Source organism: Arthrobacter sp. NtRootA1 (genome assembly GCF_019976975.1).
In the GTDB taxonomy this organism is placed as follows: Bacteria; Actinomycetota; Actinomycetes; order Actinomycetales; family Micrococcaceae; genus Arthrobacter; species Arthrobacter aromaticivorans.
In genome coordinates this window covers 3,100,306-3,156,973 of the sequence record NZ_AP024630.1, presented here as the reverse complement: position 1 = coordinate 3,156,973, position 56,668 = coordinate 3,100,306, and the positions used below count along the sequence as shown (strand labels likewise).

The 56,668-nt window shown below is 61.2% G+C and carries 56 protein-coding genes and 2 tRNA genes (2 of these 58 running past the window's edge); 43 read left to right on the top strand and 15 right to left on the bottom strand.

Going from position 1 to position 56,668, the window contains the following annotated elements; translation table 11 throughout:
* The 8 genes from obgE to LDN90_RS14165 form a co-directional block, all read left to right on the top strand.
* Positions 1–1,018, top strand: the 3' portion of a protein-coding gene (gene obgE / locus LDN90_RS14200) for a GTPase ObgE (RefSeq protein WP_216925489.1). It extends 569 nt beyond the left edge of the window; the window shows 1,018 of its 1,587 coding nt (coding positions 570–1,587); its start codon lies beyond the left edge, outside the window; the stop codon is at positions 1,016–1,018.
* Entirely contained in the window at positions 1,008–2,186 is a 1,179-nt protein-coding gene (proB, locus tag LDN90_RS14195; RefSeq protein ID WP_216925490.1) for a glutamate 5-kinase, read from the top strand. Before obgE ends, proB begins: the two co-directional genes overlap by 11 nt.
* Positions 2,183–3,547, top strand: a complete 1,365-nt coding sequence (locus LDN90_RS14190; RefSeq protein ID WP_223946243.1) for a glutamate-5-semialdehyde dehydrogenase — start codon at positions 2,183–2,185, stop codon at positions 3,545–3,547. Before proB ends, LDN90_RS14190 begins: the two co-directional genes overlap by 4 nt.
* Before the next feature lie 82 nt (positions 3,548–3,629).
* A complete protein-coding gene (locus LDN90_RS14185) occupies positions 3,630–3,869 on the top strand; it encodes a hypothetical protein (RefSeq protein WP_216925492.1) in 240 nt (79 codons plus the stop codon).
* A 55-nt stretch (positions 3,870–3,924) separates the two neighbouring features.
* Positions 3,925–4,560 carry a nicotinate-nucleotide adenylyltransferase gene (gene nadD / locus LDN90_RS14180; protein ID WP_254186488.1) on the top strand — a complete coding sequence of 212 codons (636 nt, stop codon included), beginning with the start codon at positions 3,925–3,927 and terminating at the stop codon, positions 4,558–4,560.
* 7 nt (positions 4,561–4,567) lie between these two features.
* A complete protein-coding gene (locus LDN90_RS14175) occupies positions 4,568–5,761 on the top strand; it encodes a hypothetical protein (protein ID WP_223946242.1) in 1,194 nt (397 codons plus the stop codon).
* Between the two features lie 57 nt (positions 5,762–5,818).
* A complete protein-coding gene (gene rsfS / locus LDN90_RS14170; RefSeq protein ID WP_216925495.1) occupies positions 5,819–6,223 on the top strand; it encodes a ribosome silencing factor in 405 nt (134 codons plus the stop codon).
* A gap of 116 nt (positions 6,224–6,339) precedes the next feature.
* Positions 6,340–6,412: transfer RNA gene (locus tag LDN90_RS14165), tRNA-Ala, on the top strand.
* Between the two features lie 65 nt (positions 6,413–6,477).
* On the opposite strand, the gene LDN90_RS14160 is transcribed toward LDN90_RS14165, so the two are convergent.
* Entirely contained in the window at positions 6,478–7,068 is a 591-nt protein-coding gene (locus LDN90_RS14160; protein ID WP_216925496.1) for a ScbR family autoregulator-binding transcription factor, read from the bottom strand.
* Between the two features lie 391 nt (positions 7,069–7,459).
* Here LDN90_RS14160 and LDN90_RS14155 point away from each other — a divergent pair.
* Positions 7,460–7,532 (top strand) — tRNA-Ala (locus LDN90_RS14155).
* Between the two features lie 86 nt (positions 7,533–7,618).
* Here LDN90_RS14155 and LDN90_RS14150 read toward each other — a convergent pair.
* A complete protein-coding gene (locus tag LDN90_RS14150) occupies positions 7,619–7,996 on the bottom strand; it encodes a cupin domain-containing protein (protein WP_216925497.1) in 378 nt (125 codons plus the stop codon).
* Between the two features lie 251 nt (positions 7,997–8,247).
* Between LDN90_RS14150 and LDN90_RS14145 the strand changes: the two genes are divergently transcribed.
* The 5 genes from LDN90_RS14145 to LDN90_RS14125 all read left to right on the top strand — a co-directional run bounded on the left by LDN90_RS14145 (position 8,248) and on the right by LDN90_RS14125 (position 13,884).
* Complete coding sequence (locus LDN90_RS14145) at positions 8,248–9,378, top strand: methyltransferase (RefSeq protein ID WP_223946241.1); 1,131 nt, start codon at positions 8,248–8,250, stop codon at positions 9,376–9,378.
* A 209-nt stretch (positions 9,379–9,587) separates the two neighbouring features.
* The gene (locus tag LDN90_RS14140; protein ID WP_223946240.1) at positions 9,588–10,787 is read left to right on the top strand and encodes an ROK family transcriptional regulator; all 1,200 of its coding nucleotides are present in this window, start codon (positions 9,588–9,590) and stop codon (positions 10,785–10,787) included.
* Between the two features lie 44 nt (positions 10,788–10,831).
* The gene (locus tag LDN90_RS14135) at positions 10,832–12,175 is read left to right on the top strand and encodes an extracellular solute-binding protein (protein ID WP_223946239.1); all 1,344 of its coding nucleotides are present in this window, start codon (positions 10,832–10,834) and stop codon (positions 12,173–12,175) included.
* A gap of 24 nt (positions 12,176–12,199) precedes the next feature.
* Positions 12,200–13,069: a sugar ABC transporter permease gene (locus LDN90_RS14130; protein WP_216925501.1), complete on the top strand. Its 870-nt coding sequence runs from the start codon at positions 12,200–12,202 to the stop codon at positions 13,067–13,069.
* Positions 13,069–13,884, top strand: coding sequence for a carbohydrate ABC transporter permease (locus tag LDN90_RS14125; protein WP_216925648.1), 816 nt, complete (start codon positions 13,069–13,071; stop codon positions 13,882–13,884). Before LDN90_RS14130 ends, LDN90_RS14125 begins: the two co-directional genes overlap by 1 nt.
* On the opposite strand, the gene LDN90_RS14120 is transcribed toward LDN90_RS14125, so the two are convergent.
* On the bottom strand, positions 13,881–14,114 hold the full coding sequence (locus LDN90_RS14120) for a hypothetical protein (protein ID WP_216925502.1): 234 nt from the start codon (positions 14,112–14,114) through the stop codon (positions 13,881–13,883). The genes LDN90_RS14125 and LDN90_RS14120 overlap by 4 nt on opposite strands.
* A 76-nt stretch (positions 14,115–14,190) precedes the next feature.
* On the opposite strand from LDN90_RS14120, the gene LDN90_RS14115 reads away from it, so the two are divergent.
* From LDN90_RS14115 to LDN90_RS14085, 7 genes are all read left to right on the top strand, one after another.
* Entirely contained in the window at positions 14,191–15,198 is a 1,008-nt protein-coding gene (locus LDN90_RS14115; RefSeq protein WP_223946238.1) for a MoxR family ATPase, read from the top strand.
* A 10-nt stretch (positions 15,199–15,208) separates the two neighbouring features.
* Positions 15,209–16,135, top strand: a complete 927-nt coding sequence (locus LDN90_RS14110) for a DUF58 domain-containing protein (RefSeq protein ID WP_223946237.1) — start codon at positions 15,209–15,211, stop codon at positions 16,133–16,135.
* Positions 16,125–16,595, top strand: a complete 471-nt coding sequence (locus LDN90_RS14105) for a hypothetical protein (protein WP_223946236.1) — start codon at positions 16,125–16,127, stop codon at positions 16,593–16,595. The genes LDN90_RS14110 and LDN90_RS14105 overlap by 11 nt, the downstream gene beginning before the upstream one ends.
* The gene (locus LDN90_RS14100; RefSeq protein ID WP_223946235.1) at positions 16,586–17,569 is read left to right on the top strand and encodes a VWA domain-containing protein; all 984 of its coding nucleotides are present in this window, start codon (positions 16,586–16,588) and stop codon (positions 17,567–17,569) included. The genes LDN90_RS14105 and LDN90_RS14100 overlap by 10 nt, the downstream gene beginning before the upstream one ends.
* Positions 17,566–18,588 carry a VWA domain-containing protein gene (locus tag LDN90_RS14095; protein ID WP_223946234.1) on the top strand — a complete coding sequence of 341 codons (1,023 nt, stop codon included), beginning with the start codon at positions 17,566–17,568 and terminating at the stop codon, positions 18,586–18,588. Before LDN90_RS14100 ends, LDN90_RS14095 begins: the two co-directional genes overlap by 4 nt.
* On the top strand, positions 18,585–19,295 hold the full coding sequence (locus LDN90_RS14090; protein WP_223946233.1) for a hypothetical protein: 711 nt from the start codon (positions 18,585–18,587) through the stop codon (positions 19,293–19,295). Before LDN90_RS14095 ends, LDN90_RS14090 begins: the two co-directional genes overlap by 4 nt.
* Before the next feature lie 390 nt (positions 19,296–19,685).
* A complete protein-coding gene (locus LDN90_RS14085; protein WP_223946232.1) occupies positions 19,686–20,651 on the top strand; it encodes a methylenetetrahydrofolate reductase in 966 nt (321 codons plus the stop codon).
* 52 nt (positions 20,652–20,703) lie between these two features.
* Here the strand turns inward: LDN90_RS14085 and LDN90_RS14080 are convergent, their stop codons facing one another.
* A complete protein-coding gene (locus tag LDN90_RS14080; RefSeq protein WP_216925510.1) occupies positions 20,704–21,210 on the bottom strand; it encodes a DUF2004 domain-containing protein in 507 nt (168 codons plus the stop codon).
* Between the two features lie 50 nt (positions 21,211–21,260).
* Positions 21,261–22,226: a LysR family transcriptional regulator gene (locus LDN90_RS14075; RefSeq protein WP_216925511.1), complete on the bottom strand. Its 966-nt coding sequence runs from the start codon at positions 22,224–22,226 to the stop codon at positions 21,261–21,263.
* A gap of 394 nt (positions 22,227–22,620) precedes the next feature.
* Between LDN90_RS14075 and nrdH the strand changes: the two genes are divergently transcribed.
* From nrdH to LDN90_RS14050, 5 genes are all read left to right on the top strand, one after another.
* The gene (gene nrdH / locus LDN90_RS14070) at positions 22,621–22,863 is read left to right on the top strand and encodes a glutaredoxin-like protein NrdH (protein ID WP_011775022.1); all 243 of its coding nucleotides are present in this window, start codon (positions 22,621–22,623) and stop codon (positions 22,861–22,863) included.
* 62 nt (positions 22,864–22,925) lie between these two features.
* Positions 22,926–23,390 carry a class Ib ribonucleoside-diphosphate reductase assembly flavoprotein NrdI gene (gene nrdI, locus LDN90_RS14065; RefSeq protein WP_223946231.1) on the top strand — a complete coding sequence of 155 codons (465 nt, stop codon included), beginning with the start codon at positions 22,926–22,928 and terminating at the stop codon, positions 23,388–23,390.
* A 38-nt stretch (positions 23,391–23,428) separates the two neighbouring features.
* Positions 23,429–25,549, top strand: a complete 2,121-nt coding sequence (nrdE, locus tag LDN90_RS14060) for a class 1b ribonucleoside-diphosphate reductase subunit alpha (protein WP_216925649.1) — start codon at positions 23,429–23,431, stop codon at positions 25,547–25,549.
* 121 nt (positions 25,550–25,670) lie between these two features.
* Complete coding sequence (nrdF, locus tag LDN90_RS14055) at positions 25,671–26,645, top strand: class 1b ribonucleoside-diphosphate reductase subunit beta (protein WP_216925513.1); 975 nt, start codon at positions 25,671–25,673, stop codon at positions 26,643–26,645.
* 196 nt (positions 26,646–26,841) lie between these two features.
* The gene (locus LDN90_RS14050) at positions 26,842–27,270 is read left to right on the top strand and encodes a DUF5956 family protein (RefSeq protein WP_223946230.1); all 429 of its coding nucleotides are present in this window, start codon (positions 26,842–26,844) and stop codon (positions 27,268–27,270) included.
* A gap of 374 nt (positions 27,271–27,644) precedes the next feature.
* Here LDN90_RS14050 and LDN90_RS14045 read toward each other — a convergent pair whose 3' ends face one another.
* Entirely contained in the window at positions 27,645–28,949 is a 1,305-nt protein-coding gene (locus tag LDN90_RS14045; protein ID WP_223946229.1) for an HNH endonuclease signature motif containing protein, read from the bottom strand.
* 140 nt (positions 28,950–29,089) lie between these two features.
* Between LDN90_RS14045 and LDN90_RS14040 the strand changes: the two genes are divergently transcribed.
* The gene (locus LDN90_RS14040; RefSeq protein ID WP_223946228.1) at positions 29,090–30,046 is read left to right on the top strand and encodes a dienelactone hydrolase family protein; all 957 of its coding nucleotides are present in this window, start codon (positions 29,090–29,092) and stop codon (positions 30,044–30,046) included.
* 2 nt (positions 30,047–30,048) lie between these two features.
* Here LDN90_RS14040 and LDN90_RS14035 read toward each other — a convergent pair whose 3' ends face one another.
* On the bottom strand, positions 30,049–31,152 hold the full coding sequence (locus tag LDN90_RS14035; RefSeq protein ID WP_216925517.1) for a PDDEXK nuclease domain-containing protein: 1,104 nt from the start codon (positions 31,150–31,152) through the stop codon (positions 30,049–30,051).
* A gap of 60 nt (positions 31,153–31,212) precedes the next feature.
* On the opposite strand from LDN90_RS14035, the gene LDN90_RS14030 reads away from it, so the two are divergent.
* Complete coding sequence (locus tag LDN90_RS14030) at positions 31,213–31,698, top strand: DNA alkylation repair protein (protein ID WP_223946227.1); 486 nt, start codon at positions 31,213–31,215, stop codon at positions 31,696–31,698.
* A gap of 79 nt (positions 31,699–31,777) precedes the next feature.
* Entirely contained in the window at positions 31,778–33,286 is a 1,509-nt protein-coding gene (locus LDN90_RS14025; protein WP_223946226.1) for an FAD-dependent oxidoreductase, read from the top strand.
* On the opposite strand, the gene LDN90_RS14020 is transcribed toward LDN90_RS14025, so the two are convergent.
* The gene (locus LDN90_RS14020) at positions 33,287–34,249 is read right to left on the bottom strand and encodes a hypothetical protein (protein ID WP_223946225.1); all 963 of its coding nucleotides are present in this window, start codon (positions 34,247–34,249) and stop codon (positions 33,287–33,289) included.
* 105 nt (positions 34,250–34,354) lie between these two features.
* Here LDN90_RS14020 and LDN90_RS14015 point away from each other — a divergent pair, with 105 nt between their 5' ends.
* From LDN90_RS14015 to LDN90_RS14000, 4 genes are all read left to right on the top strand, one after another.
* Complete coding sequence (locus LDN90_RS14015) at positions 34,355–34,843, top strand: VTT domain-containing protein (protein ID WP_216925521.1); 489 nt, start codon at positions 34,355–34,357, stop codon at positions 34,841–34,843.
* A 31-nt stretch (positions 34,844–34,874) separates the two neighbouring features.
* Positions 34,875–35,678: a thioesterase family protein gene (locus LDN90_RS14010; RefSeq protein ID WP_223946222.1), complete on the top strand. Its 804-nt coding sequence runs from the start codon at positions 34,875–34,877 to the stop codon at positions 35,676–35,678.
* On the top strand, positions 35,678–36,448 hold the full coding sequence (locus LDN90_RS14005) for a lipoate--protein ligase family protein (protein ID WP_223946221.1): 771 nt from the start codon (positions 35,678–35,680) through the stop codon (positions 36,446–36,448). The genes LDN90_RS14010 and LDN90_RS14005 overlap by 1 nt, the downstream gene beginning before the upstream one ends.
* An 86-nt stretch (positions 36,449–36,534) precedes the next feature.
* On the top strand, positions 36,535–38,862 hold the full coding sequence (locus tag LDN90_RS14000; RefSeq protein WP_223949298.1) for an FdhF/YdeP family oxidoreductase: 2,328 nt from the start codon (positions 36,535–36,537) through the stop codon (positions 38,860–38,862).
* A 5-nt stretch (positions 38,863–38,867) separates the two neighbouring features.
* Here the strand turns inward: LDN90_RS14000 and LDN90_RS13995 are convergent, their stop codons facing one another.
* Positions 38,868–39,125, bottom strand: coding sequence for a mycoredoxin (locus LDN90_RS13995; protein ID WP_017197512.1), 258 nt, complete (start codon positions 39,123–39,125; stop codon positions 38,868–38,870).
* Positions 39,126–39,291: 166 nt separating this feature from the next.
* On the opposite strand from LDN90_RS13995, the gene LDN90_RS13990 reads away from it, so the two are divergent.
* Entirely contained in the window at positions 39,292–40,038 is a 747-nt protein-coding gene (locus LDN90_RS13990) for an SOS response-associated peptidase (protein ID WP_263426295.1), read from the top strand.
* On the opposite strand, the gene LDN90_RS13985 is transcribed toward LDN90_RS13990, so the two are convergent.
* Together LDN90_RS13985 and LDN90_RS13980 are read right to left on the bottom strand one after the other, a co-directional pair.
* Positions 40,039–40,428 carry a hypothetical protein gene (locus tag LDN90_RS13985; protein WP_216925525.1) on the bottom strand — a complete coding sequence of 130 codons (390 nt, stop codon included), beginning with the start codon at positions 40,426–40,428 and terminating at the stop codon, positions 40,039–40,041. It lies immediately after the preceding gene.
* Between the two features lie 45 nt (positions 40,429–40,473).
* Positions 40,474–41,013, bottom strand: a complete 540-nt coding sequence (locus LDN90_RS13980) for a TetR family transcriptional regulator (RefSeq protein ID WP_223946219.1) — start codon at positions 41,011–41,013, stop codon at positions 40,474–40,476.
* A gap of 58 nt (positions 41,014–41,071) precedes the next feature.
* On the opposite strand from LDN90_RS13980, the gene LDN90_RS13975 reads away from it, so the two are divergent.
* The 7 genes from LDN90_RS13975 (at position 41,072) to pdxS (ending at position 50,654) form a co-directional block, all read left to right on the top strand.
* The gene (locus tag LDN90_RS13975; RefSeq protein WP_223946218.1) at positions 41,072–42,163 is read left to right on the top strand and encodes an NAD(P)/FAD-dependent oxidoreductase; all 1,092 of its coding nucleotides are present in this window, start codon (positions 41,072–41,074) and stop codon (positions 42,161–42,163) included.
* A 109-nt stretch (positions 42,164–42,272) separates the two neighbouring features.
* Entirely contained in the window at positions 42,273–42,617 is a 345-nt protein-coding gene (locus tag LDN90_RS13970; RefSeq protein ID WP_216925528.1) for a DUF6504 family protein, read from the top strand.
* 3 nt (positions 42,618–42,620) lie between these two features.
* Positions 42,621–46,154, top strand: a complete 3,534-nt coding sequence (gene dnaE / locus LDN90_RS13965; protein WP_223946217.1) for a DNA polymerase III subunit alpha — start codon at positions 42,621–42,623, stop codon at positions 46,152–46,154.
* 120 nt (positions 46,155–46,274) lie between these two features.
* A complete protein-coding gene (thrS, locus tag LDN90_RS13960; RefSeq protein WP_223946216.1) occupies positions 46,275–48,284 on the top strand; it encodes a threonine--tRNA ligase in 2,010 nt (669 codons plus the stop codon).
* An 18-nt stretch (positions 48,285–48,302) separates the two neighbouring features.
* Complete coding sequence (locus tag LDN90_RS13955; protein ID WP_216925531.1) at positions 48,303–48,896, top strand: HIT domain-containing protein; 594 nt, start codon at positions 48,303–48,305, stop codon at positions 48,894–48,896.
* Positions 48,886–49,497: a phosphatidylinositol phosphate synthase gene (pgsA, locus tag LDN90_RS13950; RefSeq protein WP_223946215.1), complete on the top strand. Its 612-nt coding sequence runs from the start codon at positions 48,886–48,888 to the stop codon at positions 49,495–49,497. Before LDN90_RS13955 ends, pgsA begins: the two co-directional genes overlap by 11 nt.
* 230 nt (positions 49,498–49,727) lie before the next feature.
* Positions 49,728–50,654 (top strand): pyridoxal 5'-phosphate synthase lyase subunit PdxS, encoded by a 927-nt coding sequence (pdxS, locus tag LDN90_RS13945; RefSeq protein ID WP_211712266.1) that lies wholly within the window; start codon positions 49,728–49,730, stop codon positions 50,652–50,654.
* Positions 50,655–50,718: 64 nt separating this feature from the next.
* On the opposite strand, the gene LDN90_RS13940 is transcribed toward pdxS, so the two are convergent.
* Both LDN90_RS13940 and LDN90_RS13935 read right to left on the bottom strand, forming a co-directional pair.
* Entirely contained in the window at positions 50,719–52,746 is a 2,028-nt protein-coding gene (locus tag LDN90_RS13940; protein WP_223946214.1) for a M3 family metallopeptidase, read from the bottom strand.
* A 127-nt stretch (positions 52,747–52,873) separates the two neighbouring features.
* Positions 52,874–53,011: a hypothetical protein gene (locus tag LDN90_RS13935; protein ID WP_223949380.1), complete on the bottom strand. Its 138-nt coding sequence runs from the start codon at positions 53,009–53,011 to the stop codon at positions 52,874–52,876.
* Positions 53,012–53,096: 85 nt separating this feature from the next.
* Here LDN90_RS13935 and LDN90_RS13930 point away from each other — a divergent pair, with 85 nt between their 5' ends.
* Positions 53,097–54,095: a CapA family protein gene (locus LDN90_RS13930; RefSeq protein ID WP_263426264.1), complete on the top strand. Its 999-nt coding sequence runs from the start codon at positions 53,097–53,099 to the stop codon at positions 54,093–54,095.
* A 12-nt stretch (positions 54,096–54,107) separates the two neighbouring features.
* On the opposite strand, the gene LDN90_RS13925 is transcribed toward LDN90_RS13930, so the two are convergent.
* Together LDN90_RS13925 and LDN90_RS13920 are read right to left on the bottom strand one after the other, a co-directional pair.
* On the bottom strand, positions 54,108–54,848 hold the full coding sequence (locus LDN90_RS13925) for a glutamine amidotransferase (RefSeq protein ID WP_223946213.1): 741 nt from the start codon (positions 54,846–54,848) through the stop codon (positions 54,108–54,110).
* Positions 54,845–56,176 (bottom strand): Mur ligase family protein, encoded by a 1,332-nt coding sequence (locus tag LDN90_RS13920; protein ID WP_216925536.1) that lies wholly within the window; start codon positions 56,174–56,176, stop codon positions 54,845–54,847. Before LDN90_RS13920 ends, LDN90_RS13925 begins: the two co-directional genes overlap by 4 nt.
* A gap of 114 nt (positions 56,177–56,290) precedes the next feature.
* Between LDN90_RS13920 and pdxT the strand changes: the two genes are divergently transcribed.
* Positions 56,291–56,668, top strand: partial view of a pyridoxal 5'-phosphate synthase glutaminase subunit PdxT gene (gene pdxT, locus LDN90_RS13915; protein WP_216925537.1) — the 5' portion only. 324 nt of this gene lie beyond the right edge of the window; only the first 378 of its 702 coding nucleotides appear in the window; its start codon is at positions 56,291–56,293; the stop codon falls past the right edge of the window.

Below are 56,668 nucleotides of genomic sequence, written 5' to 3'. Positions count from 1 at the left end.
CTTCACCACTCTCATTCCCAACCTTGGCGTTGTCCAGGCCGGCGACATCCGTTTTACTATCGCGGATGTGCCCGGACTGATCGAGGGCGCCAGCGAGGGCAAGGGCCTTGGCCACAACTTCCTGCGCCACGTGGAGCGCTGCGCGGCCCTGGTGCACGTCCTGGACTGCGGAACCCTGGAATCGGACCGTGATCCCCTCTCCGATCTGGCGATCATTGAGGCGGAACTGGAGAAGTACGCCGTTGACATGAGCTATGCCGGCGTCGACGGCGAGGTTGTGCCTTTGAATGAACGTCCCAAGCTTGTTGTCCTGAACAAGGTGGACCTTCCTGACGGCAAGGACATGGCCGAGTTCGTCCGGCCCGACCTCGAAGCACGCGGCTACCGGGTCTTCGAAGTCTCGGCAACCAGCCATGAAGGCCTGCGCCAGCTTGGCTTCGCCATGGCTGAGATCGTCAAGGCCGCACGGGACGCGGTTGAGACTGCGCCTCCCAAGGTTGCCCCGCCCATCCTTCGTCCGCGTGCCGTCAACGAGAGCGGATTCCGGATCCGCCGCGAGGAAAAGAACCTCGAACCGTTGTTCCGCGTCCTTGGGGAGAAGCCTGTCCGCTGGGTCAAGCAGACCGACTTCACCAACGAGGAAGCCATCGGCTACCTGGCTGATCGCCTGGCCAAGCTTGGCGTGGAGACTGAGCTCTTCAAAGTTGGTGCCAAGCCTGGCGATACCGTGGTCATCGGTGAGGACGATGGCGTGGTCTTCGACTGGGAGCCCACCATGATGGCCGGCGCTGAACTGCTGGCAACTCCCCGCGGTACCGACATCCGCGTTGCCGACATCGGCGACCGTCCCACGCGTTCACAGAAGCGCGATGAACAGATTGAGCGCCGCGAAGCCAAGGCTGCCGCCCGCGCCGAACTGGAAGCCGAGCGCAAGGCGGGCATCTGGACTGAGTCCGTCAGCCGCCGGCGTGCCCAGCCTGTAACGGAAGGCAACCTGGATACCGGTGATGACGACTAGGACCGTCGAAGTTCCGAACGAAGAGGTTCTTGAGCGCCAGGCCCTTGCTACTGCCAAGAGGATTGTGGTCAAAGTTGGCTCGTCCTCGCTGACCAGTATCAAAGGTGGCATCTCCGAGAAATCGCTGACGTCGCTGGTTAATGCGTTGGCGGACAAGCGAAACGCAGGCACTGAAATCATCCTGGTCTCTTCGGGTGCGATTGCAGCCGGCCTTGCCCCGCTGGGGCTGGCCAAGCGCCCGAAGGATCTTGCCACCCAGCAAGCTGCGGCAAGCGTGGGGCAGGGCCTGTTGATGGCGCGATATACGCAGGCTTTCAGCGCGCATGGCGTCACGGTCAGCCAGGTCCTGCTGACGGCTGACGACCTCATGCGCAGGACCCAGCACACCAACGCGTTCCGGGCCTTGGACCGCTTGCTGAATCTTGGCGTGGTTCCGGTCGTTAATGAGAATGACACCGTCGCTACCCACGAGATCCGTTTTGGCGACAACGACCGCCTCGCGGCTTTGGTGGCCCACTTGGTCCGCGCCGACGCTCTCGTGTTGCTCTCCGACGTCGATGCCCTCTATGACGGTCCACCCTCACATGGGGCCAAGCGGATCGCCTTGGTGCGCGGTCCGCAGGACCTCGAAGACGTGACCATTGGCAAGGCGGGCAAAGCAGGTGTGGGCACCGGCGGCATGATGACCAAGGTGGAGGCGGCTTCCATTGCCGCCGGCTCCGGGATTCACGCCTTGGTGACGTCCACGGCGAACGCCGCAGCAGCCCTTGCGGGGGAGGACGTGGGAACCTGGTTCGCCGTGAACGGCAACCGCAAGCCCGTCCGCCTGTTGTGGTTGGCGCACCTGGCAACGGTTCACGGGCGCCTGATGCTCGACGACGGCGCGGTGAAAGCCGTGCGCGACCGGCACAGGTCACTCCTTCCTGCAGGAATATCGAGTGTCTCTGGAGACTTCGAGGCTGGCGACCCCGTGGAAATGGTGGCCTCGGACGGGACTGTTGTGGCTCGTGGCCTGGTGAACTATTCCTCGGAAGAGCTTCCCCGCATGCTTGGCCGCAGCACCCAGGAGCTCGGGCAGGCGATGGGCAGGGGTTACGACCGCGAAGTTGTTCATGTTGACGACCTCGTACTCCTTCAGGCTGTCCGCTCATCTAAACTTGGAACATGACTGAAGCGCTGACCCCTGACGCCCCTGTGATTTCCGACGTTTCCGGTGGCGCCGGCCAGACGCCGGAGAGCCCTGTGGCAGGCGGCGTTCCGTTGTCACCGGAAGACGTCCAAACCGCGGTACACGCCATTGCAGACCGTTCCCGTAAGGCTGCCCGACGCATGGGACAGGCCAACCGAGCCTGGAAGGACCGCGCCCTACGTGCCATCGGGACCGCCCTTCAGGAGCGCCGGAAGCACGTGCTGGAAGCAAACGCGAAGGACGTCGCCGCAGGCCGTGCCAACGGTACGTCTGCCGCACTGCTGGACAGGCTGACACTGACACCTGCCCGCATTGATGGCCTGGTTGCGGCTTTGGAGAACCTGGCCGGCCTGCCGGATCCCGTGGGCAACGTAGTCCGAGGCCAGACCCTTCCCAACGGCTTGCGCTTGCGCCAAGTCAACGTCCCCATGGGCGTTGTTGCCGCCATTTATGAAGCGCGGCCCAATGTCACGGTGGATATTGCCGGTCTGGCACTCAAGAGCGGCAACGCTGTCATCCTGCGCGGCGGATCGGCAGCTGCGAACACCAACGAGGCCTTGGTGCAGATTCTTCGGGAAGCTTTGGATTCCGTAGGCCTGCCTGCCGATGCCGTGCAAACCGTGGACCAGTACGGCCGCGAGGGCGCCAACGTGCTCATGCGTGCCCGGGGGCGGGTCGACGTTCTGATTCCCCGGGGCGGACGGGATCTTATCCAGACTGTCGTGACCAACTCTGCCGTGCCTGTTATTGAAACGGGTGAAGGCAACGTACATATCTTCATCGACGAATCGGCAAGTGAAGAGATGGCCGTTGACATTCTTTTGAATGCGAAGACCCAGCGTCCCAGCGTCTGCAACACTGTGGAAACCCTCCTGGTCCACTCGGGCTCCACCGTGCTGCCTGCCGTCGCCGCCGCACTTCGCTCTGCTGGAGTCACCCTCCATGTGGATGAGCGTATAGCCGCAGCCCTGGGCAAGGACGTGGAAACCGTCCCCGCCGACGACGACGACTGGGCCACCGAATACATGGACCTGGACCTCGCTGTGGCCATGGTGGACAACCTCGATGATGCCGTCAATCACATCCGCAAGTGGACCACCGGACATACCGAAGCGATCCTGACGAACAACCTCGCCAACGCCGAGAGATTCATCGCTGAAATCGACTCGGCTGCTGTCATAGTCAACGCTTCCACGCGTTTCACTGACGGAGGCGAGCTCGGCCTCGGAGCAGAAGTGGGTATTTCCACCCAAAAACTGCACGCGCGTGGGCCCATGGGCCTTACCGAACTCACCACTACCAAGTGGATCGTGCAAGGCGAAGGCCAGATCCGCAGCTAGCTACGCGGTAACATAGAACAGAAGTCCGGAACGGTGGGGAGTCCCGCCGTCGAAAATCCTTGAGAACCAACTAGGGGAGAAGATGCTGTTTCAGCAGATCGCCACGTCCATTGCAGCCCAAACAGAAGGCGGCCACGAAGCGCCCGCCCCGCTCTGGGCCGAGCCGTGGGTCTTCGGAGTCAGCATGTTTGCTATCCTGCTGGTTTTGATGTTCGTTGCTCTCTCCTACACCAACCTTGGCAACCGTCACGAGGCTGTAGAAGAGCACTCGGACCCGCACCGCCAGCACCCGAACAAGCACACCCACAAGCAGGGCCACTAACATTATCGCCGCAACTCCGCGCGGGGAGTCGGAGCGCAGGCTCCGGCTGGGCGTGATGGGTGGAACTTTTGATCCTATCCATCACGGCCACCTTGTGGCTGCAAGTGAGGTTGCCGCCAAGTTCGATCTCGACGAAGTCGTTTTCGTGCCTACTGGTCAACCTTGGCAGAAGTCCAGCAAACAGGTCAGCAAACCCGAGCATCGCTATTTGATGACTGTGATTGCCACGGCCTCGAATCCGAGGTTCACGGTGAGCCGGGTTGATGTTGACCGACCCGGCCCCACTTACACCATCGACACCCTGCGCGATCTTAGGGCCCAGCGACCCGACGCTGATCTGTTCTTCATCACTGGCGCTGACGCGTTGGCCCAGATTCTGTCCTGGAAGGACGTTGACGAACTCTGGTCTTTGGCGCACTTCGTTGGTGTGACGCGCCCTGGCCACGAACTGGACGGCATGGGCAGGGAAGACGTCAGCCTCCTGGAAGTTCCAGCCATGGCGATTTCTTCAACGGATTGCCGAACACGGGTAGGTGCCGGGAACCCCGTCTGGTACCTCGTGCCCGATGGCGTGGTGCAGTACATCGCCAAGTATGGCCTGTACGCCGCGCACTCCGGGACCGCGCAGCCAGGGGTAGGGGAGCTGGCCCCCGCACTATCCGGATCAGACGACCAAGCACGTACTGAATGAGTTTTGAATGAGCAGCCAGGAACAGCGACCCATCCGCAGCAGGCGTGAGCTTCGCCGCGCCCGCGAAGAGAACCAGGCACCGCAGGCGGAAGCTACGCCACCCCAGGTAATGGACGCAGCGGAGAATGCTGTAACTGGTCGTAATCGTCGTGCGGCGGACGCACCTGTAGACGCAGTGGGTGCAACCGCGCAGGAGCGGTCCTCCCAGATCCGCGCCCGTGACCGCGCGGCGCTGCGTGCCATCAAAGAGCTCGCAGACAAGGAAGAACAGCTATCCGGCGGTGGACCACCAACACGTCGCCAGCTTCGCCTGCAGCAACTCCAGGCAGAAGTCGCCACCTCTGCCAACCCCATCGTCCCTATGCCGGGCGGCAAACCAGCCGATAAGCCAGCCGATAAGCCAGCCGGTAAACCCGTGGACGCCAAGGCTGCGCCTGATGCAGGCGCCAAAGATTCCGACGACGATTCGGCAGCCAGCTCCGGTCCTGCTGAATCTGAAATGTCTGTGGAGCAGGCACTTGCGGTACGCGAACTGATCGCTGCCCAGGTCCAGAATCAAACCTCTAAGCTTGAGCACATTGCGGAGCAGGATCCACTGGCTGTCGATCCTGAAGTCCTTGCCCAGCAGATTGCCCTCGCCGAGCGTGCCGCGGTGCTGAACAAGCGGGCAGCGGCCAAGCAGAAGCTTGCCGAACAGAACCAAGCCGAAGCCAAGGTCCCGGCAGCAATAGCTGGTGCGGCCGAAGGAAAGAAGTCTTCCGGAGTTTCGGTAGGCCCCTCCACTGCCAACAACCTTGCCATGGTCACGCCCCTGGAGTTCGTCAAGGTTCCCGGCATTGAACGCCCGGTCATGAAGCGCCCCAGCACCACATTTGTGCCTCTCGTGACGTCTTCGGGTCCCACCGCTGGTACCGGCAACGCCCCGGCAAACGGAAGAGGCACACGTGGCCGCTCGGGTGTTCTCGCCCGGGCCGAGGCTGTGGCAAGGAACGCCCGGAAGCGGCCTGTCGCCGTCGATGAACAGCTTGAAGAAACGCAGCGTCCGCCGATTGCTGCCAGCGCGGCTTACGGGCTTGACCCCCTGGACGCCAACACGGCCGGCTTGGCCCGCGCGCAGCGTAACAGGCTGCTGCAGCTCGGCGTCCTGGCGTTGGGTGTTGTCGCGCTCATCGTCGGCATCATCATGATCACCAGCGGCTAATTCCGCTAGAACCCGGCTAACGCCATTTACAGGCCATCGGCCACAACAAGGAGTCCCGTGTCTGCACATGAACAATCCATCACCCTCGCCCGTCACGCCGCGCGTGCCGCGGCCGACAAACTGGCAGAAGACATCGTTGCCCTCGATGTCAGCGAACGCCTCGCCTTGACTGACGTCTTCCTGATTGCCTCTGCGCCCACAGAACGCCAGGTCAACGCAATCGTTGATGGCATCGAGGAAGAACTGATGAAGCAGGACCTTCGCCCGGTTCGTCGGGAAGGCCGTTCCGAAGGCCGCTGGGTGCTCTTGGACTACGCGGACATCGTCATCCACGTCCAGCACGCAGAGGACCGTGTTTTCTACGCCCTGGAGCGCCTTTGGAAGGACTGCCCCGTAGTTGACCTTGAACTGGGGGATGACGCCTCGGCAAAGGCCGCGCCAGCGGGGGAATCAGAGCTCTAAACATAGGCTGGCATCCGAATATGCCCGATTTGGAATTTTCGGAAACGCTGTTCTAAGATATTTGAGTTGCTTCGGCGCGGATGGCTGGAAAGTCGATCGTGAAGCAGCAAGAATATGGGGCTGTGGCGCAGCTGGTAGCGCACCTGCATGGCATGCAGGGGGTCAGGGGTTCGAGTCCCCTCAGCTCCACTCTTGAGGTTCTGCCCTTCTTCGTGATGAAGAAGGGCAGACCCTTTTTTGCGTGCGGCCTCGCCCTAGTTGTCAGCGCCCGCTTCGATTGCCGGACGCATAAATTCCCACATTTCGTCGATGCGGCGAAGTACGTCCGTGCGTGCAGTGAGGACGTTGGAAACCATCTGGACTCCGGTGAAGGAAGCAACCAGGTAGCGGGCAAAGGCGGCAGGATCCAGCGTGGTCCGGACTGCCCCCTCGACTTGGGCTTGGCGGAGCAGTTCCTCCACGGTGTCAATCCAGTCCTGATAGGGGCCGGAGATATCGGCGTCAAATGCGGATGCTTCGAATGTCAGTCGGATCCCAGCTTGGACAATTGCTTCGTCCAGTAGTTGCCGGCCGAACATCCTGCAGAGGCCAATGATTTTGTCCATGGCCGGAATGCTTGAGCCTACGATGCCTGCACCGGCCGCCAGGACCAGGGCATGTTGCTCCTCGATGACTGCCAAAGCCAGCTCCCGCTTGGACGTGAAGTGGAAGTAAAGTGCTCCCTTGGTGACTCCGGCACGCTTGGTGATGTCGCTCAGGCTTGCGTTGCCGTACCCAACTTCTGCGAAGACATGGGCGGCGCCTTCAATAACGGAAAGGCGGGTGTCTTTCGCACGTTGCTGCATGGGCGGTGGGGGAGCCTCTCGCTTGTTCCGGTGTGGGACGGCCAGCAGAAACGCGCCGCCGGACCCCACAACGCTACCACCGTGCTTAAATTTCAGCGCGTAAAACCGACTGGACGGTTTGGTTTATCCTTCCCGTGATTCTAGACTTCAAGAGGAGTCGCACAGGCGGGGGCTTGATGTGACTCCCGCGCAGCCGATTGGGGGGAGGTGCGGTGGAGCTATCCAGCGCACCCCGGCTGCGAGGTTACGGGTTTGAGTAGGACAGAAATGCCCACTGATGCCCGTGATGGGGATCACGCTCCTCTGATTTCGCTTCTCAGGGGAATGTGGTTAGTATTGACGAGTTGCTTCGGCGGGAAGGGAAATCTTCCTCCTGAAATCAACGAGATCCGGGGCTGTGGCGCAGCTGGTAGCGCACCTGCATGGCATGCAGGGGGTCAGGGGTTCGAGTCCCCTCAGCTCCACTTCGGATAAAAGACCCCGCTCAGGTGAGCGGGGTCTTTTGCTTTCTGGTCCCTCGGCGGGATTCGTGGGTTAGCTGGACGGATTCCTATTCCGGGCGGACGGCGAACTCGGCTGCACTGAGGAATTCGATGCCTTGGAAGGGCTGATCGCCTACCACCCGGGCATGGTGTCCCGGTGGAATCGAATAGGAGTCGCCGCTGGAGATGCTGATCTGTGCGCCATCATTGGTTTCCACCTCAATGGAGCCGGAGACGCAGAAGCCTACATGGCTGAGTTGGCAGGAGTCGGTTCCGACTACGGGTTTGATGCAGTCGTCCCAGGTCCAGCCGGGTTCAAAGGTAGTCCGGCCGATTGTGTAATCTCCGACAGTGACGACTTCCACCGTCGTCTTGTCCGGGCTGCGCGTTTCGTCGGGAGAGTTGTGTGATTTCACTTGGAGTTGCGTGACAACATTGACACTCATGGTTTGCTCTCAGGGAAGGGAACCGGTTAAGTGTGGTCCCGGGGCCTGGCTCGTCGGTTGGGCGGGACCGGTGCCTGCTGCCGTCAGGGTATGGGTCCGCCATCCGACGCGACAACAGGTGCTTGGCATGCTGCATCATCCACATTCCTCCGAAGGCAGCACGAAGTCGAGACACTAAAGCGAACGAATTTCTTACGAGGTCTGCATAAGCCGCCCGGGAAATTTGACAAGGGAAAGCGAGAAACAGGATCGTGACCGCAAAGCAGTTGGAGTCACTGTTCGACGCGCTGCGCAGGTTCCCCGATGTCGAGGCGGAGAATCTTCAGGCTTACGACGCCACGGACAGGCTGTTGCTGCAGATGGCGTCGGACCACATCCTGCCCGAAACCGACGCTGTCGTCATTGGCGACCGGTACGGCGCCCTGACGCTGGGCGCTTTGCTGGGGACCGGCGTCGGGCACGTCCGCGTTAACCAGGATCTCTACACCGGCAGGCTTGCGCTGCAGCGCAATGCGGAAGCAGCTGGCCTGCAGGGACGGTTCAGTTCCCACGAATTGGGCGCTGAACTCTTGGAGGGCGCCAATCTGGTGCTCATGCAGTTGCCGAAATCGCTGGCTGAGCTGGAGGAAAACGCCGACGCCGTTGCCCGCTATGCAGCGCCGGATGCGGTCCTGCTCGCAGGGGGTCGCGTCAAGCACATGTCCCTGGGTATGAACAAAGTGCTGGACCGTTATTTCTCTTCTGTCCAACCGCAACTTGCCCGGCAGAAGTCCCGGGTACTGGTAGCCAGCAATCCCAAACCGGTTTCCAGCGAGCCTCCCTACCCTGTTGTGGAGCAGCTGCAGGAATTGGGGATCACGGTTTGTGCTCATGGTGCTGCATTTTCGGGTGCACGCCTTGACATCGGAACCCGTTACCTCCTGAGCTTCCTGGACCGGATGCCTGAAGCGCGACGCGTTGTGGATCTGGGGTGTGGGACCGGCATTCTTGCCACGATGTTTGCCCGACACCAGCCGGGGGCGAGCCTGGTGGCAAGTGATCAGTCGGCGGCGGCTGTCGCATCGGCTATAGCCACGGCAGCTGCCAACGGACTGGAATCCCGGATGTCCGTGATCCACGACGACGCCCTGTCGACGTTTGAAGCAGGCAGCGCGGATCTCGTCCTGTTGAATCCACCTTTCCATCTTGGAGCAAGCGTGCATGCCGGCGCTGCCCTGAAGATGTTCGAAGCGGCCGCCCGCGTTCTCGCGCCCGGCGGCGAGCTGTGGACCGTGTACAACAGCCACCTGCAATACAGGCCCACCCTTGAGCGGCTCATAGGTCCCACCGTGGAGGAAGGCCGGAACCCGAAGTTCACAGTGACGCGGAGTCGTCGTGGATGAGCCGGTCCGGCGCTTCCAGACAGGAATTTAGTCTCATCGTTACCAACCCCTGACACCGTTGCCTGCGTGTGCGCATACCCGTGTGAGCATGGGTATCGTACGATTCAGACAAAGACGAAGTACGATGATGTTTTTTCGAAAATTACTTAGGGGAATCAGTGACTGAGATCCGGCAGCCCACACCGAGGCGCGGAACGAATCTACCCCGCATGGGTGACTTTAATCTGACGGTCATTCTGGAGGCGATCCGGAGGTCCTCGGGTGGGCTCAGCCGTGTTGAACTAGCGCAGATTGTTGGCCTGTCCCCCCAGACAATCTCCAATATTTCCCGTCGCCTGCTTGACCAGCACTTGATCGTGGAGGCTGGCAAAGAGGGTACTGGCCCAGGAAAGCCGCGGACCATCCTGCGGCTGAACCCATCGGGCATGTATGCGGTGGGCGTCCATCTTGACCCGGCAGTCATCACGTTCGTCGTCCTGGACCTCCTTGGCGATGTCGTCAGGCACTCGCGGATGGCTACTCCCGGTGGTGACCCTGCGGCGGTGATCACGAGCATCGCCCAGCAGATCAAGGTCCTCATTGAGGAATCGGGCGTGGATGCATCCAAGATCGCGGGGCTCGGCGTAGCCGTCCCGGGCCCGATCGACCTCGATGAAGGTTCCGTTGTGGAGCCGCCGCTGTTGACTCGGTGGAATCGCGTGCGTATCCGGGAAGCCCTCACGGAGGCCACCGGGCTGGAGACGCTGGTGGACAAGGACGTAACGAGTGCCGCAGTGGCCGAAACCTGGGCCGGCGGGGCCAGCGGTGCGGGCAGTTTCGTCTTCATGTACATGGGCACGGGTATCGGTTGCGGCATTGTCCTGAACGATGAAGTGGTCCGTGGAACGTCCGGTAACGCGGGCGAAATCGGCCATATCATCGTTGATCCGACGGGGCCCCAGTGTGACTGCGGGCTCCGTGGTTGTGTGAAATCCTCGTGTATTCCTCAGGTCCTGGTTGCTGAGGCGGAGGCGGCCGGTGTGCTTGACAGCCATGGCGAGGATGCAGATGGGCCGCAGGTCCAGGAACGTTACGCCTTGTTGTGCGACAAAGCCGACGCCGGCGATGAAAAAGCCATTGCCATCCTTGATAAGTCAGCCACCCTCGTGGCCCGTGCTGTCTCGGTGGTGACCAACACCCTGGACGTGGAACGCGTTGTTTTCGGCGGTCCTTTCTGGGGGCGGATGTCAACGTACTTCCTGGAGCGTGTTCCGGCCCTCATCGCTGAAAACAGTGCGGCCCGCATGATCCACGGTATTGAAGTTGTGGGTTCCGGAGTGGGTGAGGACGTGGGCGCCATTGGTGCGGCATGCCTCGTGCTGGAGCACACGCTGGCACCACGCGCCCAACGGCTCCTGCTGGAGGGCTAATTACTCAGCCACGTTGACTCGATTGGAGCAAAATGCGCCGCCCAATGAGGTTTGCCACCGTCCTTCCCGTCGTAGCTGCTCTTCTCGCTGCAACCGCTTGTTCCTCGACGCCGCCTGCTGCCGAGAACAAGACCTTGAAGATCGTCTACCAGAAATCCGATTCGTTCACGGCCCTGGATACCGTCATGCAGGACGCCAAAAAGGAATTCGAGGCGGCCAACTCTTCGGTGACGGTTAACCTCGAACCGATCCAAGCCAACGACGACGACTACGGAACCAAGCTCGCCCTGGCCCAGCGTTCCCCGGACACCGCGCCGGATGTCTTCTATGAGGACACGTTCAAGGTGCGTTCCGACGTCGACGCCGGTTACCTCCTGAAGCTGGACAGCTATCTTGAAAAGTGGGACGACTGGTCCAGGTTCAACGAAGCCGCCAAAGCAGCAGGACGGGCCGACGACGGAGGTATTTACGCGGTGCCCCTCGGCACTGACACCCGTGCCATCTGGTACAACAAGGCAGTGCTGCAGAAGGCCGGAATTGCTGTTCCGTGGCAGCCCAAAACGTGGGAAGACATCCTGTCCACGGCACGTGCCATCAAAGCCTCGGACCCAAGCGTGATTCCCTTCAATATGTACGCCGGCAAGGGTACCGGCGAGGGCACCGTCATGCAGAGCTTCTACGAACTCCTCTACGGGACTGACAGCACGCTGTACGACGAAAAGGAAAAGAAGTGGGTGGTGGGCTCCCAGGGCTTTACTGACTCGCTGGCTTTCCTGAAGACCCTTTACGACGAAAAGCTTGCAGTGAGCCCGGCTGAAGCCCTCGACGCCAATGTCTGGAAGAAAGTCTTTGGCGAGTGGTTCCCGCAGGGCAAACTCGCGGCAACCGTGGAAGGCTCGTATACGCCGTCGTTCTGGCAAAAAGGCGGGGCCTATGAGTGGGCAGGCTACGAGCAGGAAATGGGTGTGGCCATGTTCCCCTCGCGGAACGGACAGGAGCCCGGCGGCGTCAGCATGTCCGGTGGATGGACCCTTGCAGTTGGTGCCAAGAGCAAGAACGCTGAGCTTGCGTTCAAGTTCCTCACCACCGCGCTGAACAAGAAGAATGCCCTGGCCTTTGACGTTAACAACTCCCAGATAGCGGTGCGAACGGATGTTGCAGCGGAATCGAGCTACCTTTCGGCGAATCCGTTCGTGAAGGACGTCTCGGAGTTGGTGAAGGTGACGCATTACCGCCCGGCTACCGCAGATTACCCAAGGATCTCGACGGCGGTCCAGGTAGCCACCGAGTCTGTAATCACTGGAAAGCAAAGCCCTGAAGATGCCGCAGCGGAGTATGACGCCACGGTGCGCAAGCTTGTTGGTGATGGCAAGGTGCTGGAGAGATGACATCAAAGAAATGACAGCAGGGAAATGACGATTCGCCGCTACCTGCGGCTGCTGCCGGTTGTTCCTTCCGTTCTCCTGCTGCTGGTGTTCCTGCTTGCCCCGGTGGCTTGGTCCTTCTATGCGTCCTTCACCAACGCCGCTCTTTCAGGCCGGGCAGCCCGGGATCCACAGTGGGTGGGGCTGGAGAACTACGTCCGGATGTTCAGCGATGACTCGTTTCCACTGGCGGCATGGCTGACTGTTGTTTTCGTCGCGGCCTCGGCCGTGCTCGGCCAGAATGTGCTCGGTCTACTCATCGCGCTGCTCATGAGGCGCTCACGTAAGGCAGTTTCCTCGTGGGTAGGAACGGCGGTGGTAGCAGCTTGGATACTCCCGGAAATCGTGGCCGCCTTCGCGGCCTATGCCTACTTCAACCGTGACGGCACACTGAATCAAATGCTGGCCCTCTTTGGCGGGAAGGGGCCGGACTGGCTGTACACGTTCCCGCTTGTCGCGATTATCCTGGCGAACACGTGGCGGGGAACGGCGTTCTCCATGCTTGTGTACAGGGCCGCCCTGGCGGACGTGCCACAGGATGTCTCGGAAGCTGCCTTGATGGATGGTGCGCAAGGCTGGCAGCGCCTGGCATTTATCACGTTGCCACTGATCAGGAGCAGCATCGCCACCAACCTGATGCTGATTACCCTGCAGACGTTGGCCGTGTTCACGCTTATTTGGGTGATGACAGCCGGTGGCCCAGCCAATGCCAGTACCACCCTGCCGGTGTTGGCCTACCAAGAGGCCTTCAAATTTGGGGATATCGGCTATGGCACGGCTGTTGCTTCGGTATTGATTGTGTTGGGAGTGGTCTTCGGCGCTGTCTATGTCCGCCTGCTCAGGGAGCAGAAGCCGTGATGTCCAGGCCGCGGATTGCGGCAGACATCGCTTTGGCCGTGATCGGTTTCTGCTTTGTGGCGCCATTGCTGTGGTTGCTGCTGGCCGCCGTCGATCCTCACGCCGGGTACCAGACAGCGGTGCCGTCGGCGCCTTCGATGGATAATTTTGGCGCGGTGTTCACTCCGGAATTGTTGTTCCAGCCCTTGACGAACAGTTTCCTTCTCTCGGCCGGAACAGCGGCGGTCAATCTGGTGGCAGCCGTCCTTGCTGCGTATCCGCTGTCCCGCTACCAGTCCAGGTTCAACAAGCCGTTCATGTACTCGGTGCTTTTCGGGACGTCGTTGCCAGTGACCGCCATTATGGTGCCCGTCTACGGGTTGTTCGTCCAGCTCCAGTTGCTCGATTCCATGATGGCCACCATATTCTTCATGGCTACAACCACGCTGCCCATGGCCATCTGGATGATGAAGAACTTCATGGACTCCGTTCCCTTGGAACTGGAGGAGGCGGCATGGATGGATGGTGCCTCAAGCATGGCGGCCTTGCGCACCATCGTGCTGCCGCTTATGAGGCAGGGCCTGGGCGTTGTATTCATCTTTGTTTTCATCCAGGCATGGGGAAACTTCTTCGTCCCCTTCATCCTCTTGCTCTCCACAGCCAAGCAACCAGCTGCGGTGTCCATCTTCAGCTTCTTTGGCCAGCATGGCGCCATAGCTTATGGGCAGCTGGCGGCGTTTTCCATCCTGTACTCAGTGCCGGTGCTGCTGCTGTACGTGCTGGTATCCCGGAGCGTGGGTAGCTCCTTCGCGTTGTCCGGCTCGGTAAAGGGCTAGTCGATGTCCTCGACTATTTCGCCGTAGGGTATCGACTCGTCCAGATGAGCCTGGTGTCCGGTGGGGCCTGCGTTGTACACAATCCGGACTCCGTGCCTTTGGTCTGCGGCGGACTGCAGCAGAACTGGACGGACGGCGTCGATGACGCGCTGGCTTTGGCCGTTGAGGTACTGCTCATAGCGGGCTGGTAGCTGAGGCATGGCAAAAGGATAGACCTCAGAAGCGCCCATGGGGAGAGCTCCCCATTGCGGGCTTGTTCAGGGGAGGCTTGGATAGAGTGGATTCACGCCAGCGAGGGGACCACGAGTGCTTCAGAACACAGCCACGACCGGAATCGATGCGCCGGACCTGGCCCGTGCCCAGCAGCTCGTCGGCAGCATTATCCGCAGCTTTGAGACCAAGGTGGTAGGCCAGTCGAGGCTGCAGGAGACGCTGATGATCGGCCTCCTGACCGGCGGACATGTACTTTTGGAGAGCGTTCCGGGTCTGGCCAAGACCACAGCAGCGCAAGCTCTCGCGGAGTCGGTAAGTGCGGATTTTCGCCGGATCCAGTGCACTCCGGACCTGTTGCCAAGCGACATCGCCGGCACCCAGATATTTGATGCAGCCAAAGGCACATTCGTCACCCAACTGGGACCCGTTCATGCGAACATTGTGCTCCTTGATGAGATCAACCGTTCCAGCGCCAAAACGCAGAGCGCCATGCTGGAGGCGATGCAGGAACGGCAGACGTCCATCGGTGGCGAGTCATATCCGCTGCCCGAGCCTTTCCTGGTGCTGGCAACGCAAAACCCGATTGAGCAGGAGGGAACCTACCGCCTTCCGGAAGCACAGATGGATCGCTTCATGCTCAAGGACGTCCTGGACTATCCGAGCCCGGCGGAGGAAGCCGAAGTCATCAGGCGGATAGATGCCGGGGTGTACAGCGCAGCGCAGAAGCCCCCGGCAGCCGCTTCCCTGGACGCCATCGTCCAGGTGCAGGAACTCGTCAAGAGGGTTTACGTTGATCCTGCCATCATCAGGTACATCGTTGGCCTGGCCTATGTGACGCGCAACGCCTCACAATATCTGGAGCCTCGTTTGGCCAACCTCATTGAGTTCGGTGCAAGTCCGCGGGCCAGCATTGCCTTCAGCCAGGCTGCGAGGGCATTGGCACTCCTAAGCGGGCGGGACCATGTCATCCCGGAAGACGTCAAGAAACTGGCCCACAGGATCCTGCGCCACAGAATCTTGCTCGGGTTCGATGCCGTGGTTGAAGGGATCCCCGTGGAAACCATCATTGATGCGGTGCTCGCGTCCGTGCAGACGCCGTAACGGTCACCGGATGCCCAGCCTCCTCCGACGCGTGAAGTCGAAGATGTTCATCTTCGCCCATCGCAGGACCCTCACCCTGTTGGATGGCGAATACGGTTCTGTCTTCAAGGGCCGCAGCCTGGACTTTGACGAATTGCGCTCGTACGTACCTGGCGACGAAGTCAGGGACATTGATTGGAAAGCCACTGCCCGCCACGGATCACCGCTGGTCAAACGCTACGTGGCCGTCCGCCGTCACTCGGTGCTGCTGCTCGTGGACGCAGGACGGAACATGGCAGCCCACGCCGCCTCCGGTGAATCCAAAAAAGACATTGCCGTTGACGCTGCCGGCGTGCTGGGCTATCTCGCCTGCAGGCACGGGGACGACGTCGGACTCCTGCACGGCTCGGCCCTCACCTCTCGCTACCTCCCGCCCCAAAGCGGTGAACAGCACCTGGAGCGGCTGCTCCGGGAAGTGGAGGCCGGCATTTCCCTGGATGGGCCGGCGAGCGCCATCACAGCGCAACTCGACTACGCGCTGAGGTACTTGAAAGGCCGCCTGCTCATTGCCGTTCTCGCCGATGAGTTTAGGCCCGACGCCCACACCGAAATGCTACTCCGGCGCCTGAGGGCCCGGCACGAAGTCCTCTGGCTCACTATCCTCGACGCCCGCATGGCAAGGGAACCGGGGAACCCGGCGCCTACGCAGGAGGCCAGCTTCGACGTCGGGAACGGCCAGCGGATCCCTGCGCTGGTGGCGGGGAACAGCGTTGTTCGTGCGGCATACGCCACCGCAATGCGAAAACGTGAGGAGGAGCGCAGCGTCTTCTTCCGCAGGCTCGGCATTGCTGAGCAGTCGGTTGGCGCCACGGGCGACGTCCTCACGGCGGTGTTCGCGCTCCTGGAGAAGCACCGCTCGGGCGCGAAGTCCGCCAAGGATAGCAACCGTGCAGGATAACGCCGGCTTCTACGCGCCCCTTCAATACCAGCAGCTGTGGCTATGGCTGGGCTTGGTGCTGCTGCTGCTCGTAGCATGCTGGTACGGATGGATCCTGTGGCCTGTTCGCAAAGCAGCACCAAAGACACCGGCAGGCGCGCACGGGACGTCACACGATCTGGAAACGTTGCGGGCCAGCTGCCTGTCAGCAATAGATACCCTCGAAAGGGAGGCCGACGCCGGCCGCCTCCCCGGGCGCGACGCCCACCAGCGACTCAGCCTCCTCGTGCGGGAATTTGCGGGTGCAGCCACAGGCCTTCCGGCCACTTCCATGACACTGGAGGAATTGCGCCGCAACGGACTGGATCAGTTCGCCGTGGGTATCGCCTTGATCTACCCCAACGAATTTGCGCCCGTAGCCATGCAATCCGTTCGGGACTCCGCAAACACCGCACGCCAGGTGGTGCGGGCGTGGAACTGACTTACTGGTGGATTCTTCCCCTTGCTGCCCTGGCACTGGTGATTGCCGCCCGACTGTTGATCCGGCGTCGGCCGCAGACGGGCAGGCCAGTGGCACACGGCGAGCGCCTCACCGACCTTCCCGAGTACCAAAACGTGCTGCGGCGGTACAAGGCCACATTGGTCCTCGCCGTGGCCTTGGGTGCATTGTTTCTGGCGGCCACAGCCACAGCCGCTGCAAGACCTGCCCAGCGCACCACAGAGCAGCCCGAAATCCGGAACCGGGACATCATCCTCTGCCTGGATGTTTCAGGATCCATGACCAGTACGGACGCCGCCATCGCCAAAGTGTTCCAGGAACTCGCCCGGCAATTCGATGGCGAGCGCATCGGCATGGTGATCTTCGATAGCAGCAGCGTCCAACTGTTCCCGCTGACAGACGACTACGACTATGCGGCCGAACAGCTCACCGCAGCCCAGAAGGCCCTGGACAGCGGGGCAGGATCCTTCTTCGACGGGACATGGAACGGGGGAGGATCCTCCCTGATCGGCGACGGCCTGGCATCCTGCGTGCAAGGCTTCCCGGATGTTGACGCGGAGGCCGGCAACGCCAAGCGCTCGCGGTCTGTTGTGCTGGCGACTGACAACTTCCTCTCAGGGGACCCCATCTTCACCCTGCAGCAGGCCGGGGAGCTGGCCCGGAGCAAGAACGTCAAGGTGTATGCATTGAACCCCGGCGACTTTGACTACGGAGATCAAGCTGATCAGCCTGGTGGCCAACTCAAGGCGGTTGCCGAAGGAACGGGCGGCACCTACTTCGCTCTGGACAGTCCTGATGCGGTGCCAGGGATAGTCCAGAAAGTGCAGGAGACCGAGGCCAGCAGCTACCTGGCCGCGCCCCAGGTTGTAGTGAGCGATAGCCCGGCGCTGCCGCTTGGGATTGCGCTGCTGGCAGGTGCCGGAATGGTGATCCTGGCATGGAGGCTGAACCCGTGACACTTCTGCCAATTGTTCCGTGGGCGCTCCTCGCTGCCATAGGCGCCGGGATCATAGCCCTCACCCTGTGGGCTATCGTTCGCGGGCCGGTCCCCGGCAGCACCGGACCAAAAGGGTCGGTGCGGCCAGCCGCCGTCCGGGGCGCCGCCGTCGTGCTTCTGGTCCTTGCCGCACTACGACCTGGGTGGCCCGGCAGCGAGGCAAGGACCGCCCTCGCGGACGTGGACGTCTTCTTCGTTGTCGATACCAGCACCAGCATGGCCGCCGAGGACTACAACGGCACAGGCACCCGCTTGTCAGGGGCGACGAGCGACGTGATGGCCATCGCCAAGGAACTAGCGGGCGCCAGGTTTTCCCTCATCACTTTCGACAACAAGGCGACCGTCCGCATGCCGTTGAGCCAGGATGCCACCGCGCTGCAAACCGCTATGACAACAGTGCAGCCGCAAAACCCGCGGTACGCCAACGGCAGCAGCGTTACGGGTGCGGGAGCGTTGCTCAAAGACAGGCTCGCGGCCGCCCGGGAGCAGCACCCAGGACGTCCAGCATTAGTGTTCTACGCCGGGGACGGCGAGAACACGGCCGCCGAGGCACCAGTGCCGCTGCCGGTGGATGCGAACAGCGTCAGCGGGGGAGCGGTGCTCGGTTACGGCACCGGGCAGGGCGGCCGGATGAAGGACACCTCGGACACCGAAGCCCGGTATCTGCAGGACAAGGGCTCGGGCGAGGATGCAGTGTCCAGGATCGACGAAGGGCAACTGCAAAACATCGCAAGCCAACTCCAGGTCCCATACGTCCACCGGACCGGGAGCCAACCCTCGGCTGACATGCTTGCCAAAGCCCAGCCCGGAGCCCTCACGCCTACCAACGACGACGGACCCGGCCGCGTGGAACTCTACTGGCTCCTGGCGCTCGCCGGATTCCTGCTGGCCCTTCACGAACCCGTGCGTCATCTCATCGCGCTGCGGGAAGTGCGGGGTCAAAGACTGCCCCCGAAAGCCAAGGAGCCACTGGCGTGAACAATGTTCGACGCCGGAGACGCCGCCTCGCGCTGTGGTCCGCTCCACCGGCTCTGCTTGCGCTCGCCGTGGCAGCGAAACTCCTGAGCGTGGGTCCCTTGGGTGGCTACGCTGCACGTGCCTTCGAAACCTCCGATCAGGATGGCGCAGCCAGGGCCGCTTCCTGGCTGCTGGTTGCAAACTTGTTCGAGCCGCACAAAGCCTACTTTGCGTCCGGCGACGCCCATGTTCTAGCAGGCGACTTCACTGCGGCGCGGAAGGACTTCGAGGCGGCGTTGGATGCCGGCGCCGGCCAGGATGAATGCCAGGTGCGGGTCAATCTGGTGTTGAGCGTCGAGAAACTGGGTGATGCTGCCCTGTCGGCAGGCAGTAAGCCGACGGCAGCCACGTTGTTTCGTGAAGCGTTGGACGTCATCGAGTCCTCACCTGCCCAGTGTGCGCAGGAAGGTCCCGGAAATTCGTCCGGAGAGGGGAAGGCCCTGGATTCAGCTGCTGATCGGCTTAAAGCCAAGATGGCTTCGGGCTCCGACGGAAGGGCCGATGCGGAGAAGCCAGCCAAGGATACGCCGCCTGACCAACAGCAGGAGCAACTCCAGAAGCTGGGAAAGAACGCGCAAGAGGCCCAACGGGAGCGGGCAGAAGGGCAGGAACGCGAGGAGTATCTACGCAGCCCCGGGAATGAGTCCGGCGTAGACAAGCCCTGGTGAAGCTTTCACCTGCAGGAGGATTTCCACTGCAGATCGCCTTTCGGCGAACAAAGTTCACAGATCCATCTTCACGGATCGTAAAACCGCGTCTTAATTCGGTGGTCGAGTTGAACCGCCCGGCGCCCACGACCTACAGTCGTAAACAAGTTACCGCGGTAACGTGTCAGCGATCCTCCGTTGGATCCGCCCCGCAAGGGCGGTGAGGAGGGTGTGGGTGCCCCCATGTGGGCCTGACATTTGCACACGGAAAGCTTCATTCGAGGCGTACCAGTCGCTGCTGCGTCCTGCTGGAGTTCTTTCGTGTATCCCAAACTCAATTCATCGATCATGCAATCAATGGTTTCCTTGGATCCATGGGGTGACGTTCGATGACGAACAGCCAGGACGCAAATGTCGCCACCAAGCCTTGACCTACATTCCAACCCCGCCGGAGCGGCGCCCGTAGCACTTTCCTACGAGCTGTTTCCCCCTCGCTCCCCGGCGGCCGCAGAAACCCTGTGGACCACGATCCGTGAACTCGAAGCCACCGAGCCGGACTACGTCTCCGTGACGTACGGCGCCAGTGGATCCAACCGGGATACCGCCGTTGACCTCATCAACCGCCTCCTGCTCGAAACCACGCTTCGGCCTTTGGCCCACTTGACGTGTGTAGGCAACACACCGGCGGAACTGGCGGAGATCATTGGCGAGCTCCTGGACCACGGCGTCCGTGGCATCCTGGCACTGCGCGGGGATCTGCCCAAGGAAGGAAGCCGGCCTGCCAGCGGCTCACTCAGGTATGCCCAGGATCTGATCGAACTGATCCGCCGCGTGGAGCAGCGTCGTTCAGCACTTCTTTGCGCCGGCAAGATCGCTGTCGGAGTGGCCGCGTACCCCACCAGGCATCCTGAATCGCCGAGTGTGGGACACGACGTCGAAGTTCTCCTGGCCAAGCAGCGTTCCGGTGCAGACTTCGCGATCACGCAGGTCTTCTTCCACGCGAACGAATACTCTGATCTGGTTACCCGTGCACGTCGGGCGGGGGTCACCATTCCGATCATCCCCGGTGTCATGCCGCTCACCAGTCTCCGGCGGCTGAAGCGCCTCGGTGAGCTAGCCGGCGTCGACCCTTCCGTGGAACTCGTGGAGCGCCTCGCTGCCGTGGACACTGAAGCAGAGTGTCGGCGGATCGGCGTCGCGGCCACCGTGGATCTTGCCAATGCAGCATTGGATGCCGGCGCACCGGGCATTCACTTGTACACCTTCAATGAGCACGCTGACGCCCTGGACGTGCTGGACAAGCTTGCGCTGCCGCGGCCATCCCGGCCGGCTGGCCGCGTAAGCACCATGGCCCTCCGCCAGGAATACGCAAGATAAACGCACCTGGCCGCTTCTCCCCGCCACCGTCTTGCGATTAAGGACGTGTCCTTCACGACTCCCAAAGGATTTCGTCGTCCACCACGCCGTCTTCATCGGCGGCCACTACCAGCAGCTCATCCGTGAAGTGCGAGCCGAGGGTGAAGTCCAGGACGAAGTAGCGCTCGGGCTGGCCAGGGTAGATGGCCACATGACCCAGTTTGAGGGCTTTGAGGAAGACGTCGTTGGTGAGCTGGGACTTGTCCCTGACCCCGAAAACCGATTCGAGCTGCTCTTCCTTGAGCTGGGAACTATGGAAATGCAGGAACTGCTGCGGGTTGGTGCCGTCCTGGTCAAGCTCATCGGCGATCATCTCCCGGACCTGGTCAACCAGCTCCGGCAGGAAGCGCAAACGATAGTCCACCTTGTGCATGGCAGCCTCGTCGAAGTGGTCCTGCGCCGTGACGTTGAGGTCCAGCTCAAGCTGATTGCCGCCGAGTTCGTGTTTGGTCACGAAGCAATGTTCACGCCCGTGATTGAGCTCGATCTCCCCAAAATGTGTGCTCGCTACCTTGCCCATGTGATCAATCTAACCCCAACATGGGGCCGGTTCCAGCAATTGGGAAGAATTCACCTCCGACGCTGCGGACCCTTGACAGGCGCTGATTTCAGGGGGTGCAAACCGCTCTTTTCGGAGGTGCCACGGAGGGTGTCGGCCAGGAGTTGCGTAAACAGTTGCACTTGCGCTGTGCGCTTTTCGTTGATGAGCAGCGCGAACACGTTTCGTGCCAGCCGGATGTCCGGGACGTCAAGGACCACGACGCCGGGTGGCCTGTTGCGCAACGCCAGTTCCGGTACCAGCGAAGCGCCCAGGCCAGCCGCGGTCATCTCCAGGCTGGCGTGGAAATCGTCACTGTAAGCCACGACGCGGGGATGCAGGTTGCAGCTGGCAAACAAGCGTTCGATCACCAGGGCGTCGCTGGTGCCCGGGTGGTGGATGATCCACGGCATGTCCGAGAGGTGCGCGGCCTCAATCTCGGCGTCCTCGCGGATTTTCCATGAAGCGGGCAGCACCACGCGGAAGTCGTCGTCGCCGATCCATTGCCGCTCCAGGGAATGTGGCCACGCCAATCCGGACTGTCCCACCTGGTACACGAGGGCGACGTCCAATTCTCCGCCACTGCGCAGTCCCTGGATGGTCTGCGCCGGCTCAGCGACTGATACCCGCAGCTCTATGCCCAGTCCGTTCCACCGCTCATTCCTGAGGATGTCCGGCAGCACATACGTGGCAAGGCTCGGGAAGATGCCGAGCCGCAATTCCTGGGCTGGCGCATCGTTGGTCCTTGATGCTGCCGCCATCAGTGCTTCGACGTCGGTCAGTACCTTGGACGCGTGCCGCGTCATGGTGACAGCCGCTTCGGTGGGAACGACGCTCCTCGCGGAACGCTGGAACAGTTCGACGCCGGTATCCCGTTCCAGCGCGGCCATCTGTTGGGAAACGGCGGAGGCTGTATAGCCAAGCTGCGCGGCCGCTGCAGCGAAGGAACCCAGTCGGGTGACCTCCAGCAGGGTCCTGAGATGGAGAAGATTGACCATCAGCAGATTTTAGCTGTTCGCCACGCCACATTTTCAAAGTGTCACGACACGCCGGAACCCGGCGACACGCTGGAGATTAAATGTGGCTAAGTAGTCCACAGGGTGTGGATTTCATCTCTCACTTTGGCGGAATCACGGACATTTTGAGGCACCTGCCCTGTGGACGAGCGGTGGATTGAATGACATACTTGTAATACATCATCTTGGGGTCCCGGCGAGGCGCTTGCACTACATGTAGTATCGGTTTACGGATTGAGCGGGAAACCAGCACAAGACTAAATAAGCGTGTTGGCTGCCACAGCAGCCTGCGGGCCGGTATCGGATTCAGTATTCAGTTCCGGTTGAGCCCGCCAGATACGAAGAGCGACAGACTTCAACTAAGGGGACAGGGATCATGACCGTTACGGTTTACACGAAGCCGGCCTGTGTTCAGTGCAACGCAACCTACCGGGCACTCGACAAGAAGGGCATTGCCTACCAGAGTGTCGACATCTCCCAGGACGCCGAGGCACTCGAACGCCTCAAGGCGCTGGGGTACATGCAGGCTCCTGTCGTCGTGACCGAGCAGGACCACTGGTCTGGATTCCGCCCGGACAAGATCGAGGAACTGGCCCAGGCCGTTTCCTCCGTGGCCTAAGTTTCCTTTCGGACTTCGCCACCACAGCAAGCAAGAATTCCTATGTAGTCGAGGTGACTCCCATGGCACCGCTGGCAACGGCATCCGTGCGCAGCGACACGGACACTGTGACCACGAGGAGTCACCTCATCTACTTTTCCTCGACATCTGAGAACACCAAGCGCTTTGTCCAGAAATTGGGCAGGGATGCGGCGCGCATCCCGCTCTATGCGCACGATGCTCCGCTTCAAGCACTTGAACCCTTTGTCCTCGTCCTGCCGACTTACGGCGGCACGAACGGCGAAGGCTCAGTGCCCAAGCAGGTCATCAGGTTTCTCAACAACCCACGGAACAGGGAACTGATCCGTGGTGTTATCGGTGCAGGAAACACCAACTTCGCGGACAACTATTGCGCAGCGGGAGACATCATCGCCGCCAAGTGCAACGTACCGCATCTCTACAGGTTTGAACTCATGGGGACGCCGGAAGACGTCGATCGGGTCAATCAAGGATTGGAAAAGTTTTGGACACTACTGTCGCAGAAATAGAAGTAACCGGGGGCACTGTGGAAACGGCCAAGAAGCCACTGCCGGAGGCGTATAAGGGTCTGGGCTATCACGAGCTCAACGCCATGCTGAACCTGTATGGCCCCAACGGCGAGATCCAGTTTGAAGCCGACCGTGAAGCCGCGCACCAGTACTTCCTGCAGCACGTGAACAACAACACCGTGTTCTTCCACGACCTGGAAGAGAAGCTCGACTACCTGGTGAAGAACCAGTACTACGAGCGCGAAACCCTTGACCAGTACACGATGAACTTCATCCGTGAGCTCTTCAACCGTGCATACAAGAAGAAGTTCCGCTTCGAGACCTTCCTTGGCGCCTTCAAGTTCTACACGTCCTACACACTGAAGACTTTCGACGGCAAGCGCTTCCTTGAGCGCTACGAAGACCGCGTCTGCATGGTTGCCTTGCACCTTGCCCGTGGTAACGAAGAACTTGCCAGCCGCCTTGTTGACGAAATCATCGATGGCCGTTTCCAGCCGGCGACCCCCACTTTCCTGAATGCAGGCAAGGCCCAGCGCGGCGAGCTCGTCTCCTGCTTCCTGCTCCGCATCGAAGACAACATGGAGTCGATTGCACGCGCTATCAACTCCGCACTGCAGCTCTCCAAGCGCGGCGGCGGTGTTGCCCTTTCGCTCACCAACATCCGTGAGCACGGCGCCCCGATCAAGCAGATCGAAAACCAGTCCTCCGGCGTCATCCCCGTGATGAAGCTCCTCGAAGACAGCTTCTCCTACGCCAACCAGCTTGGTGCCCGCCAGGGTGCAGGTGCCGTGTACCTGCACGCACACCACCCGGACATCTACCGCTTCCTGGACACCAAGCGCGAGAACGCCGACGAGAAGATCCGCATCAAGACGCTCTCCCTGGGCGTGGTGATCCCGGACATCACGTTCGAGCTCGCCAAGAAGAACGAGGACATGTACCTCTTCTCCCCGTACGACGTCGAGCGCGTCTATGGCGTCCCCTTCTCCGACATTTCCGTCACGGAGAAGTACTACGAGATGGTTGACGATTCCCGGATCAAGAAGACCAAGATCAGTGCCCGTGAGTTCTTCCAGACCCTCGCGGAGATCCAGTTCGAGTCCGGCTACCCGTACATCATGTTCGAGGACACCGTGAACCGGGCCAATCCGATCGACGGCAAGATCACCATGAGCAACCTGTGCTCGGAGATTCTGCAGGTTTCATCGCCGTCCATTTACGCGGAAGACCTAAGCTACGAGACCGTGGGCAAGGACATTTCCTGCAACCTCGGTTCCATGAACATCGCCAAGACCATGGATTCGCCGGACTTCGGTCTCTCGATCGAGACGTCCATCCGCGCCCTCAGCGCCGTGTCGGACATGTCCTACATCAACTCGGTGCCGTCCATCGCCCAGGGCAACGCCCAGAGCCACGCGATCGGCCTCGGCCAGATGAACCTCCACGGCTACCTTGCCCGCGAGCACGTCCACTACGGTTCCGAAGAGGGCCTGGACTTCACCAACATCTACTTCTACACGGTGCTGTTCCACGCTCTGCGCGCCTCCAACCGTCTGGCCATCGAGACCGGCCAGAAGTTCGGCGGCTTCGAGAAGTCCACGTACGCTTCCGGCGAGTTCTTCGACAAGTACACGGAGCAGGAATGGGTTCCGGCAACGGAGCGTGTCCGCGAGCTCTTCGCGGGCCACCACATTCCCACCCAGGATGACTGGCGCGAGCTGAAGGCTTCCGTCATGGAGCACGGTATCTACAACCAGAACCTGCAGGCCGTGCCGCCCACCGGTTCCATCAGCTACATCAACAACTCCACCTCGTCGATCCACCCGGTGGCTGCCAAGATTGAAATCCGCAAGGAAGGCAAGATTGGCCGCGTCTACTACCCGGCTCCGTACCTGACCAATGACAACCTGGAGTACTACCAGGATGCGTACGAAATCGGCTACGAGAAGATCATCGACACCTACGCAGCTGCCACGCAGCACGTGGACCAGGGCCTGTCCTTGACGCTGTTCTTCAAGGACACCGCCACCACGCGCGACATCAACAAGGCGCAGATCTACGCATGGCGCAAGGGCATCAAGACCCTCTACTACATCCGTCTCCGCCAGCTCGCGCTGGAAGGGACCGAGGTTGAGGGCTGCGTCAGCTGCATGCTCTGATCAACCTGCATCGGTTGATATCTTGCGGCAGTTGCCGCTTGCAAAACTAAAGATTACGACGGCGGGTCACCACCCGCCGTCGTACGCTTACCTTAAGAACCCAACGCTAAAAGGGGATGAAATGACCGAAAAGGTCAAGCTGCTAAGCCACGTCGAAGCAATCAACTGGAACAAGATCCAGGACGACAAGGACGTGGAAGTCTGGAACCGACTGGTCAACAACTTCTGGCTTCCGGAAAAGGTGCCGCTGTCCAACGACGTCCAGTCGTGGCACACGCTGACGCCGGAAGAGCAGCAGCTCACCATGCGCGTTTTCACGGGTCTCACCCTGCTGGACACCATCCAGGGGACCGTCGGCGCCGTGTCGTTGATCCCGGATGCGCTGACGCCGCACGAAGAGGCCGTGTACACCAACATCGCTTTCATGGAATCGGTGCACGCGAAGTCCTACTCGTCCATCTTCTCCACCCTGTGCTCCACCAAGGAGATTGACGACGCTTTCCGCTGGTCGCTCGAGAACGAGAACCTGCAGAAGAAGGCGCAGATCGTCATGGACTACTACCAGGGCGACGACCCCCTGAAGCGCAAGGTGGCCTCCACGCTGCTGGAAAGCTTCCTCTTCTACTCGGGCTTCTACCTGCCCATGTACTGGTCCTCGCGCGCCAAGCTCACGAACACGGCCGACCTCATCCGCCTCATCATTCGTGACGAGGCCGTGCACGGTTATTACATCGGCTACAAGTTCCAGAAGGGCCTGGAGAAGGTTTCCGAGGCCCGCAAGCAGGAAATCAAGGACTACACGTTCGAGCTTCTCTTCGAGCTGTACGAAAACGAAGTCCAGTACACGCACGACCTCTATGACGGCGTCGGCCTGGCCGAGGACGTCAAGAAGTTCCTGCACTACAACGCCAACAAGGCCCTCATGAACCTCGGCTACGAGGCCATGTTCCCGGCCTCCGTCACCGACGTGAACCCGGCCATCCTGTCGGCACTTTCCCCGAATGCCGATGAGAACCACGACTTCTTCTCCGGCTCGGGCTCCTCCTACGTGATTGGCAAGGCTGTCAACACAGAGGATGAGGACTGGGAGTTCTAAGACCGTTCAGGTCCCGGTATCTTCAAGGCCCCTTACGCTCTGCGTGAACTGGTCCCCGGAAGTTGGACTCGTGCGAGCTCCACTCTGGCGTCGGCTTTGCAAGGAAGTCCCCGTCCCACTTGGGACGGGGACTTCGTCGTTGCTGATGTAGTTTGAGTCTGTGTCTTAGTCTTCATCCGACCGCAGAGGTGTGCACGTGTGGAATGAATTTTCGACGACGCCATCGCCGGCCGGCTTCGTTTTACTTCCTGAGAATGGGTGGGAAGCGCTGGTGCTTGCCGTCGCTGGCCCTGGCCGTGGTGTCCGTAATCCCAAACGCAGCATTCCAAAGGAGACCTCGGTTGTTACGGCAACTGCGGGCTCCCCAACGATCAAGAAAGTCCCTTTCACCGACCAGGACCAAGAGGTTATTGACGACTTCTTGGATGACTACCTTGTGGCAGCGGGTTTTGAGCCTCGGCCAAGGGGCTTTGACTGGTATCTGCGGTTGCCTAAGGGAATCACGTCTGTTGACGAACTAAGCGTTCTCCTCAACGCCGCCGTGGCTTCGGAAGATGCTGGCGGGCATCCATCCCAAGTCCGCCCTGTATTCGAACGAGTAATCGCAAAGCTTTATGCGGACTGATCGTGCTTGTGCGAACTGGAAGAGTTTTTCCTTGAGATGTCCAGAGTGCGCCACGAGACGTAGGGCAAACCGAGAGCCCGCATCAACTTCAGCATCGTCTTTCTTGCCACCGCCTAGCCACGGTTGAGCAGTTCCCTAACCCGCCGGTGCCCGTACGGCCCATGGTTCTTCTTAAAGATGTCCGTGATGGAGGACCTGAGCTCCTCTTGCAGGTCAGGGTTTTGAAGGCACGCCTGATGATAGAAAAACGTTGATCGGGCAAAACCCGAGACCTGAAGAAGAAGCGGAAGCGGGAAGTCAGCCTTGAGGGCGATGATGGCCTGGACCTTCACCTTTGTTTTTGAGCCCTAACGGCCCGCAATTTTCCCACATGGCTATCCCGGGCGTGGACTTCGAGGCAGTTGCCCCTGCAGTACTCGTTCATATCCTGGTAATGGAGGTGCGGTGGAACGGTAGCTGTGCCCGGTGGGCGTGGTAACCGTCAACGTGTGTCTCCCTACGGGTTCTGGTTTGGCCCTCCACCCTGGGTTCTCTTTGGTGTGGTTGCATTGTTCGCAGAGCCCGGCACCGTTGCCCGCGCTGGTTGATCCGTCTTTGTGCCAGGGGATGATGTGGTCGATATGCCGGATGGGTGCGTCGCAATAGGGCGTGCGGCAGCTGTGGTCGCGGGTTTCGATGAACCGTCTCATTCCTTTGGGGAAGAGGCGTGCCCGTGAGTCTGTCGCGAGGAGTTCGCCCGTGCTTGGTGAAGTAAACAGTCGTCGGAGCCAAACGGTGAAGTCTTGGTCTGTCTTGCTGTCACTGCCAGTCAAGAGTTCCCTGGCCCATTCGGCTGGGACTGTGCCGTAACCGTTCAGCCGTGCGGGCTCCGCGTCGCCTTGGAGCAAGGTGCGGTCGGTCATGACGAGTTGAAGGTCGATCCCAGAGAACCCTGCAGGCGAACCGGTGATGCGTTCGACGAGGGCGTCCGCCATGACCTGGCCCCGGGACCGGCTATCCCCGCCGGAGCGGGCGGAGTCTGCGTGCCGGGTGAGGGCAGCGTATGCGGCGACGCCTTGCGCGACGGGCAGCAGCGCGGTCAGGTACGTCATGGTGTCCGGCGCGGGGCGGAGGCTGACATGCCGTTCCGAGGCGGCATGGGCGGCGCGTTGAGTGACCGAGCGCGGATCCCTGCGGTAGGCGGCTGCTTTGACTGCGGCGATTATGGCGCGGTCTCCAGCGCCGTCGAAGGTTCCGGAGTCGGCGGCGAGTTCTTCGTCAACGGCACAGCGGTCTTCGACAGAAAGGCAGGCTGTTTCCTTCACCAGCAGCGTTGCCCGCCACTCGTTGAGCTGGCCGGTCTCCAGCGCAGCCAGGGTGCGTGGCATTCCGGTCACCAAGGCTTTGGCGAAGCCAAGGAGACGCGATCCCTTATTCGGAGACTCCCGCCGGGCAAGGGCAACCTGGGCTGATACGCCTTGGCCCCGTTCAGCAGCCGGAAGCCCCGCTGCTGCCTGCTCTTGACGCTGGGCAAGGTCAAAGGCCACGGCTATCTTCGCCTGCAAGCCCGAGATGGCAGACTTCATATCCTCAAGAGCACGGAGTTGATTTATCAGGTCACCGCTGACGCTGCCTGCATGAGCACGTGCAGGCACCGAGGCGACCCCTTGGGTGGCTTGTATCTGCTGACTCCGGCTCATATTTTCACTATGTCAGCACCCACCGACATTATTACCGGCGCGAATTTTGGCGGCAGATCGAAACCGTCCGTGAACCCTTCCCGCCCTTGCCCGCGTCTGTCCATCAGAGGAAGATGTTGGCCAACTTCGGGAGGACGCAAGTGGTTCAACTTGAGAAGTTTGAAAAGTACTTGATCGAAGAGTTCTACGACGATTACCGCTCGGGCGACCTGTCCCACGGGACCTTCACCAGGCGCGTGGCGTTCATCATGGGAAGCATGACCGCGGCTGCGGCGGCTATGACCCTGGTGGGCTGTACACCGGACGAGGTGCCAAAGACCGGGGACCCAATGCCCGCGGCCTCAGCAACGTCGGGAAACACTACAGCGGTCCCCAACGCCAAGAGTCCGCTGACGGTACCGGAAGGGGCCGCTAGCCTGAAAACAGAAACCGTGAAGTTCACTTCCGGAGGGGCCGAGATCGGCGGGTACCTCGCCAGGCCCCAGAATGCTAAGCCGGGCCCGGCCGTCCTGATCTGTCACGAAAACCGCGGCCTCACGCCCCACATCCAGGACGTCGCCCGGCGTTTTGCCAAGGAAGGCTACGCAGCTTTGGCGCTGGATCTCCTCAGCAGGGAGGGTGGCACCGCATCAATGGATCCAGACGCTGTCCCGGGTGCGCTCACCAAGGCAGGAGCCCAGCGGCACGTTGGCGACTTCCAAGCTGCATTCGAGTATCTGAACGGCCAGGATTTCGTGGAGAAGGGCCGCATTGCCATGGTCGGCTTCTGTTTTGGTGGAGGCATCACCTGGCAGGCAGCGACTGAGATCCCGGGGCTGAAGGCAGCCTCCGCGTTCTACGGCCCAGCCCCGGACCTTGCGAAGGTGCCCAACATCAAAGCCGCCGTTTTTGGTGTCTACGCTGAAAAAGACGCGCGGATCACCGGTTCCATGCCGCAGTTGAAGGACGCCCTGGACGCAACGCACGTTAAGCACCAACTCAAGGTGTACCCGGGTGTGGACCATGCATTCCACAACGACACAAGCGACCGCTACTACGAGGCCCAGGCTACGGCTGCCTGGAACGACACCTTGGCTTGGTTCAAGGAAAACGTCTGAGGTCAGTCCGGCAGGACACCGTCCCGCCTGGCCAACTCGGCCTCCAGGGTCTCGATGCTGGGCAGGCTTTCCACCAACTCATCAGGCAAGGAGTCAGCCAGAGAGGTTCGCCACTCCGCGATCCCCACCGGAGCGTTGAAGCCACGCAGTGCGTATTCGGCAACCACGCTGTTCTTCTCTTTGCAGAGCAATAGGCCGATGGTGGGTTTGTCGTCCGGGTGAGCCATGAGATCGTCAACCGCAGCCATGTACATGCCCAACTGGCCCAGGAATCCGGGCTCGAACTTCACGGCCTTCAGTTCAATGACCATGTAGCAGCGCAATTTCAAATGGTAGAAGAGCAGGTCCGCGAAGAATTCGTCGCCGGCGATGTCCAGCCGGACCTGCTCGCCGACAAACGCGAAGCCTTGGCCCAGCTCGAGCAGGAATTTCTCCACATGCTTCACCAATTGCACTTCCAGATCCCGTTCCGTGTGCCGATCTGTCATGGCCAGGAAGTCGAAAACGTAGGGATCTTTGGTGGCCTGCTGCGCCAGGTCAGAGTCCGCCCGCACCATGGTGGAAGCAAAGTTGGTAATGGCTTGCCCTGACCGCTCGTGCAAGCGGGTGGCGATCTGGTGCGCCAGGACGTTGCGGGACCATCCATGCTGGGCGGCCGCCGCGGCGTACCAAAGCCGCGTGGCGGCGTCGTCGAGCTTTTCCATCAACGCGATCTGGTGGTACCAGGGCAATGTTGCAAGCGGCGCTTGCAACATTGGGAAGTCCGGCCAGGCCTGGGCGAAACTCTTCATGTACCGCAAGTTCCTGGGGGAGAAGCCTTTCGCTTCAGGGAAGCGGTTCCGGATGTCGGCGGAAAGGCGCGTGACCACCTTGGCGCCCCAGCCTTGCTGCGACTCGCGTTCGACGAGCTGCCGCCCGATGCTCCAATACGAATTCAACAACTCGCTGTTGACAGCCGCCACAGCGCGCGTGCGGCCGGTGCGGACCTCCTGGGCCACGGTGTCGAGCAAGCTGGGGTACCAGTCCGGCATGGAGGAGGCAGCCGGAACGCCTGGAAACGACGCTGTTGTTTTCCCGGGTTCTGTTGCGAGCTCTTGGGACGGCATGTGTCTCCTGTCGTTTGCTGTTGTCGTCACGCTAGGAGGAGGCACTGACAAAATAGACGCGTGAGTGAAGCCGCCGAGTTCGTGGACTACACGCTCCAGCGTGAGTCGTCGTGGGAGAAGGCCGAGGAAGCCAGATGGCGCTTGGGCGAGAGCTTTAAGGTGTATGGCGCATCCATTGGTGCTGTCCGGGGAACTGTGCGCGATGGCTTGAACAAGTTCAAGAACCTCAGCCATGACGACATCACGGCCCTGAGTTCGGAACTGTGGGATGAGCCGGTCTTTGAACGCCGGCTCGCTGCGGTGGTGCTCTTGCAAACCAAAGTGGGGATCCTGGTCAACACGGACCTGACCCGCATTGAGGGCTTCATCAGGCAGTCCGGCACGGAAGAACTTGCTGATCCTCTGGCGGCGGACGTGGTCAAACCCCTGCTCGCCAGGCTCGACGGGCAGGCGAAGGAACGCGCCGTGCGTGTTCTGGAGCGGTGGTCCCGGGACGCGGATCCATGGCTCCGCCGCGCCGCGCAACTCGCAGCACAGACCCCTTGATAAGGCTGGGTCACCGGCCTACCGTTTTCATCAACACATGCCAGGCGCCAATTCCGTGAATTGAGAGGCAGGTTGTTCGATGAAATCGCTGTGGTTGGACAGGGAATCCACCTTCACGTCCGATGCAATCCCCGAAGAAAAGCACTTCGACACAATAGTGGCGGGCGCCGGGCTCACAGGAATGGTGACGGCTCTGCTGTTGTCCAGATCCGGTCAGCGTGTGGCGGTCTTGGAAGCGCGGACCTTGGGGGCTGTTACCACCGGCAACACCACGGGCAAACTAAGCCTCCTGCAAGGAGGGGCACTCTCGGCCCTGCGTGGCCAGTACTCGCTGAAAGTGGTGCAAGCCTATGTGCAGGCGAATCGTACGGGCCAGGCGTGGCTGATGCGGTATATGGAAGAGCAAGGCATCGCGTTTCAGCGCCGGACGGCAGTCACGTTCGCAACCACCGACGACGGCGGCCAGCGGCTGCGCAAGGAGGCTGCGGTTTCACGGGACGCCGGTTTGGACGTGCACTTCAGCCGTGACCCCGGGCTGCCATTTCCTGTGGTTGAGGCACTGGAACTCGATGACCAGGCGCAGATCCACCCCATGGAAGTCCTGGAGACACTCGCCAAGGACATTCGGGAGCACGGCGGAATAATTGTTGAGGGTGTCCAGGTACAGAATGTGGGTTCTGACCTTCCCGTGGAAGTATCCACGCGAAAGGGGGCGTTCACCGCGGACACCGTCGTCATTGCTACTGGCACGCCAATCTTGGACCGCGGACTCTATTTCGCCAAGCTCGAACCCAATCGGTCATACGCTGCGGCTCTTCGGCTTCCAGGTGAAACCCAGCCACCGAGCGGAATGTACTTGAGCATTGATCCACCTACGCGTTCCCAACGCACCCACCCGACGCCGGAGGGTGAGTTGTTGCTGGTAGGTGGCTATGGACATACCGGCGGCCGGGCAGCCTCACCCAAGGCGCACCTGGATGACCTTCTCGGCTGGGCCAACCAGCATTACCCGGGCGCGGAGGTCACCCATACGTGGTCTGCCCAGGACTACCGGCCAACCAACCTCGTTCCCTTCTTCGGCAAGATGCCCCGGGGTCACGGCCGCATCTTCTTCGGAACCGGCTACAACAAGTGGGGCATGAGCAACGGAGTAGCTGCCGCGTTGTCCATTACTTCGGACATTCTGGGCGGCCAGTCTGATTGGGCCAAGGTCATACACCACCGCGTTACGTCGCCCCAGGGCGCTTTGGAAGCCGTTCGCCTCAATGCCAGCGTCGCCAAGCGCATGGTCGAGGACAAAGCCAGGGTCAGGAGCAATCCGGAAATCACGGACCAGACCCGTCCCCCGGAGGGGAGCGGCGTCGTCGGGCTTTACAAGGGTGAACCGGCAGCTGTGTCTACCGTTGATGGCAATGTCTGTATGGTGTCGGCCAGCTGCGCCCACTTGGGAGGCTTGCTGAGCTGGAACGACGCCGAGAAATCCTGGGATTGCCCCTTGCACGGTTCCAGATACGCTCCCGACGGCAAGTACCTGGAAGGCCCGGCAACCCATAATCTGCAGAAGTCGCCGATTAAAAAGAAGGACTAGTCACGCCAACCGTTCGACGCGCCGCCGGGCCTGGTCCGCGGCGCGTCGTTGCTGCGTGGCGGCCCGGACTGCCAGCTTCTTCTGCGACTCAGCGGCTTCGGCGTCCCGGGTGATGCCGATCAGCTCAGCTTCGAGGGAAGCTAAACGCTTCTTTACTTTGGCAATCTCAGCCTCGACATCCGAGCGCCTGCCTGCGACTTCCTTGACAACATTCCACGCCTTGGATGCGTCTTCTTCGGCCGCCGTGGCTTCCTGATCGGCTGCCTCAAACTCGGTGCGGGCTTCCTCCAACGCGGCCTGGCGCTTTTGGGCCCGGCGTTCGGCCAGGGACGTTGCGGCTTCCGCGGGCGCTTTCCCTTTCGCCTGTGACCCTTGTTTCTTCTTGCCCTGGGGGGTCGGTCTGGGTTCGGCAGGCAGCTTCACTTTTGGCGGTTCGCCCACACCCGCGATCTCGTCGGGATTTGTTGCAGCGACGGCGTCTGTCAGGTCAACGGACTCGAAACCGCTGCCGCTTAGCCCGCGCACCAGCCTGCCGGTCGCCACCGCCGCGGCGGCGCCGGCGTCGGCCATGACCGCCCGAAAAGTCTGCTCCACATCGGCCGCGCCGGCCGCGCTGAGCGGCGCTCCCAGCCCGCTAGCCAGGTCCTTTGCCGCATGGACGGCCAAGGTCAGTTGGCCTTGGCGCTGCTGGCCAAGTTCACGGAAGGCTTCAGCATCTCCCTCCTCTTGTGCTGCACGGAGGGAAGCGCCAAAACGCACGACGCCGTCAATCACCTCGGGTTGGTGGACGGCAAGCATGTTGATGGCCCAGGCGCCGGCAGCGGGCTTTGGCAAACTGCCGATTTCCTTGGCGAGGTCCTTCTCACCTGCCTCCTTTGCTTGCCGTGCCAAGGCTGTCCGCTCCGCAGTGAATTCACGCGGAAGCACGGCGTACAACTGTTGGGCGGCATCGCGGAGATCCATGACTTCATCCTAGGTGCGCTTGTGCCGACCCTGGCTGGTGGTCCTGAGTACTTGTCCGAGGGACCTGGTCCAGGAACCAGCAACGCTTAGGGTAGCCTAAGTCACGTGGACCAGATCATGAGCTTGCCCTTTGGCGTCGCGCTTGCGGCGCTGTTCGCGATTGTCATGATCCGCGTCAATGTCACGTACTGGCTGGGTCGAGGAGCAATTGCCGGCTTCGCACACACCCGCTTCGGCGCGTCGCTTCAACGCCCCCGGGCAGCCCAGGCCCAAGCCCTCATTCAGCGTTGGGGTCCGTACGCCGTCGTGCTCTCCTTCCTGACCATCGGCCTGCAGACGGCCGTTAATCTGGCCGCCGGTGCAGCGCGGATGCCGCTGCGCCGCTATCTCCCCGCCGCCGTCGGGGGCTCCATCATCTGGGCGTTGCTGTACGCAACTATCGGCCTCGCTGCACTTGAGGCGTGGCTTGCGGTAGCGGCGGCGTCGCCGGCCGGTGCCGGGCTGTCCGTGCTGGCTGTGATCGCCGTGATCGTCTGGGTGGTCGTTGCCCGGCGGCGTCGGTCGGCTGCCAAATCAGCGGATACAGTGGTCTGAGTTCTACTGCTGGATCGGCGAAAGGCTCGCGTTGACAACTTCATTACCGGAACTGGCGGAGGGCAACTTCTACTACGAATCGTTGGGTGAGGGCCGCTACCGCTCCACGATTCATGCCCAAGGTGCCTGGAATCCGCACGAACAACACATGGCCCCTGCCTCGGGCATCATGGCTGACGCCCTCCTGAGGCATGAGCCGCGCGAGGACGTCCGTTTGGCGCGTATCAGCTACGAGATCCTCGGGTTGATCCCCGGCGGCGAGTTCCAGGTAACCACCTCAACCTTGCGGCCGGGACGAACCATTGAACTTATCCAGGCTGAGCTTTCCGCCGGAGGGCGTGTCGCCATCCGTGCCGCAGCGTGGCGCATGATCACCAGCGACACCAGCGCTGTAGCAGCGTTCGAAGACGAGCCGATGCCCGCGCCGGATGAATGCAAGCTGTGGGATGGTGCCAGCGTCTGGCCCGGTGGTTACATCCGTTCCTTGGAAATGCGTATCGGCGAAGGCCATCGGCCAGGTTCGGGCAGGGTGTGGATCCGGACCATGCATCCTTTGACGGACAAGGAAGACAGCAGCGATCTTGCCCGGCTCATGGGATTGGTCGACACCGCCAATGGCATCGCGGCACGGGTTCCCCCAGGGGAGAACAGCTACATCTTCCCCAACGTGGACCTGCAGATTCACATGTACCGGGCGCCTTCTGGCGAGTGGCTCGGGCTGGACAACAAAGTCTCCTTCGGAGCCGATGGCATCGGCCTGACGTCCAGCGTGCTCCATGACATCAACGGACCTTTCGGCAGGGCCGAGCAAATCCTGACGCTGAGGAAAAGCTGATGAGCGAAGCACGGAACGAACCCGACGGCGGAGCATCCACCCGCCGTGACCTCACCGTTTACCGCCAAGAGGAATCCCTCGGTGCAGCAGAGGATCTTGATTTTGCGCTGGAGCTGCTGAAGCGGGCCCGCAGCGGGCAACTGGGGCCCTCCCTGCGCTTGTACCGCCCGCAGCCCACCGTTGCCTTTGGCCAGCGCGACGCGAACCTGCCCGGCTTCAGGGCTGCCGAAGATGCTTGCCGGGAGCTCGGCTTCGAGCCACTTGTGCGGAAAGCCGGTGGACGTGCGGCTGCCTACCACCAGGGCACCTTGGTGATTGATCATATTGAGCCGCACCCTGACGCGATCGTCCGTGCGAAAGCCCGCTTCGCCGAGTTCGGTGAGTTGCTGGCTGGTGCGCTTCGCAGCGTCGGCGTCCACGCCGCCGTCGGGGAGATTCCAGGGGAGTACTGCCCCGGGGAATTCAGCGTGCACGGGCAGAACTCGGAGTTTCCCGCCCATCGCATCAAGCTGATTGGAACGGCCCAGCGGGTGGTTTCCGGAGGGTGGCTGTTCAGCTCCGTGATTGTGGTGGAGAACTCCGGTCCTATCCGTGACGTTCTGACGGCGAGCTACGCTGCACTTGGCCTCGATTGGGATCCGGCTACGGCCGGTGCTGCAAATGACCTGCTGCCCCACTTGGACGTCAAAACGGTGGAGGACGCTGTGGTTGACGCTTACCGCGGCTATGCGCACGTGGTGGACGGCGCCTTCCGGTCTCTCTTGGCCTAGGAGGCTTTCACCGCCATTGAGCGTGCTGGGGGCCGGGCTTAGGCTGAGGGGAACAGGAACCTAACCCCACGAAACCTGGTGGAATGATGGGCCGGAAGAAGCACCCAATTCAGGATACCGACGTCGACTTGAGCGTCAGCGAACCCAAGAGGTCCGCCGCCGGTTTGCCCAGCCTCAGCGAAACCCTTCCCCACGCGATGGCCCATATGGGCCCGTCCCGCGCATGGAAGACCCTTACAGCGGTCAACCAAAAAGACGGTTTCGACTGCATGAGCTGTGCTTGGCCTGATCCGCCGGAACGCAAGGCTGCCGAATTCTGTGAAAACGGCGCCAAGGCCATCGGGTGGGAGGCGGAGCCCCTGAGGATCCCCACGGAGTTTTGGGCGGAAAATCCTCTCAGTTCCTTGGAAACTCGTTCCGAGTACTGGCTAGGGCAGCAGGGCAGGTTGGTGGAGCCCGTGTATAAGGCAGCAGGGGCGGAGCACTATGCGCCCATCAGTTGGGAGCGGGCCTTCGGTATCGTTGCGAGCGAGTTGAACGCCCTTGATGACCCCAATGAGGCCACGTTTTACACCAGTGGACGCACCAGCAACGAGGCAGCGTTCCTGTACCAACTATTCGTCAGGGCCTTCGGGACCAACAACCTTCCCGATTGTTCCAATATGTGCCACGAATCCACGGGCATAGCCATGGGCGAGACCATCGGCGTGGGCAAATCGGCCATCACCTACACGGACTTCGCCAAGTCGGACCTGATCATCATCATGGGGCAGAACCCGGGAACCTGCCATCCGCGGATGCTGACGGCACTGGAGGAGGCCAAACTCGCGGGTGCGTCCATCGTCGCGGTTAATCCGCTGCCCGAGGCTGGCCTGATCAACTTCCGGAACCCGCAACGCGTCCGCGGCCTCGCCGGTAAGGGAACGGACCTGGCTGACCAATTCCTGCAGATCCGGCTCGCCGGGGACATGGCCCTGCTGCAGGCCCTTTCCAAGCGCGTCCTGGACGCCGAAAGTGCGGCGCCCGGTACTGTGCTGGACCGCACCTTCATCGATGAGCACTGCCAGGGCTTTGTTGGGTTCGCTGCCCACCTCGCAACCTTGCAGGAACGGGACGTTCTCGCGGCCACCGGCCTGCGAAGCGCAGAAATCGATGAACTCGCAGACAGGTACATCCGCGCGGACAAGGTCATCATCACGTGGGCGATGGGACTGACCCAGCACAAAAAGGCGGTGCCCACCATCAAGGAAATCATCAACCTCCTTCTGCTCCGCGGCAACATTGGAAAACCGGGGGCCGGACCCTCACCGATCCGTGGTCACAGCAATGTGCAGGGTGACCGGACCATGGGCATTTGGGAGAAGATGCCTCCGCGGTTCCTTGAGGCCTTGCAGGACGAGTTTGGCTTTGACCCGCCACGGAAGGCGGGCGTCGATTCGGTGGACAGTATCCGTGGAATGCGTGATGGCAGGATCAAGGTCCTCATCGCGCTGGGCGGGAACCTGGTGCATGCGATCTCGGACACCGCGGTCGCTGAGCAGGCTGTGCGTCGGACCAGGCTTTCAGTACAGATTTCCACCAAGCTGAATCGCTCGCATGTGGTGTGCGGCGAGCAGGCCCTGATCCTTCCGACCCTTGGCCGTACCGAAATCGACAAGCAGGACGGGATTGAGCAGTTTGTCACGGTGGAGGACACCGTCTGCGTTGTGCACCGCTCCGCAGGGCCGCTGGAACCCATCGCTGCGGATGTCCTCTCCGAGGTGGCGATCGTCACACGGATGGCCGAGGCGGTCCTTGACCACAAGGTTCCGGTGGATTGGGCGGGCTTCAGGCGTAATTACGACACCATCCGTGACCACATTTCCCACGTAGTCCCGGGATTTGAGGACTTCAACGTGCGCATCCGCGAGCGCGACGGTTTCGTACTTCCGCATGGCCCCAGGGATTCGCGGACGTTCCCCACAGCAACGGGGAAAGCCGTTTTTTCTGTCAACGACCTGGAAACCATTGAAGTACCGCCGGGGAGACTGCTCCTTCAGACTGTGCGGTCCCATGACCAGTTCAATACCACCACGTACTCCATGAATGATCGTTACCGTGGGATCAAGAAGGGCCGCATGGTTTTGTTGGTGAACCCTGAGGATCTGGCGGGGTTGGGTTTCCAGGACGGCGCCTATGTGGATGTGCACAGCGAAGCCGACGACGGCGTTGACCGTGTGCTGCGCCAGTTGCGTTTAGTGGCGTACCCCAGTGCCAGGGGCTGCGCGACTGCGTATTATCCGGAAGCGAATGTGTTGGTGCCGCTGGATTCAACAGCGGAAGGCAGCAATACGCCGGCGTCGAAGTCCGTGATTATTCGTCTTGAACCGGCTGCCGCCCCGATTTTCGAGGCGGCGGCCGGACAGCGGAAGTGAATGCCTTAGGCTGCGAGGCGGTTTTCTACTTCGGAAGCAGAAGGGTTGGTTGCTGCGGTGCCGTCCGGGAACAGGACGGTGGGGACGGTGCGGTTGCCTCCGTTGAGCTGCTCGACGAGTTCGGCCGTGCCATCTACTTCTTCGATGTTGATCTCGGTGTAGCCGATGCCCTTGGCGTCGAGCTGCTTCTTCAGGCGGTTGCAGTAGCCGCACCAGGTGGTCGAGAACATGGTGATGGTGCCGGAGTCGGGAGTGAAGTCCACAGAGCTCTCCTCAGTATTGGTCGTTTCCACGGGTGATTCGTTGGTATCAACCGTAACCTGCAGCCCAATAATTCCCGTGAGGCCGGGAATCGGGGTTACGTCACATTCCGGGCTGGTGTGTCCTTGGGCGACACGGCAGACTGTTCCCATGTGTGGACGTTATGTGATGGCCCGTGCCGTGGGGGACCTGCTGGCCGACTTTGATGCCGAACTTGAAAAGGAGATCGCCCTCGAGAAATCGTGGAATGTAGCTCCAACGGATGCTGTTCCGATTGTCCTGGAAAGGCTCGTGGACGATGGGCTGAAGCGGCAGTTGCACGTTGCGCGCTGGGGTTTGGTGCCCTCGTGGGCGAAAGATCCCAAAGGCGGCGCACGCCTGATTAATGCCCGCAGTGAGACCCTCCTGGAGAAACCGTCCTTCCGAAAAGCTGCTGCGGCCCGGCGGTGCGCTGTTCCTGCCGATGGCTATTACGAGTGGAAGAAGGGCGAAGGAAAAAGCAAGCAGCCGTACTACGTGCATCCTGCGGATGGTGGGGGTGTGGTGTTTGCCGGGTTGTATGAGTGGTGGCGGGACCAGTCAGCGTCTGATGATGATCCGGCCCGTTGGTTGCTGTCCATGTCGATTCTCACGGCAGACACCCCGACGGCCGAGTCGGCCATTACCCGGCGCAGTGCCTCGGTGTTCGATGAGTTGACTGCCCTGCATGACCGCGTTCCATTGCCCATGAGCAAGGACACGATGGAAGCCTGGTTGAATCCGCGCGAAGATGATGCGGCCGGCCTCGTGGATCTGGTGCGGTCAAAGGCGCACGACGCCGCTGCCAGCTGGACGCTCGACGCGGTGGGTGCCGCCGTCGGCAATGTCCGCAACAACGGACCGGAACTCATTGAACCGGTAGAGGGCCTTTTCTAGCTAGAGCGCTTCCGTGACCGGAACGCCGGCTTGGAACTCGCGGCCATCCGCCTCGCTGAAGGCCGTCATGACGTGGCCTTTACTGAGTCCATGGATGGCGGACATCGGAAAGTTTCCGGTGATCACGTTTCCAGAGTGTTCCACGCCCTTGATGTCATAGTTTTCCTCGGCACTGAGTGAGTGGTTGAAGGAGTAGAACGAGATCGCTTCTCCATTCATGAATTCAATGCCCAGCCTGCGTTGGGAGGAATAGTCCTCGCTGGCAGCAACAAGGCCCACGACATAAGCGCCGGAGCCCGGTATGTTGCCTTCGATTTCGAATCTCGCAACGAGGTTGTCATCTGCGGCGGAGATACTGACCTGCTTCAGGAGTGCGTCATTGGTACTCATGCCACAATCCTGCTCTGTGGACCCGCCCGCGTCCACCCCTTTGCTTCATCCCTCCAAGAGTCGCCGGACGTTGGCTGCGATTGTCGGTTGATCCACCGCCTGGCCGCGGCGTGCCGTCAGGAGATGCATGGCCAATCCGTCGCCGTAGTCCGCTACCGCTTCTGCGCGGGCCCTTGGGTCAGGAATTCCCATGGAATCGAGCACCTGTTCAAGAGCTGAAAGCATCCTCTGGTGCCCGGCGGCCACCACCTCGGGTTGGTCCAGGGCAAAGGTGAATCGTGCCCGGGTCAGTTCAGCGTGATTGTTCGCGAGCCGGAGCAGCGCTCCCGCGAGCTGTTCCGCCAAGGCGGCTACCGACGTCGGGAATTCGGATCCACCCTGCTGCTGGAGCAGGAGCGAGTCGTGTTCTTCAACGCGGTCGACGGCGGCAGCCACCAAAGCGGCACGGTTGCGGAAGTAATTGGAGGTCGTTCCGACGGCCACGCCGGCTTCGGCGTCAACGGCCCGGTGGGTCAGTCCCTTGAGGCCTTTAGCGGCCACCACGGCGAGGGCCGCGTCGGCAAGGTCGGTTCGTCTGTCAGGCATGGCGAAAGTCTAGTCTTCTACCTCACCATTACTACAAATGTAGTAGTACATTGGCATCATGAAAAAGGTGGAAATCGTCGGTGGTGGCATAGCAGGCCTCGCCTTGGCAGGAACTCTTGATCCCAGCCAGTTTCATGTCACTGTGTACGAGCAGCGGGCCGGCCTCCCGGCAGTAGGAACGACCCTGGCCATGTGGCCCGAAGCCCAGGAGGCCCTGGCCACATTGGGGATCCTTGGCGCCGTCCGGGAAAACAGCCCCGTCATCAGGGGTGGCGCGCTCCGGAGTGCCATAGGAGTGCCGTGGCTGAGTGTGGAAGGGCAGAACCTTGTGGGCGCAGCACGCCACACGCTCCTTCGGCTCCTCGACTCAGCCGTACCCTCAACAGTCCAACGACGCATCGAAAAGCTGGACGCGGTCCCAAGCGACGCCCACTTGATAGTGGCTGCGGATGGGGTACACAGCATGGTGAGGCGCTCCGTGTGGGGCCAATCGCGTGCGGCCAAGCTGACACCTTACCTCGCCGTTCGAGGCGTCATTGCCGAGGAACCGGACAGCGAAACCATAGGTGAGTATTGGGGGTGCGGAGACCTCTTTGGCATAGGCCCTTCAAGCGGCGGAACCAACTGGTATGCATCCTTCCGCTCCGGGATGGGGCCCGAGGGAATTGACGTCGGCGAAGCCCTTGCGGTGACGCGCCGCCGCTACGCCGGGCACTCGCAGGGAATCCAGCATGTCCTGCGGGTAGCGACACCCGAAACATCATTGGCACAACGCATTTGGACCACCCCGCCGCTGCGGCGTTATTCGCGGGGCAATGTGGTCCTCATCGGCGACGCAGCCCACGCCATGGCTCCCAACCTCGGGCGAGGCGCCTGTGAGTCGCTGATAGACGCCGTCGCCTTGGGTAAGCTCGTCAACACCCTGCCCCTGGACGAGGCCCTCGATGCCTACAACCGTCAGCGCGTTCTTCGGACCCAGCAATACCGCATCGGTTCATCCTTGATGATGCGCGTGGCGCTCGCAGAAGGTGCGCAACCCCTGCGCGACAAGCTGCTCGACCTTGCTGCCAAGCGAAAGTCCGCTGTCAATCGAAAGCCCGCTGTCAATCGAAAGCCCAAGGCGCCCGGAAGGAGCAAAACTTCCCAGTAGGTTTTGTCGGAGGGGCGGCGTAAACTGGATATATTCGAACATACATTCGAATCATGATTTAGCGATGATCTTAGATCCAGGGCGATGCTCACAGGCAAGGAGTGTGGATATGGGGCTTTTCAGTGAGTCCGTGGACGTCATCTGCACGGATGTTGGCCAGCCGCAGGAAATCCAGTGGAAAGGAACCCGCTACGTCGTCATCAACGAACCCCTCAGATGGTATGAACGACGCCAATGGTGGGTAGAAGAAAGCCGGGCACCACTGGGAAGCGGCGCAGGCTTGGTGGACCACGAGATCTGGCGGGTCCAACTCCATCGCCCGCAGGACGAAGAGCAACCCGGCCCAACCATCACCCTTGACCTCGTCCGCCATCTCGCCAGCGGCCGCTGGCGGCTTCTGCGTATCCACGACGCCGCACCGGCCCAAGCAGTCGAACCAGACGAAGCCGCCTGAACCTTGAGCTTCACACACCTGCACGTCTCCACAGCCTTCAGCGCCCACTACGGCGTCTCCTGGCCGGACGAACTTGCCCAGTCAGCCGCAGCAGACGGCGCAACAGCGCTCGCCTGCACAGACCGGGATGGCTTGTACGGCACCATCAAGCACCTCAAAGCATGCATGGACGCCGGTATCGACCCCATCATCGGCGTGGACCTGGCAATATTCGACGACGACGGCGACCACCGCACCCAAGTAGCGGGCCGCGTCGTCGTACTCGCCCACGGCAACAACAACGGCGCCGGCTATCGCGCTCTCTGCCGACTCATTTCGGACGCCCATGCCCGCACCTCCGGCAAAGCCGGGGGAGTAGTGCCCGTCGCCGTAACCAGGGCAGAACTCGCATCGCGGACACTGGACACGCAAACCCTCAAGCCCGTGTTGACCGTCCTCATAGGACCGGACTCCGATGTAGGCCGCGCCATGGGAGGACGGAAATATCTTCGGCCCCGCACACTCTTCAAACAATGGATCGACGCCATGCCGCCCGGGACAATCGTCGCCGAAGCCGTATCCCACCTCAGCGCTCCTGGAGAACCCCTCAGCACAGCCCACGCCGTACGCATGCTCAAGCTCGCCCTCGAATACAACGTCCCCGCCATCCTCAGCAACGCCGTCCGCTACTGCGCCCAGGACGGCGCCCCCACCGCAGACGTCCTGGACTCCGCGCGCACCCTAAAATCCCTCCCTGAACTCTCATCGACCCCCCTGCTGCAACCAACCGGCCTGCTGCAACCAACTGGGCAGGGGTGGTTGAAAAACGCCCAACAAATGCTCCAACTCGGCAAGGAAATCATGGGCGCGGCAGGGCAAGGAGCAGCGGGGCTGAACAAACTGCTCTCCAACACAGAAGCGCTCGCAGACAAATGCCGTATCGATCCCGTCCTGGACATGGGATGGAAAAAGCCCGTTGTTCCCGAAGCTTCCATCATCGGCATCGAACGCGACCCCATGGTGGAACTCACCCAACGATGCGAGGCAGGAATCACCCGGCGATTCCCCGGCATCAACGGCAATGCGGAAATACAGATGCGCTCGCGGTTGCAGCATGAGCTGGGGATCATCGACAAACTCGGCTTTGCCTCCTACTTCCTCACTGTTGCGGAAGTATCCAGGATGATCATCGAGATGGGCGTCCGGGTAGCTGCCAGAGGCTCCGGGGCCTCCAGCCTGGTCAACTATCTGATCGACATCAGCCAAGTGGATCCCATCCGGCATGACCTCATTTTTGAACGCTTCCTCTCGGGTCGCCGATCCACCCTTCCCGATATTGACATTGACGTCGAAAGCGCCGAACGGCACAACGTCTACCGGAAGATCTTCGAGCGCTTCGGAGCTGAACGAGTGACGCTGATGAGCATGCAGAACGGGTACAGGGCCCGTGGTGCTGTCCGCGATGCCGGCATGGCTCTTGGCATGGACGATGGTGAAATCGGCGAAATTGCCAAGCAGTTGTGGCGGTTCTCCGCGCGCAAATTCAGGGAGGCATTGGTTGAAAAGCCTGAACTCCGAGAATTTGCCGGACGGGTAGAGGCCGGCCGTGAAGGGCCTGGGGGCATGGAGGAAAACCAGCAGTTGGACCTACTGGTGGATCTCACTGAAAGGTTGGACCGCCTTCCCCGGCACATTTCCATGCACCCGTGCGGGGTGATCCTGGGCGATGCCACGCTCCTGGACAGAACCCCGGTACAGCCCAGCGGGTTGGGGCTGCCCATGAGCCAGTTCGACAAACACGACATGGATCCCATGGGCATGCTCAAGCTGGATGTCCTGGGTGTGCGGATGCAAAGCGCCATGGCGTTTGCGGTGCGGGAAGTTATCCGCCTGCACCCGTCCAAAGCGGAGGTAGTGGCGGCTGGCCACCATCCGGTGGAAGCGGGAGGCACCGGTCCGGACTATATTGCCCCGGACGGCAGGATTGATCTCAACGCGGTGCCTTTCGACGACGAGCCCACCTATGAGTTGATCCGCAGTACCCACACTTTGGGCTGCTTCCAGATTGAATCCCCTGGCCAGCGGGAGCTGATCGGGAAGATGGCGCCGCGGGAATTCAATGACCTCATTATCGATATTTCCTTGTTCCGCCCTGGCCCCATGAAGTCGGATATGGTCCGCCCGTTCCTTGAACACCGGCATGGTTTCGCACCAGAGGTCTATCCACATCCGGACCTGAAGCCCGTTTTGCAGGAAACCCATGGCGTCACGGTTTTCCATGAGCAGATCCTGAAGACCTTCCATGTCATGACAGGTTGTGGTTTGGACCGGGCAGACGAGTTTCGAAGGGCCTTGGGTGACGAGCTCCACGAACCTGAGGTAGAGAGGTATTTCCGTCGGGAAGCGATCAAGAGATACTCCCCGGACGTCGTGGACAAAGTGTGGGGAACCCTCAAAGCCTTCGGCAGTTTCGGTTTCTGCAAAGCCCATGGAGCTGCCTTTGCTGTGCCCACCTATCAATCGGCGTGGCTAAAGGCGCACCACCCTGAAGCGTTCCTTGCAGGGCTGTGGGAACACGACCCCGGGATGTACCCCAAACGGCTGCTGGTTGCTGAAGCCCGCCGCTTGGGTATTCCCATCTTGCCCTTGGATATTAATCGCAGCCAGGCTGAATACAGGGTGGAAAGAATCCAGGAAGGCCAGAATTCCGGCAAGCTCGGCATTCGCTTGAGCCTGAATGGAATATATGGACTATCGGGAGCGGAGCTGAAGCGGATCGTAGCTGGTCAACCATATGATTCCCTCGCGGATCTCAGGTCCCGGGCCAGGGTGAGCAAACCGAATATCAAGAGGCTCGCCCAACTCGGAGCCTTCGATGCCCTGCACCGGGATGCCGGCGGAACTGCAAACCGTGCCGATCTGGTGCAGCACCTGCAAGCGCTCCAGGGCAGTCCCTCCAAGAAAGGCAGCGGCGTCATTGAAGGGCAATTATCCCTACCCCTTGGTGATGTGGAGTTGCGGAATCTTGCTGCTGGATTACCTGAGCCCAGCATGGTGGAGAACGTGCGGGCAGAGCTTGATCTCATGGCAGTGGACGTGAGTGAGCATCTGATGGAAAGTCATAGGCCTTTGCTGGACAAGCTTGGCGTCACCACGGCGGATAAGCTCTTGGGTCTTCGGAACGGTACCGAGGTACTGGTTGCCGGTGTCCGGATCGCAACGCAGACACCTCCCATGCGTGGTGGGCGCCGCGTGGTGTTCATCAGCATCGACGACGGTACAGGCTGCGTGGATACTGTCTTCTTCCATGAAGCGCAGGAAGAATCGGGTCCACTCCTGTTCGGTACCCGGCTTCTGCTGATCCGCGGAACTACGCGAAGAACAGGTCCCAAGGGAATCAGCCTCAGTGCCAGCAAAGCCTGGGACCTTAGCCGCCCGGAAACTTTGCCGTATGCCGAAGTCCTGCCACCCGGCGTCGGGCTTCCGCCTGAATTCACTCATTCAGGGCCCCTTGAGGGGATCTCCAGGAACCTTGCCATCACGGGCCTCGGGAGCTGAATCGGGTCGTCGGCGCGCTGCTTTGGCCGCCTTCGTCGGAACGGATACGATTGACGGTGGCTGGCTGTGGTCCCCGTACGCCACAAGCTATGAAGCCTTCACTATGAATAGGAGACACCCGTGTCAGATGCCCAACAGATCACCCTCATCGTCGATGGCGAAGAGACCAAGGTGACGGAAGGGACTACCGGCGCGGAACTCTTCTTCGAGCGCCGCGACGTCGTTGTTGCCCGTGTCAATGGAGTGCTCAAGGACCTTGACCAGGTCCTTACCGAGGGTGCCGACGTCGAAGGTGTCACCATTGAATCTCCTGACGGACTCAACGTTCTCCGTCACTCCACCGCGCACGTTATGGCCCAGGCCGTCCAGCAGCTGCGGCCTGACGCCAAGCTTGGCATCGGTCCTTACATTACTGACGGCTTCTACTTCGACTTCGACGTCGCCGAGCCGTTCACCCCGGAAGACCTGCGCCAGCTGGAAAAGATGATGCAGAAGATCATCAACCAGAACCAGAAGTTCGTTCGCCGCGTGGTCACCGAAGAAGAAGCCCGCGAAGCCATGGCTGGCGAACCCTACAAGCTGGAGCTGTTGGGCAAGAAGAACGACGCCGCCGACGCCGGCGAAGGCGTCAACGTTGAAGTCGGCGCTGGCGACATCACTATTTACGACAATGTGGACCGCAAGAGTGGCGACAGCGTCTGGTGCGATCTCTGCCGCGGACCGCACCTGCCCAACACCAGGATCATCTCCAATGCCTTCGCGCTGACACGTTCGTCCTCCGCATACTGGCTGGGAAACCAGAACAACCAGCAACTGCAGCGAATCTACGGCACCGCATGGCCCACCAAGGAAGCACTCAAGGCCTACCAGGAACGCCTTGCCGAGGCAGAGCGCCGCGACCACCGCAAGCTGGGTGTGGAGTTGGACCTGTTCTCGTTCCCCGACGAACTCGGCTCGGGCCTCCCTGTGTTCCACCCCAAAGGTGGCATCATCCGCAAGGAAATGGAGGACTACTCCCGCCAGCGCCACGTGGATGCCGGCTACGAATTCGTCTACACCCCGCACATCACCAAGGGACACCTTTACGAAGTCTCCGGGCACCTTGACTGGTACAAGGACGGCATGTTCCCCCCGATGCAGGTGGATGCCGAACTCAACGAAGACGGCACCGTGCGCAAGCCCGCCCAGGATTACTACCTGAAGCCGATGAACTGCCCCATGCACAACCTGATCTTCCGTTCACGCGGCAGGTCCTACCGCGAACTGCCGTTGCGCCTGTTCGAATTCGGCTCGGTGTACCGGTACGAGAAATCCGGTGTTGTGCACGGCCTGACCCGCGTCCGTGGCATGACACAGGACGATGCCCACATCTACTGCACCCGCGAGCAGATGAAGGACGAACTCACCACCACGCTTAACTTCGTCCTTGGCCTGCTCAAGGACTACGGCCTGGACGATTTCTACCTTGAGCTCTCCACCAAGAACGAGGAAAAGTTCGTGGGTGACGACTCCGCCTGGGAGGAAGCAACCCGCACACTCGCCGAGGTTGCGGAGGCGTCAGGGCTGGACCTGGTACCGGACCCGGGTGGAGCAGCATTCTATGGGCCGAAGATTTCCGTCCAGGCAAAGGACGCCCTCGGCAGGACCTGGCAGATGTCCACAATCCAGTTGGACTTCAACCTGCCTGAACGCTTCGAATTGGAGTACCAGGCAGCAGATGGAACGCGTCAGCGTCCCGTCATGATTCACCGTGCCCTCTTCGGTTCGGTGGAGCGCTTCATGGGTGTTCTCACGGAGCACTACGCAGGCGCCTTCCCGGCCTGGCTTTCTCCCGTCCAGGTGGTGGGCATCCCTGTTGCCGAGGCGTTCAACGACTACATGTTCGACGTCGTGGACCAGTTGAAGGCAGTGGGAATCCGGGCGGAAGTGGACATCTCCTCGGACCGCTTCCCGAAGAAGATCCGTACGGCCAGCAAGGACAAGGTCCCGTTCGTCCTCATCGCGGGCGGGGAGGACGCCGAGGCAGGTGCTGTCTCGTTCCGCTTCCGTGATGGCAGCCAGGACAACGGCGTGCCCGTGGCAGAGGCTGTCCGCAGAATCGTGGATGCCGTCAAGAACCGCGACAGCTGACGGAACGGACAATAGACGGTGCAGGAGAACACAGGCGCGGCAGCTGACCTTCCGGGCGACGCCGAAGTAACCGATGACTTCGGCCTTGCAGGCGTACCGGACGCTTTTCAGCGCCTGTGGACTCCCCACCGCATGGCTTATATCAAAGGCGGACAGGACCAATTCAAGGACAAGGACGACTGCCCGTTCTGTGTGGGACCCACCCGTAGCGACGAAGAGTCCCTCATCGTCTATCGTGGCAGGACCTGCTACGTCGTACTCAACCTTTTCCCTTACAACCCGGGCCACTTGCTGATTTGCCCCTACCGCCACGTTCCGGACTACACGGACATCACAGTGGAGGAAACGGCGGAATTCTCCGAGCTAACGCAGACGGCCATGCGCGTACTGCGGAAGGTTTCCAATCCGAGCGGCTTCAACCTGGGCATGAACCAGGGTGTCACCGGTGGAGCAGGAATTGCGGCGCACCTCCACCAGCACGTCGTACCGCGCTGGGGTGGGGACGGAAACTTCTTCCCCATCATCGCCCAGACCAAGGCCATCACGCAGACTCTCGACGAGGTCCGCAAACTGGTGGCTGAAGCCTGGCCGGGGGAGTCGAATGCTCAATAGGCATGCGCGTGGTTTCTTCACTTCAATTTTCACACCCTTGGCGCGTTGGCTCCTCAAGATTGGCGTGTCTCCAGACGCAGTGACCGTGGCCGGTACGGCCGGGGTCATACTGGGCGGATTGGTCCTCTATCCGCTGGGATACCTCTGGTGGGGCTCTATTGTGGTGGCATTCTTCGCGTTCTCGGACGTCGTGGATGGCATAATGGCCCGTTTGCAAGGCCGGAGCGGCGGCTGGGGAAACTTTCTGGATTCCACCTTGGACCGGTTGGCGGACGGTGCCATCTTTGCAGGGCTGACCATCTGGTTCTTCACCAAAGGTGGGGACCCAGCTATTGGAACTGCCGCCGTCGTTTGCCTGGTACTGGGCATGGTGGTTTCCTATGCACGGGCAAAGGCCGAATCACTGGGCTATCAAGCCAGCGTTGGCATAGCCGAGCGTGCCGAGCGTTTAGCTTCGGTGCTTCTCATCACCGGGCTCACTGGGCTGGGGCTTCCAGCAGTGGTGCTCTTCGCGACCCTGATCCTTCTTGCCCTTGCCAGTGTGGTCACTATCGTGCAAAGAATGGCGACTGTCCGCAAGCAAGCGATGGCGGAAGCCTAGGAAACTGGCATCTGACCAGAGTCCGTCTGGGGCAGTTGTGCAGGTGTCCTATAGTTGCCCTCTTCTTGGCCCCCTTATGCGGTAACGAATGTACAGCCACCCGGCAACGTGCGACTAGTATTACTAGTACTTGGTCACCTTGACCTGAATATCCGGTGTGCGCTGATTGCGGTCGTGTGGCTGCGCGAGCCACCGGCGAAAAGGTCGTTTATCTACCCATAGGGGTTTTTGTGTCTACACCAGATGTAAGCAACGAAGCCGGTTCGTCCGCGAACAGCGTCACGGGCAGCAGCCGCGTTAAGCGGGGCATGGCGGAGATGCTCAAGGGCGGCGTCATCATGGACGTCGTTAACGTCGAGCAGGCCCGCATCGCCGAGGACGCCGGTGCCGTAGCCGTCATGGCGCTCGAGCGCGTACCCGCCGATATCCGCGCCCAGGGCGGCGTGTCCCGCATGTCCGATCCGGACATGATCGATCAGATCATTGCCGCCGTGTCCATCCCGGTGATGGCAAAGGCCCGCATCGGTCACTTCGTCGAAGCGCAGGTCCTGCAGTCCTTGGGTGTGGACTACATCGACGAGTCCGAGGTCCTGACCCCGGCCGACTACGTGAACCACATCGACAAGTGGAACTTCACCGTCCCGTTCGTCTGTGGCGCCACGAACCTTGGTGAGGCGCTGCGCCGCATCAACGAAGGCGCGGCGATGATCCGTTCCAAGGGCGAGGCCGGCACCGGTGATGTTTCCAACGCCACCGGGCACATGCGCAAGATCCGCGCGGAGATCGCCAAGCTCGCAGCCCTTCCCGAGGACGAGCTGTATGTTGCGGCCAAGGAACTGCAGGCCCCGTACGAGCTCGTCAAGGAAATTGCCGCCACGGGCAAGCTCCCCGTCGTCTTGTTCACCGCTGGTGGCATCGCGACACCCGCTGACGCTGCGATGATGATGCAGCTCGGCGCTGATGGCGTGTTCGTTGGTTCGGGTATCTTCAAGTCCGGCAACCCTGCAGAGCGCGCTGCCGCCGTCGTGAAGGCAACCACGTTCTATGACGACCCCGATGTGATCGCCAAGGTCTCCCGCGGCCTGGGCGAAGCCATGGTCGGCATCAACGTCGACGAAATCCCGCAGCCCCACCGCCTCGCAGAGCGCGGCTGGTAAGCGTTACCAAACATACGACGGCGGGCGCTGATCCACTTCCGGATCGGCGCCCGTCGTTCCGTTTTTAAGGCTGGGTGGGTTGGTTCAGTCCCCGGCGCTTCAGGAGGGGTTCCAGCTCGGCATCACGCCCACGGAACGTACGGAACGATTCCAACGGATCGCGGCTGTTACCCCTCGATAGCAGCTCGGATCGGAATCGGTCCCCGTTTGACCGCGTAAGGCCTCCGTTTTCCTTGAACCACTCAACGGTGTCCGCGTCCAGGACTTCGCTCCAAATGTAGGAGTAATAGCCGGCAGCGTACCCGGCGCCAGCAAAGATGTGCTGGAAGTAGCCGGTACGGTAGCGCGGCGGAATCAGCGGGTGGGCGATGCCGGCGTCGGCGAGGGCCTTGGCCTCAAACGCAAGGACGTCAGCCGGAACGTCATCCGTGGACAGCACGTGCCACGCCACGTCCAACAACGCTGCTCCCAGGTATTCGGTGGTGGCGAATCCTTCACCCCACAGCAGGGATTCATTGATTCTCTCCACGATGTCCTGCGGGAGCACTTCTCCCGTGGCATGGTGGCGCGCGTAATTAGTCAACACCTCCGGCCACATGATCCACATTTCGTTGACCTGGGATGGGTACTCCACGAAGTCCCGGGGCACGGACGTTCCGGAGAACCGGGGATAGTCCACATCGGAGAACAGTCCGTGGAGCGCGTGCCCGAATTCGTGGAAGACGGTCCGGACCTCGTCCAGGGACAGGAGAGCAGGTTCGCCTGGCGCCGGCTTGGTGATGTTCAGGTTGTTGATCACTACGGCTTGCGTGCCAAGGAGACGGGACTGTTCCACAAGTGAGTTCATCCAGGCTCCTCCGCGCTTGGATTCCCGGGTGTAGTAGTCGCCAAGAAAAAGACCCAGACTGCTGCCGTCCTCGTTTTTCACCTCCCATACCCGGACGTCCCCGTGGTACCCGGCGAGATCCGGCCTCTCATGGAACGTGATGCCATAGAGTTGGGTCGCTGCGAAGAAGACGCCGTCAGCCAAGACCATTTCGAGGCTGAAGTAAGGCCTGATGGCCTGTTCATCCACTTGGTACTTTTCCCGCCGGACCTGCGCCGAATAGTATGCCCAGTCCCAAGGCTCCAGTGGGTGGCCGGCGGACTCCGCCAATGCTAGGGCTTCGGCTTGGGCGTTTCGGATCGCTGGAGGTGCCAACCGGCCCAACATTGCCTGCACGGCTTTGAAGTCGGGTGCCGTTTGCTGGTCCACCATGAGTTCCGCGAAGTTTTGAAAGCCCAGCAGGCTCGCCTTTTCCGCACGGAAGCGAACGGTTGCCCTCACCAGATCACGGACATCCAGGCTTCCGCCGTCAGTGCCCCGAGCCAGGGACGCTTCAAACAGGCGCCGCCGAACGGTCCGGTTTTCGAGCGAGGCGAGGGCGGGTTGGTTGCTTGGCTGGATGAGCGTCAGGAGGAACCGGCCATCGTGCCCGGCCGCCTTGGCGGCCTCGGCAGCGCCCGCGACATCTTCGGTGGACATGCCGGCCAGGTCCGCTTCGTCGTCGAGGAGAATAGCGGCAGACTTCATCGTCTCCTTGACCCGCTGGCCGAATTCGGTGCCTATACGTGAGAGTTCGGCGTTGATTTCCCGAAGGCGCGCCTGGCCGTCGTCGTCAAGTTGAATGCCGGACTGCCGAAACTCCTTGAGGTATTCCTGGACCAATCGAGCAGACTCATCATCAAGCCTCGCGGTATCAATGGCGTTGAAGCGTTCATACAAGCCCCGGTTCATGTAGACGGCGTCCTGATGCGCGGCAAACCGGGGCGCGAAGGCCGTCTCCAGCTCCCTGATCGCGTCCGAGGCATCGGCCGATACAAGCGTAAAGAACGCCGCCGCGGCCCGGTCCAGCAACCGCCCGGACCTTTCCATGGCCACAGCCGTGTTCTCAAAAGTCGCCGGTAGTGGGTTCGCCGCAATTTGCTGGATCTCGTGGAGGTGTTCCTTCAGTCCCGCGTCCACGGCTTCGGCATAGTCCTCTGTGGTGATTGCTGCAAAAGGTGGCAGGCCGAACGGCAGGGGACTGGGACTCAAAAGCGGATTGGTCATGAAGGGACTCTTTCACTTAAGAATCGTGTCCTCAAGGGCGGCTCGCCGGAATCCCGCGAGTCTTGCGCCGTAGGATTGCTGTTATGGGGAACATCACATCTTGCGGGAGTCGGGGGGATCGCCGACGTCACAGGCCATGGCGAACGGGCGCCTTGCTGGCAGCATCAGTACTTGCGTTGTGCTTGAGCGCCTGCGGCGTAATTGCGGAGAACGATTCCCGGGAGCACAGCAGCGCCGCTACTGCCCCCGCGTCTCCTGTGTCCACCCCAACGCCGACTCCTACGCCGACCCCGGGCAAGGGCCCTTCTTGTCCCGAACTGCGTTGTACTTCGATTACGGTCACCGGCGACATGCTGATCCATACACAGCTGTGGCAGCAGGCCCGGGCGGACGCCGTCGCCGCAGGGCAGCCCGGTTACACCTTCATACCGCTCCTTGAAGGCCAGCGGCGCTATATCCGGAACAGCGATCTCGCAATTTGCCATCAGGAAACCCCAGTTGGCACGCCGGATGGTCCGTTCTCCGCGTACCCATCCTTCAATGTCCCGCCGCAGATCGTTACAGCATCCAAGGATGTGGGGTACCATGCCTGCACTACAGCCAGCAACCACACCATAGACCGGGGGACTGAAGGGTTGCTCCGAACGTTGGACGCACTGGATGCTGCCGGGCTCAAGCACACTGGTTCCTACCGGACCGAAGCTGCATCACAGGAAATCCTGATGCTTAAGACGGACGCAGCGACCGTTGCAGTCATTGCCGGCACCTACGGACACAACGGTCAGATTCCGGAGTACCCGTGGCTTGTGGACGAACTTGATCCCACGGTCATGATTGCGAAGGCGACCAAGGCCCGTACACTCGGAGCCGACATCGTGCTCGGAGTCATGCACGCCGGTGATGAGTACGCCAGCGAGGCCAACGCCCAGCAACAGGAGGTCGCCCACGCATTGGTGAACAGCGGCCAATTCACCATGGTTTATGGACACCACACGCACTCGGTGCTGCCGATTGAAAACTACAAGGGCACGTGGATTGTCTACGGACTGGGTAATGGCGTGACGGAACTGTCGCCCTGGTATGTGGTCAACAACGAAGGTCTGCTGGTCCGTGCGCAGTTCAGCCAGAACGCGGCTGGTGTTTGGACTGCCTCGGATCTCGCCTGGGCGCCGTCGGTGATTGTCCGGGATCCCTACCGCTGGTGCTCAGTGGCCAGCGACGCACCCCAGGGAGTCTGCGCTTCCCCGGCTGCCGACGCAGAGACGCACGAACGCACCAAGGCCGTGGTCGAGTCCATGGGCGCGGCGGCGGCAGGAGCCCACGAGCTGCTGATTACCAAGGAGAAGTAAGGCGGCAAGTAGCTAGCGTGGCCGGCGGGCAGCGTGCTCCCGCGCGAGGCGGGCGTAGTCGTCGTCGGGCGTTCCCGGCACGAAGGTGCCATATTTCCGCTCCGCGGCCGTCCGTATCAGGAAGTCGGCGATCGCCGGGTTCTTGGGCAGCAGCGAACCGTGCAGGTAGCTGGCCACCACGTTGCGGTAGCGGGCGCCCTCGTGACCGTCCTTGCTGTTGTTTCCCGCACCTTTGGTGACAGTTCCCAACGGTTGGACGCCGGGGCCCAGGGTGGTTTGTCCACTGTGGTTCTCGTAGCCCAGGACGTCCCCGAATTCGGAGGATTTGAGCGTTACATTGCCGATCAGGCGTTCATCCGTGCCGTGTGTCTCGACATCGAGGATACCGACACCGGGAATGACAGGGCCCGCGCTGGTCTTGAAGAACTTTCCGAAAAGCTGGTAGAGGCCGCAAATTACGAGCATGGGTGCGCCGTCGTCCGCGAGCTTCCGCAGTTGATCGGCGCGTGCCTGAAGATCGTCTTGAATGACGAGCTGGCCGCTGTCCTGCCCGCCCCCGCCCACGATGATGTCGATGTCGTCAGGAAAGTCATCGTCTACGTTGTATTCAAGGAGCTCCGGCGTGTACCCATGCCACTTTATTCGTTGCTGGAGAACCAGGGCGTTGCCCCAGTCACCGTAAATGTTCATGTCCCGCGGGTAGAGCTGGAGGACGCGGATAGTTCCCTTGGTGGGCTGTGCTTCCGGGGTCATGAGACCACCTCAACTATGGTGATTTTGGCCAGTTCGCGACGGATCGCGAGCATGGCGGTGTACGTGCAGAAAATTCGCTTGGGCTTGCCGCGCGAGCCGTCAATGAATGCATGGAGCGCCGAGGTTATGTCGGTCTCGACTGTACCGAAGCGGACCTCGTCGTACTGCAGTCGCAGGGCCATGTCGTACGCTCGAACGCCGGTGAGGACCTCAACTCCGTCTTCCCGCAGCGACTCGAATTCGACGTCCCAGAGCCAGGACATGTCCCTGCCATCTGCATAGTTGTCGTTGATGGCGATCATGGTGGCGTAGCCGCCGGCCGGGAAGGACTTCAGGCCGAGCCGGAAGCCGCTGGGATTCTTAACAAGCACGAGTTCCAACGGCTGGCCATCGACAGTGAGGCTTTCGCCGCGCCCGAAAGCAGGAGCCACATCACCGAGTGCCTTGACCAGTTTGGGAGTGTCGACGGCTCCCGTACCCAGGATCGCCCTGGCCAGGGAAAGTGCGGCCGCCGCGTTGAAGATGTTGTAGACACCACGCAGCTTCATGCTGGTGGTGACCGTTTCGCCGTCGAACTCAAAGTCGGCGTCCTGGGCACCCACGCGGCGGAGTACGACGTCGGCAGCGGGGGCGGCAGGTACATCACCTGCGGTGCCGGGTGCCGGCGTGTTCGGTGACGAGGGTCCGGTGGTAGCCGTCCGCATATCGTCGTCGTTGGGGAACGTGCTGCGCAGCGATTCATCCAGGCCGAAGTATCGGACGCTGGGATTGTGGAGTGCCCCGGGAACATTCAGGGTGTTGGCGATTCGCGCTACCCGCGGGTCTTCACGGTTCAGCACCACGGTGTCCGTGGTTTTCTGCGCGATGTGTTCGAGCAAGCGGGCGGTCTTGTCGATCTCGCCGAATCGGTCAAGCTGGTCTCGTAGGACGTTCAGCAAGAGGCTAAAACGCGGCGGCACCTTGTTCACGAAGTGCACAGCATGTGCTTCGTCGAGTTCAAGGATCGCGACGTCGGCGTCGAGGCGACCACGCCAGTCAACATCGCCGAGGAGGGAAGCGGCCACGCCCCGGGTGAAGTTGCTGCCCGTGCGGTTGGTGAAGACCTTCAAGCCCTGGCTTTCCAACAGCTCGACCACCATTTTGGTGGTGGTCGTCTTTCCGTTCGTCCCGCTGACAACTGCCACGCCATGGGGAAGGCTGGACAGCGTTCTCTGCATGAAACCGGGATCGATTTTTTCGACCACCAGGCCGGGGAAAGCAGAGCCCCCACCCCGGAGCCGGGACAGTGTGCGGACCAGCTTGCCGAGGGGAACGCTGAAGGAAAACATGCTCTGTAATATATCCCAGTTAAGGCATGGAACTGGGCGTGGAGGCGACTCCTGCTGGCATTGCCGCTTGTCCTCCGGGAGGAGATTGCCGGGCCGGACCACTATGATGGTCTAATGACCAACCCCCTTTCCGACGCTTCATCACGCGTGGGTGCAGGACTCCGGATCGGCGTACTGGCCCTCCAAGGCGACTTCCGTGAGCACATCCACGCAGTGGAAGCCGCAGGCGCCACGGGTGTGGGCATCCGTCGGCCCGCAGAACTGGATGACGTTGACGGCCTGATCATCCCTGGTGGGGAATCCACCACGATCGACAAACTCTCTAGAATCTTTGAACTCGCGGACCCGCTTCGGAAGCGCATCGCCGAAGGCCTTCCGGTCTACGGCTCTTGTGCCGGCATGATTCTCCTTGCCGATGAGATTGCCGATCCCGCTACTGATCTGGACGGAAACCCCCAGCAGACCTTTGGCGGATTGGACATCACGGTGCGC

What these genes read in the sequence shown, in the direction of transcription:
- nrdI (WP_223946231.1), top strand. Translation starts at nt 22,926, where the DNA reads ATGGCACCGCTGGCAACGGCATCCGTGCGCAGCGACACGGACACTGTG.
- LDN90_RS13940 (WP_223946214.1), bottom strand. Translation starts at nt 52,746, where the DNA reads ATGACCAATCCGCTTTTGAGTCCCAGTCCCCTGCCGTTCGGCCTGCCA.
- LDN90_RS14160 (WP_216925496.1), bottom strand. Translation starts at nt 7,068, where the DNA reads ATGCAGCAACGTGCGAAAGACACCCGCCTTTCCGTTATTGAAGGCGCC.
- nrdH (WP_011775022.1), top strand. Translation starts at nt 22,621, where the DNA reads ATGACCGTTACGGTTTACACGAAGCCGGCCTGTGTTCAGTGCAACGCA.
- LDN90_RS13970 (WP_216925528.1), top strand. Translation starts at nt 42,273, where the DNA reads ATGGGGCTTTTCAGTGAGTCCGTGGACGTCATCTGCACGGATGTTGGC.
- LDN90_RS14005 (WP_223946221.1), top strand. Translation starts at nt 35,678, where the DNA reads ATGAGCGAAGCACGGAACGAACCCGACGGCGGAGCATCCACCCGCCGT.
- LDN90_RS14035 (WP_216925517.1), bottom strand. Translation starts at nt 31,152, where the DNA reads ATGCCGTCCCAAGAGCTCGCAACAGAACCCGGGAAAACAACAGCGTCG.
- LDN90_RS14130 (WP_216925501.1), top strand. Translation starts at nt 12,200, where the DNA reads ATGACGATTCGCCGCTACCTGCGGCTGCTGCCGGTTGTTCCTTCCGTT.
- LDN90_RS14110 (WP_223946237.1), top strand. Translation starts at nt 15,209, where the DNA reads ATGCCCAGCCTCCTCCGACGCGTGAAGTCGAAGATGTTCATCTTCGCC.
- LDN90_RS14000 (WP_223949298.1), top strand. Translation starts at nt 36,535, where the DNA reads ATGGGCCGGAAGAAGCACCCAATTCAGGATACCGACGTCGACTTGAGC.
- LDN90_RS13930 (WP_263426264.1), top strand. Translation starts at nt 53,097, where the DNA reads ATGCTGATCCATACACAGCTGTGGCAGCAGGCCCGGGCGGACGCCGTC.
- LDN90_RS14150 (WP_216925497.1), bottom strand. Translation starts at nt 7,996, where the DNA reads ATGAGTGTCAATGTTGTCACGCAACTCCAAGTGAAATCACACAACTCT.
- LDN90_RS14045 (WP_223946229.1), bottom strand. Translation starts at nt 28,949, where the DNA reads ATGAGCCGGAGTCAGCAGATACAAGCCACCCAAGGGGTCGCCTCGGTG.
- LDN90_RS14185 (WP_216925492.1), top strand. Translation starts at nt 3,630, where the DNA reads ATGCTGTTTCAGCAGATCGCCACGTCCATTGCAGCCCAAACAGAAGGC.
- LDN90_RS13975 (WP_223946218.1), top strand. Translation starts at nt 41,072, where the DNA reads ATGAAAAAGGTGGAAATCGTCGGTGGTGGCATAGCAGGCCTCGCCTTG.
- LDN90_RS14190 (WP_223946243.1), top strand. Translation starts at nt 2,183, where the DNA reads ATGACTGAAGCGCTGACCCCTGACGCCCCTGTGATTTCCGACGTTTCC.
- LDN90_RS14025 (WP_223946226.1), top strand. Translation starts at nt 31,778, where the DNA reads ATGAAATCGCTGTGGTTGGACAGGGAATCCACCTTCACGTCCGATGCA.
- LDN90_RS14020 (WP_223946225.1), bottom strand. Translation starts at nt 34,249, where the DNA reads ATGGATCTCCGCGATGCCGCCCAACAGTTGTACGCCGTGCTTCCGCGT.
- LDN90_RS14135 (WP_223946239.1), top strand. Translation starts at nt 10,832, where the DNA reads ATGAGGTTTGCCACCGTCCTTCCCGTCGTAGCTGCTCTTCTCGCTGCA.
- LDN90_RS14125 (WP_216925648.1), top strand. Translation starts at nt 13,069, where the DNA reads ATGTCCAGGCCGCGGATTGCGGCAGACATCGCTTTGGCCGTGATCGGT.
- LDN90_RS13985 (WP_216925525.1), bottom strand. Translation starts at nt 40,428, where the DNA reads ATGAGTACCAATGACGCACTCCTGAAGCAGGTCAGTATCTCCGCCGCA.
- LDN90_RS14140 (WP_223946240.1), top strand. Translation starts at nt 9,588, where the DNA reads ATGGGTGACTTTAATCTGACGGTCATTCTGGAGGCGATCCGGAGGTCC.
- LDN90_RS14075 (WP_216925511.1), bottom strand. Translation starts at nt 22,226, where the DNA reads ATGGTCAATCTTCTCCATCTCAGGACCCTGCTGGAGGTCACCCGACTG.
- nrdF (WP_216925513.1), top strand. Translation starts at nt 25,671, where the DNA reads ATGACCGAAAAGGTCAAGCTGCTAAGCCACGTCGAAGCAATCAACTGG.
- LDN90_RS13980 (WP_223946219.1), bottom strand. Translation starts at nt 41,013, where the DNA reads ATGCCTGACAGACGAACCGACCTTGCCGACGCGGCCCTCGCCGTGGTG.
- LDN90_RS14175 (WP_223946242.1), top strand. Translation starts at nt 4,568, where the DNA reads ATGAGCAGCCAGGAACAGCGACCCATCCGCAGCAGGCGTGAGCTTCGC.
- pgsA (WP_223946215.1), top strand. Translation starts at nt 48,886, where the DNA reads ATGCTCAATAGGCATGCGCGTGGTTTCTTCACTTCAATTTTCACACCC.
- LDN90_RS13920 (WP_216925536.1), bottom strand. Translation starts at nt 56,176, where the DNA reads ATGTTTTCCTTCAGCGTTCCCCTCGGCAAGCTGGTCCGCACACTGTCC.
- LDN90_RS13925 (WP_223946213.1), bottom strand. Translation starts at nt 54,848, where the DNA reads ATGACCCCGGAAGCACAGCCCACCAAGGGAACTATCCGCGTCCTCCAG.
- nadD (WP_254186488.1), top strand. Translation starts at nt 3,925, where the DNA reads ATGGGTGGAACTTTTGATCCTATCCATCACGGCCACCTTGTGGCTGCA.
- LDN90_RS13990 (WP_263426295.1), top strand. Translation starts at nt 39,292, where the DNA reads ATGGCCCGTGCCGTGGGGGACCTGCTGGCCGACTTTGATGCCGAACTT.
- LDN90_RS14085 (WP_223946232.1), top strand. Translation starts at nt 19,686, where the DNA reads ATGTCGCCACCAAGCCTTGACCTACATTCCAACCCCGCCGGAGCGGCG.
- proB (WP_216925490.1), top strand. Translation starts at nt 1,008, where the DNA reads ATGACGACTAGGACCGTCGAAGTTCCGAACGAAGAGGTTCTTGAGCGC.
- LDN90_RS14080 (WP_216925510.1), bottom strand. Translation starts at nt 21,210, where the DNA reads ATGGGCAAGGTAGCGAGCACACATTTTGGGGAGATCGAGCTCAATCAC.
- LDN90_RS14120 (WP_216925502.1), bottom strand. Translation starts at nt 14,114, where the DNA reads ATGGGCGCTTCTGAGGTCTATCCTTTTGCCATGCCTCAGCTACCAGCC.